The sequence below is a fragment of the Pantoea sp. genome, from assembly GCF_032114055.1.
GTDB lineage: Bacteria > Pseudomonadota > Gammaproteobacteria > Enterobacterales > Enterobacteriaceae > Pantoea.
Genome location: NZ_DAMCTB010000001.1, coordinates 538,247 through 594,501, shown reverse-complemented (window position 1 = coordinate 594,501; position 56,255 = coordinate 538,247). Strand labels below are relative to the sequence as shown.

The 56,255-nt window shown below is 56.5% G+C and carries 61 protein-coding genes (1 of these 61 cut by a window edge); 44 read left to right on the top strand and 17 right to left on the bottom strand.

The window, feature by feature from the left end; all coding sequences use genetic code 11:
* The first annotated feature begins 245 nt into the window (after positions 1-245).
* Positions 246-1,295, top strand: coding sequence for a rhodanese-related sulfurtransferase (locus RT657_RS02810; RefSeq protein WP_313652372.1), 1,050 nt, complete (start codon positions 246-248; stop codon positions 1,293-1,295).
* A 39-nt stretch (positions 1,296-1,334) separates the two neighbouring features.
* Here the strand turns inward: RT657_RS02810 and RT657_RS02805 are convergent, their stop codons facing one another.
* From RT657_RS02805 to grxB, 9 genes are all read right to left on the bottom strand, one after another.
* Positions 1,335-1,910, bottom strand: coding sequence for a YceI family protein (locus RT657_RS02805; protein WP_313652371.1), 576 nt, complete (start codon positions 1,908-1,910; stop codon positions 1,335-1,337).
* A 1-nt stretch (position 1,911) separates the two neighbouring features.
* Positions 1,912-2,487 (bottom strand): cytochrome b, encoded by a 576-nt coding sequence (locus RT657_RS02800; RefSeq protein ID WP_313652370.1) that lies wholly within the window; start codon positions 2,485-2,487, stop codon positions 1,912-1,914.
* A 294-nt stretch (positions 2,488-2,781) separates the two neighbouring features.
* The gene (gene solA, locus RT657_RS02795; protein ID WP_313652369.1) at positions 2,782-3,894 is read right to left on the bottom strand and encodes an N-methyl-L-tryptophan oxidase; all 1,113 of its coding nucleotides are present in this window, start codon (positions 3,892-3,894) and stop codon (positions 2,782-2,784) included.
* A gap of 96 nt (positions 3,895-3,990) precedes the next feature.
* On the bottom strand, positions 3,991-4,242 hold the full coding sequence (gene bssS / locus RT657_RS02790) for a biofilm formation regulator BssS (protein WP_128085674.1): 252 nt from the start codon (positions 4,240-4,242) through the stop codon (positions 3,991-3,993).
* A 242-nt stretch (positions 4,243-4,484) separates the two neighbouring features.
* Complete coding sequence (locus tag RT657_RS02785) at positions 4,485-4,757, bottom strand: hypothetical protein (RefSeq protein ID WP_313652366.1); 273 nt, start codon at positions 4,755-4,757, stop codon at positions 4,485-4,487.
* A 145-nt stretch (positions 4,758-4,902) separates the two neighbouring features.
* Complete coding sequence (dinI, locus tag RT657_RS02780) at positions 4,903-5,148, bottom strand: DNA damage-inducible protein I (RefSeq protein ID WP_313652364.1); 246 nt, start codon at positions 5,146-5,148, stop codon at positions 4,903-4,905.
* 62 nt (positions 5,149-5,210) lie between these two features.
* Positions 5,211-6,254, bottom strand: coding sequence for a dihydroorotase (gene pyrC / locus RT657_RS02775; RefSeq protein ID WP_313652361.1), 1,044 nt, complete (start codon positions 6,252-6,254; stop codon positions 5,211-5,213).
* A 134-nt stretch (positions 6,255-6,388) separates the two neighbouring features.
* Positions 6,389-6,952: a lipoprotein gene (locus tag RT657_RS02770; RefSeq protein ID WP_313652360.1), complete on the bottom strand. Its 564-nt coding sequence runs from the start codon at positions 6,950-6,952 to the stop codon at positions 6,389-6,391.
* A gap of 113 nt (positions 6,953-7,065) precedes the next feature.
* Positions 7,066-7,713 (bottom strand): glutaredoxin 2, encoded by a 648-nt coding sequence (grxB, locus tag RT657_RS02765; protein ID WP_313652358.1) that lies wholly within the window; start codon positions 7,711-7,713, stop codon positions 7,066-7,068.
* A 276-nt stretch (positions 7,714-7,989) separates the two neighbouring features.
* Here grxB and rimJ point away from each other — a divergent pair, with 276 nt between their 5' ends.
* The 4 genes from rimJ to murJ all read left to right on the top strand — a co-directional run bounded on the left by rimJ (position 7,990) and on the right by murJ (position 11,817).
* Entirely contained in the window at positions 7,990-8,583 is a 594-nt protein-coding gene (rimJ, locus tag RT657_RS02760; RefSeq protein WP_313652356.1) for a ribosomal protein S5-alanine N-acetyltransferase, read from the top strand.
* Positions 8,584-8,596: 13 nt separating this feature from the next.
* On the top strand, positions 8,597-9,235 hold the full coding sequence (locus RT657_RS02755) for a YceH family protein (RefSeq protein ID WP_313652354.1): 639 nt from the start codon (positions 8,597-8,599) through the stop codon (positions 9,233-9,235).
* A 1-nt stretch (position 9,236) separates the two neighbouring features.
* The gene (locus RT657_RS02750) at positions 9,237-10,157 is read left to right on the top strand and encodes a Gfo/Idh/MocA family oxidoreductase (protein WP_313652352.1); all 921 of its coding nucleotides are present in this window, start codon (positions 9,237-9,239) and stop codon (positions 10,155-10,157) included.
* Positions 10,158-10,278: 121 nt separating this feature from the next.
* On the top strand, positions 10,279-11,817 hold the full coding sequence (gene murJ / locus RT657_RS02745; protein WP_313652350.1) for a murein biosynthesis integral membrane protein MurJ: 1,539 nt from the start codon (positions 10,279-10,281) through the stop codon (positions 11,815-11,817).
* Between the two features lie 60 nt (positions 11,818-11,877).
* Here murJ and flgN read toward each other — a convergent pair whose 3' ends face one another.
* The 3 genes from flgN to flgA form a co-directional block, all read right to left on the bottom strand.
* Positions 11,878-12,309 carry a flagellar export chaperone FlgN gene (gene flgN, locus RT657_RS02740; protein WP_313652347.1) on the bottom strand — a complete coding sequence of 144 codons (432 nt, stop codon included), beginning with the start codon at positions 12,307-12,309 and terminating at the stop codon, positions 11,878-11,880.
* A gap of 5 nt (positions 12,310-12,314) precedes the next feature.
* Positions 12,315-12,617: a flagellar biosynthesis anti-sigma factor FlgM gene (gene flgM, locus RT657_RS02735; RefSeq protein ID WP_313652345.1), complete on the bottom strand. Its 303-nt coding sequence runs from the start codon at positions 12,615-12,617 to the stop codon at positions 12,315-12,317.
* 104 nt (positions 12,618-12,721) lie between these two features.
* Positions 12,722-13,381: a flagellar basal body P-ring formation chaperone FlgA gene (flgA, locus tag RT657_RS02730; RefSeq protein WP_313652343.1), complete on the bottom strand. Its 660-nt coding sequence runs from the start codon at positions 13,379-13,381 to the stop codon at positions 12,722-12,724.
* 154 nt (positions 13,382-13,535) lie between these two features.
* Here flgA and flgB point away from each other — a divergent pair, with 154 nt between their 5' ends.
* From flgB to flgL, 11 genes are all read left to right on the top strand, one after another.
* The gene (flgB, locus tag RT657_RS02725) at positions 13,536-13,949 is read left to right on the top strand and encodes a flagellar basal body rod protein FlgB (protein ID WP_128085685.1); all 414 of its coding nucleotides are present in this window, start codon (positions 13,536-13,538) and stop codon (positions 13,947-13,949) included.
* Positions 13,950-13,951: 2 nt separating this feature from the next.
* Entirely contained in the window at positions 13,952-14,356 is a 405-nt protein-coding gene (flgC, locus tag RT657_RS02720) for a flagellar basal body rod protein FlgC (RefSeq protein WP_111138631.1), read from the top strand.
* Positions 14,357-14,368: 12 nt separating this feature from the next.
* Positions 14,369-15,043, top strand: coding sequence for a flagellar hook assembly protein FlgD (flgD, locus tag RT657_RS02715; RefSeq protein ID WP_313652339.1), 675 nt, complete (start codon positions 14,369-14,371; stop codon positions 15,041-15,043).
* Between the two features lie 26 nt (positions 15,044-15,069).
* Complete coding sequence (gene flgE, locus RT657_RS02710) at positions 15,070-16,326, top strand: flagellar hook protein FlgE (RefSeq protein WP_313652336.1); 1,257 nt, start codon at positions 15,070-15,072, stop codon at positions 16,324-16,326.
* A gap of 20 nt (positions 16,327-16,346) precedes the next feature.
* A complete protein-coding gene (locus RT657_RS02705) occupies positions 16,347-17,102 on the top strand; it encodes a flagellar basal body rod protein FlgF (protein WP_111138634.1) in 756 nt (251 codons plus the stop codon).
* A gap of 17 nt (positions 17,103-17,119) precedes the next feature.
* On the top strand, positions 17,120-17,902 hold the full coding sequence (gene flgG / locus RT657_RS02700; RefSeq protein WP_313652331.1) for a flagellar basal-body rod protein FlgG: 783 nt from the start codon (positions 17,120-17,122) through the stop codon (positions 17,900-17,902).
* A 60-nt stretch (positions 17,903-17,962) separates the two neighbouring features.
* The gene (locus RT657_RS02695; RefSeq protein WP_313652329.1) at positions 17,963-18,673 is read left to right on the top strand and encodes a flagellar basal body L-ring protein FlgH; all 711 of its coding nucleotides are present in this window, start codon (positions 17,963-17,965) and stop codon (positions 18,671-18,673) included.
* Between the two features lie 9 nt (positions 18,674-18,682).
* The gene (locus RT657_RS02690) at positions 18,683-19,792 is read left to right on the top strand and encodes a flagellar basal body P-ring protein FlgI (protein ID WP_313652327.1); all 1,110 of its coding nucleotides are present in this window, start codon (positions 18,683-18,685) and stop codon (positions 19,790-19,792) included.
* Positions 19,792-20,751, top strand: a complete 960-nt coding sequence (gene flgJ / locus RT657_RS02685) for a flagellar assembly peptidoglycan hydrolase FlgJ (protein WP_313652325.1) — start codon at positions 19,792-19,794, stop codon at positions 20,749-20,751. Before RT657_RS02690 ends, flgJ begins: the two co-directional genes overlap by 1 nt.
* A gap of 123 nt (positions 20,752-20,874) precedes the next feature.
* Positions 20,875-22,524 carry a flagellar hook-associated protein FlgK gene (flgK, locus tag RT657_RS02680; protein WP_313652323.1) on the top strand — a complete coding sequence of 550 codons (1,650 nt, stop codon included), beginning with the start codon at positions 20,875-20,877 and terminating at the stop codon, positions 22,522-22,524.
* A gap of 14 nt (positions 22,525-22,538) precedes the next feature.
* Positions 22,539-23,504, top strand: coding sequence for a flagellar hook-associated protein FlgL (gene flgL / locus RT657_RS02675; protein WP_313652321.1), 966 nt, complete (start codon positions 22,539-22,541; stop codon positions 23,502-23,504).
* 275 nt (positions 23,505-23,779) lie between these two features.
* Here flgL and rne read toward each other — a convergent pair whose 3' ends face one another.
* Positions 23,780-27,199, bottom strand: coding sequence for a ribonuclease E (gene rne / locus RT657_RS02670; protein WP_313652318.1), 3,420 nt, complete (start codon positions 27,197-27,199; stop codon positions 23,780-23,782).
* A gap of 573 nt (positions 27,200-27,772) precedes the next feature.
* Between rne and rluC the strand changes: the two genes are divergently transcribed.
* The gene (rluC, locus tag RT657_RS02665) at positions 27,773-28,729 is read left to right on the top strand and encodes a 23S rRNA pseudouridine(955/2504/2580) synthase RluC (protein ID WP_313652316.1); all 957 of its coding nucleotides are present in this window, start codon (positions 27,773-27,775) and stop codon (positions 28,727-28,729) included.
* An 11-nt stretch (positions 28,730-28,740) separates the two neighbouring features.
* Here rluC and RT657_RS02660 read toward each other — a convergent pair whose 3' ends face one another.
* Entirely contained in the window at positions 28,741-29,334 is a 594-nt protein-coding gene (locus tag RT657_RS02660; protein WP_313652314.1) for a nucleoside triphosphate pyrophosphatase, read from the bottom strand.
* Between the two features lie 140 nt (positions 29,335-29,474).
* On the opposite strand from RT657_RS02660, the gene yceD reads away from it, so the two are divergent.
* The 14 genes from yceD to ptsG all read left to right on the top strand — a co-directional run bounded on the left by yceD (position 29,475) and on the right by ptsG (position 41,683).
* Positions 29,475-29,996 (top strand): 23S rRNA accumulation protein YceD, encoded by a 522-nt coding sequence (yceD, locus tag RT657_RS02655; protein ID WP_313652311.1) that lies wholly within the window; start codon positions 29,475-29,477, stop codon positions 29,994-29,996.
* Between the two features lie 14 nt (positions 29,997-30,010).
* On the top strand, positions 30,011-30,181 hold the full coding sequence (gene rpmF / locus RT657_RS02650; RefSeq protein WP_003849870.1) for a 50S ribosomal protein L32: 171 nt from the start codon (positions 30,011-30,013) through the stop codon (positions 30,179-30,181).
* A 25-nt stretch (positions 30,182-30,206) separates the two neighbouring features.
* A complete protein-coding gene (gene plsX / locus RT657_RS02645; protein ID WP_313652309.1) occupies positions 30,207-31,247 on the top strand; it encodes a phosphate acyltransferase PlsX in 1,041 nt (346 codons plus the stop codon).
* Positions 31,248-32,201, top strand: a complete 954-nt coding sequence (locus RT657_RS02640) for a beta-ketoacyl-ACP synthase III (RefSeq protein ID WP_313652307.1) — start codon at positions 31,248-31,250, stop codon at positions 32,199-32,201. It abuts the gene before it with no gap.
* A gap of 16 nt (positions 32,202-32,217) precedes the next feature.
* Positions 32,218-33,150 (top strand): ACP S-malonyltransferase, encoded by a 933-nt coding sequence (gene fabD / locus RT657_RS02635; RefSeq protein ID WP_313652305.1) that lies wholly within the window; start codon positions 32,218-32,220, stop codon positions 33,148-33,150.
* A gap of 10 nt (positions 33,151-33,160) precedes the next feature.
* Positions 33,161-33,895: a 3-oxoacyl-ACP reductase FabG gene (fabG, locus tag RT657_RS02630; protein ID WP_313652303.1), complete on the top strand. Its 735-nt coding sequence runs from the start codon at positions 33,161-33,163 to the stop codon at positions 33,893-33,895.
* Positions 33,896-34,049: 154 nt separating this feature from the next.
* Positions 34,050-34,286: an acyl carrier protein gene (gene acpP / locus RT657_RS02625; RefSeq protein ID WP_003849865.1), complete on the top strand. Its 237-nt coding sequence runs from the start codon at positions 34,050-34,052 to the stop codon at positions 34,284-34,286.
* A gap of 86 nt (positions 34,287-34,372) precedes the next feature.
* Positions 34,373-35,614 carry a beta-ketoacyl-ACP synthase II gene (gene fabF, locus RT657_RS02620; RefSeq protein ID WP_313652301.1) on the top strand — a complete coding sequence of 414 codons (1,242 nt, stop codon included), beginning with the start codon at positions 34,373-34,375 and terminating at the stop codon, positions 35,612-35,614.
* Positions 35,615-35,704: 90 nt separating this feature from the next.
* Entirely contained in the window at positions 35,705-36,520 is an 816-nt protein-coding gene (gene pabC / locus RT657_RS02615) for an aminodeoxychorismate lyase (RefSeq protein WP_313652299.1), read from the top strand.
* Entirely contained in the window at positions 36,517-37,536 is a 1,020-nt protein-coding gene (mltG, locus tag RT657_RS02610) for an endolytic transglycosylase MltG (RefSeq protein ID WP_313652297.1), read from the top strand. The genes pabC and mltG overlap by 4 nt, the downstream gene beginning before the upstream one ends.
* Entirely contained in the window at positions 37,526-38,158 is a 633-nt protein-coding gene (gene tmk / locus RT657_RS02605; RefSeq protein ID WP_313652295.1) for a dTMP kinase, read from the top strand. The genes mltG and tmk overlap by 11 nt, the downstream gene beginning before the upstream one ends.
* Positions 38,158-39,147 (top strand): DNA polymerase III subunit delta', encoded by a 990-nt coding sequence (gene holB / locus RT657_RS02600; RefSeq protein WP_313652293.1) that lies wholly within the window; start codon positions 38,158-38,160, stop codon positions 39,145-39,147. Before tmk ends, holB begins: the two co-directional genes overlap by 1 nt.
* An 18-nt stretch (positions 39,148-39,165) precedes the next feature.
* Positions 39,166-39,957 carry a metal-dependent hydrolase gene (locus RT657_RS02595; protein WP_313652290.1) on the top strand — a complete coding sequence of 264 codons (792 nt, stop codon included), beginning with the start codon at positions 39,166-39,168 and terminating at the stop codon, positions 39,955-39,957.
* A 289-nt stretch (positions 39,958-40,246) separates the two neighbouring features.
* On the top strand, positions 40,247-41,683 hold the full coding sequence (gene ptsG / locus RT657_RS02590; protein WP_313652287.1) for a PTS glucose transporter subunit IIBC: 1,437 nt from the start codon (positions 40,247-40,249) through the stop codon (positions 41,681-41,683).
* Between the two features lie 54 nt (positions 41,684-41,737).
* On the opposite strand, the gene RT657_RS02585 is transcribed toward ptsG, so the two are convergent.
* A complete protein-coding gene (locus RT657_RS02585) occupies positions 41,738-42,877 on the bottom strand; it encodes a glycoside hydrolase family 88 protein (RefSeq protein ID WP_313652285.1) in 1,140 nt (379 codons plus the stop codon).
* Positions 42,858-44,474 (bottom strand): MFS transporter, encoded by a 1,617-nt coding sequence (locus RT657_RS02580; protein WP_313652283.1) that lies wholly within the window; start codon positions 44,472-44,474, stop codon positions 42,858-42,860. The genes RT657_RS02585 and RT657_RS02580 overlap by 20 nt, the downstream gene beginning before the upstream one ends.
* Positions 44,475-44,830: 356 nt before the next feature.
* Between RT657_RS02580 and hinT the strand changes: the two genes are divergently transcribed.
* The 13 genes from hinT to RT657_RS02515 all read left to right on the top strand — a co-directional run bounded on the left by hinT (position 44,831) and on the right by RT657_RS02515 (position 54,798).
* Positions 44,831-45,181, top strand: coding sequence for a purine nucleoside phosphoramidase (gene hinT, locus RT657_RS02575; RefSeq protein ID WP_313652281.1), 351 nt, complete (start codon positions 44,831-44,833; stop codon positions 45,179-45,181).
* 18 nt (positions 45,182-45,199) lie between these two features.
* On the top strand, positions 45,200-45,568 hold the full coding sequence (locus tag RT657_RS02570; protein WP_313652279.1) for a YcfL family protein: 369 nt from the start codon (positions 45,200-45,202) through the stop codon (positions 45,566-45,568).
* 11 nt (positions 45,569-45,579) lie between these two features.
* Positions 45,580-46,179 (top strand): penicillin-binding protein activator LpoB, encoded by a 600-nt coding sequence (gene lpoB / locus RT657_RS02565; protein WP_313652277.1) that lies wholly within the window; start codon positions 45,580-45,582, stop codon positions 46,177-46,179.
* A 16-nt stretch (positions 46,180-46,195) separates the two neighbouring features.
* The gene (thiK, locus tag RT657_RS02560; RefSeq protein WP_313652697.1) at positions 46,196-46,978 is read left to right on the top strand and encodes a thiamine kinase; all 783 of its coding nucleotides are present in this window, start codon (positions 46,196-46,198) and stop codon (positions 46,976-46,978) included.
* A 39-nt stretch (positions 46,979-47,017) separates the two neighbouring features.
* Positions 47,018-48,058 (top strand): beta-N-acetylhexosaminidase, encoded by a 1,041-nt coding sequence (gene nagZ, locus RT657_RS02555; RefSeq protein WP_313652275.1) that lies wholly within the window; start codon positions 47,018-47,020, stop codon positions 48,056-48,058.
* Positions 48,059-48,098: 40 nt separating this feature from the next.
* Positions 48,099-48,641, top strand: a complete 543-nt coding sequence (gene ycfP / locus RT657_RS02550) for an alpha/beta hydrolase YcfP (protein WP_313652272.1) — start codon at positions 48,099-48,101, stop codon at positions 48,639-48,641.
* Positions 48,642-48,853: 212 nt separating this feature from the next.
* Positions 48,854-50,158 carry an NAD(P)/FAD-dependent oxidoreductase gene (locus tag RT657_RS02545; protein ID WP_313652269.1) on the top strand — a complete coding sequence of 435 codons (1,305 nt, stop codon included), beginning with the start codon at positions 48,854-48,856 and terminating at the stop codon, positions 50,156-50,158.
* Positions 50,159-50,248: 90 nt separating this feature from the next.
* Entirely contained in the window at positions 50,249-51,034 is a 786-nt protein-coding gene (locus RT657_RS02540; RefSeq protein WP_313652268.1) for a hypothetical protein, read from the top strand.
* The gene (locus tag RT657_RS02535) at positions 51,028-51,288 is read left to right on the top strand and encodes a hypothetical protein (protein WP_313652266.1); all 261 of its coding nucleotides are present in this window, start codon (positions 51,028-51,030) and stop codon (positions 51,286-51,288) included. Before RT657_RS02540 ends, RT657_RS02535 begins: the two co-directional genes overlap by 7 nt.
* Before the next feature lie 637 nt (positions 51,289-51,925).
* Positions 51,926-52,492 (top strand): Ail/Lom family outer membrane beta-barrel protein, encoded by a 567-nt coding sequence (locus RT657_RS02530; protein ID WP_313652264.1) that lies wholly within the window; start codon positions 51,926-51,928, stop codon positions 52,490-52,492.
* A 207-nt stretch (positions 52,493-52,699) separates the two neighbouring features.
* On the top strand, positions 52,700-53,194 hold the full coding sequence (locus RT657_RS02525) for a DUF2569 domain-containing protein (RefSeq protein ID WP_313652262.1): 495 nt from the start codon (positions 52,700-52,702) through the stop codon (positions 53,192-53,194).
* Positions 53,195-53,308: 114 nt separating this feature from the next.
* Positions 53,309-53,848 (top strand): hypothetical protein, encoded by a 540-nt coding sequence (locus tag RT657_RS02520; protein ID WP_313652260.1) that lies wholly within the window; start codon positions 53,309-53,311, stop codon positions 53,846-53,848.
* A 407-nt stretch (positions 53,849-54,255) separates the two neighbouring features.
* On the top strand, positions 54,256-54,798 hold the full coding sequence (locus RT657_RS02515; protein WP_313652257.1) for a glycine zipper 2TM domain-containing protein: 543 nt from the start codon (positions 54,256-54,258) through the stop codon (positions 54,796-54,798).
* A gap of 124 nt (positions 54,799-54,922) precedes the next feature.
* Here the strand turns inward: RT657_RS02515 and mfd are convergent, their stop codons facing one another.
* Positions 54,923-56,255, bottom strand: partial view of a transcription-repair coupling factor gene (mfd, locus tag RT657_RS02510; protein WP_313652255.1) — the 3' end only. 2,111 nt of this gene lie beyond the right edge of the window; 1,333 of the gene's 3,444 nt are visible here — the last part of the coding sequence; its start codon lies off the right edge, out of view; the stop codon is at positions 54,923-54,925.

Genomic DNA, 56,255 nt, shown 5'->3' with positions numbered 1-56,255 from the left:
TAATTTTCCTGCGTCGCGCACCGTGCGGTGCTGATATTTCGTTAATTTATGCCATTGTGCCAGTTTTTATCGTGCGCATAAATATCGGTGACAGCACGGACGGCTGCGCGGCGAATACCGTTCAGGCGGAAGTGCTGATAAAAACAGCAACTGACGAGCATGACTGACACTGGCCTTTGCATCGCGGTGAAATCAGGTATCATGTTGCCGCTAAATTTCACCTATTGATGACAGGAAAGAACACCATGCCAGTGTTACATAACCTCGTTTCCAATAAAGAGCTGAAGGCGCGCATGCTGGCTGAAACCGAGCCGCGCACCACCGTCTCTTTTTATAAATACTTTCAGATTGCCGATCCGAAAGCCTTCCGTGACGCACTCTATATTGGCCTGACCGCACGTAAAGTCTTTGGCCGCGTCTATGTGGCGCATGAAGGGATTAATGCGCAGATCAGCGTGCCCGCCAGTCAGTATGAGAAGATGAAAGCGTGGCTCTGTGCCTTCGACCCGGCGCTGGATAATCTGCGGATGAACATCGCCCTGGATGATGATGGAAAATCATTCTGGGTACTGCGTCTGAAAGTGCGCGACCGCATTGTCGCCGATGGGATTGAGGATGAGACGTTCGATGCCAGCGATGTGGGTCACTACCTGAAAGCTGCTGAAGTGAACGCCATGCTGGACGATCCTGATGCGCTGTTTGTGGATATGCGCAACCACTACGAATATGAAGTGGGCCGCTTCGACAACGCGCTGGAAGTGCCTGCCGACACCTTCCGCGATCAGCTGCCGATGGCGGTTGATATGCTGCAGGATAAGAAAGATAAGAAGATCGTGATGTATTGCACTGGCGGGATCCGCTGTGAAAAGGCGAGTGCCTGGATGCGTCATAACGGTTTTGAGGATGTTTACCACATTGAGGGCGGTATCATTGAGTATGCCCGCCGTGCCCGCGAGCAGGGATTACCGGTTCGCTTTAAAGGCAAAAACTTCGTGTTTGATGAGCGTATGGGTGAGCGAATTTCCGATGATGTGCTGTCAAACTGCCATCAGTGCGGTGAGCCCTGCGATACCCACGTCAACTGCGTGAATGACGGCTGTCATCTGCTGTTTATTCAGTGTCAGCGCTGTGCAGAGAAGTTTGAAAACTGCTGCAGCCCGCTCTGTCAGGAAGAGGCAAAACTCTCGCCGGAAGAGCAGCGTGCCCGTCGGGCAGGACGTGAGAATGGCAATAAGATTTTTAACAAGTCCCGTGGCCTGTTAAATATGACCATTCCCGCCCCGCAGAAGAAATAAGTGTAACCGCCTGAAGTGCGCTTCAGGCGGTTTGCCGTTTTACTGACGTACTCCCTCAACCGAGATCATCAGCTGAACTTTCTGTGAAGCCGGACCCAGATCTTTGGTAATATTGAAATCCTTCAGGGCAATTTCGCCCTCTGCTTCAAAGCCTGCGCGGTAGCCGCCCCACGGATCTTTCCCTTCGCCCAGCATTTTTGCCTCAAGCGTTACCGGTTTCGTCACGCCATTCAGGGTCAGATCGCCGGTAATCTCCAGTTCATCGCCCTCTTTTTTCACCGCTGTCGATTTAAAGGTCGCCTGTGGGTTTTTGCTGCTGTTCAGGAAATCCGCACTCCGCAGATGTTTATCGCGCTCGGCGTGATTGGTATCGATGCTGCCGGTGTCAATCGTTACCTCGACCTTGTCTGCAGCAGGGTTTTTCTCATCAAAGGTAAAGCGTCCATCAAAGGTTTTAAACGTGCCATACAGCCAGCTGTAACCGAGGTGCTGGATACGGAACTGGATAAAAGCGTGCTGGCCCTCCTTATCGATTATATAGTCCGCCGCATGGGCACTCAGTGAGCCGAGCAGCAGGCTGGCGCTGGTCATCGCCAGCAACGTTTTCCTGAACATATTATCTATCCTTTTCAAGGGGAGTGGAGAGGGGAAAGCCGCACATGCGCTTTAAGGTCGTATCGCGATCGACGATGTGATGTTTCAGCGCAGCAAGACCATGCAGAACCGAGAGAATGACCACTGTCCAGGCGAGCCAGAGGTGAATATCGCCTGCCAGGTCGGCCTGTTCGCCTGCGCCGCTGAACAGGGCGGGCAGAGTAAAGAGGTTAAAAACGGTGACAGGCTTTCCGTCCGCGGTAGAGATCAGATAGCCGCTAACCAGAATGGCCAGCAGCAGGAGGTAGAGTAACAGGTGTGCTACCACGGCGCTGATGCGTACCAGCGGCGAATAACTGCTTAGCGGTTGGGGTGGCGGGGAAATAACGCGCCACAGCAGGCGAAGAATCAGCATCAGAAACAGGATGACACCGATGCTTTTATGTATCTCCGGGGCATCGTGATACCAGCTGTCATAATAGCCGAGGCCGACCATCCATAACCCCAGTGCAAACATGGCATATATTGCCAGCGCCATTGACCAGTGCAACAGAACAGCAATCAGTCCGAACTGATGAGGAGTGTTACGTATTCTCATAGTGATGTGTTCACAGGGAATAATATGAAACAAGCATCTGCATTATGAAATATAAAAGCAACTCTCCTTACGCTTCTATAAAATTCCGCGCAGCGGAATAAAAGACTGAATAAAAATCAGAAATAAACGCAATATTATTGAATGAGAATCTCCAGGGTCACGGCGTGGTCAACGAAATAAGGGCGGAATTAACCTTTCGGGCGAAGCAGCCGCCACCTGCTTGTCAGGAACACTCAGTTTTCGTCAATCTTTGTCAGCCGGAGGGAATAATTGCGATTCCCTCCGGCACGGGTATCAGAAGCGGGAGAGGCGGAACGGGGTTAAATCAAAGGAGAAGGGTTTTTCCTGAGCAAACTCTGCCGCCAGCTCGCCTAACACGCTGGCAAATTTAAATCCATGTCCGCTGAGGCCGGTCATCACCAGACGATTGGGTTCACCCGGCAGGGTATCAATAATAAAGTCCTCATCCGGGCTGACGTCATAGCTGCACGCTTCACCATGCAGACAGACTCCCACACCGGGTAAAAACTGACGCAGGAAGCCAAAGGCTTCGCTGCCATCGGAGGCGACAGTGCCGAAGGGTTTACGATCTTCAGGCTGCTGCATCCGCTGACCGCCATCATGGCGACCCACTTTCAGCGCATTATTATCCGCCGGGAAGCCATAGAACTGGCTGCCATCACGCATCTCCACGGTAAAGCCGGGGAACTGGTTGTTTTCACTGTAGCGGCCATCGGCCTGATACCAGGCAAACACTTTGCGGGTCGGGGCGACCGGCAGATCCGGGACCAGTTTTCCCACCCAGGTGCCCGCACTGACCAGCATTTTTCGGCCGCGGTAGATGCCATCCAGCGTGGTGACCTGCTGCAGGTCGCCATCGCGGCCCAGCGCAGAAACCGGGCAGTTGAACAGTTGCGCACAGCCCGCCTGTTCGGCCAGCTGGATCCAGCTACGAACCGCCTGTTCGCATTTCAGAAAACCGGACTGCGGCTCAAAGACGCCCAGATAGCCCTCGGGCACGTTAATCTGCGGCCAGCGTTTGCGCACCTCATCGGGCTGCATCACCTGGATATTGAGCTGCCAGCGTGTCGCACTGTCAATGACGTTGCGGATGAACGGCGACTCAAGCGGCGCCAGGTTGAGCACGCCGCTGCGATGCATGATGCGCTCGCCCGCCTGCTGCTCCAGCTCATCCCACAGCGTTTGCGCCCGCAGCACCAGCGGCACATAGCGTTCGCCTTCGCCATAGGCGTGACGGATCAATCGGCTCTCGCCATGATGGGTGCCCTGCTGGTGAGGAGGGTGAGCGCTGTCGATCATCAGCACCGATAAACCTGCCTGGGTGGCATAGTAGCCTGCCGCCGCGCCCACCGAGCCGCTGCCAACGACAATAAGATCATAAACCATGGTAACCACACGCTTTAAGAGTCAGATAATCAAGAGCATACCAGAAACAGAAACGAAAAAGGCACCCCTGAGGGTGCCTGTCTGATGTGGCAGAAGTTAATGCTTATTAAGGAGTCGTTCTATCTGCTCGGCTGATTCTATCTTGGCAATCCCCGCTTCGAGGATCGAGATAAACTGCCTTGCCACATCCGTTGTCAGCCAGTAGGTCGGACCAACATCCGCTTCTTCTTCTTTCTGATCCTGCGAGGATAACGAGTGCAGGCGGATCATCATGGCGTCATAACTGTCAACGGTGCTGATATCCCAGCCCACCAGCGGGTGAGTCTGAATCACATCTTTTCTGTCCATTATAACCTCCTTATTACTCGTTAAACGAAGTGCATGGTGAGGTTCAATGCGGCTTTTTTCTTCCAGTCGAAAAACAATTATAACAGTAAACCCGGGTTTGACTGTTTAAATAGTGCCGTGAGTCAGCTTCTCACAGAACATTCGTATTTAACAGGCCGGAGATGAAAAATAAAATGCCTGGCGGGCAGGCATTTTTATCATGATTCATTGGGCAGGTAAAAAGTCGATATGACCTGAACGCATCAGAGCGTCGGCGTATCCGGCACGATGCTGACGCTACGTTTCTGCACGCTCTCTGCCAGACGGGCAAAATGCTGCTGAAGCTGCTCATCGTGATTCTGGTTCTGCGCTTCCAGCGACAGATTGTGCACCAGCAGCTGACTGGCCCGATCGTCAAGACAGAACATCAGACTGGAAAAGGCATTTTCCAGCACCGTTAAACGACGCTGCTGGTCGCCAATCAGTGCCAGCAACTCACCAAAGGTCATCGCCTCTTCCGGTTTATCAGTAGTCATGGTGTTGCATCTCCTGTTATGCGTGACGAGCGCAAGCATAGGGTATTGATCATTCAGAGTCTAGATGCTGGGCGGGGGAAGTGCGAGAGGGGAGAAAAGATAAAAAAACCGGGTGGCGACACCCGGAAAAAAAGCACAGTGGCGGTTAATCAGTAATGAACCAGTCGTCAGCGCTTTCCCACGTCTGCTGCAGGATCTCGCTGATCTGGTCGCGCGTCTCTTTTCCACCGCCCAGCACGCTGAGATTGTTAGTACTGGCGTAACGTACCTTGACGTGATTGGTCGAGTCAGGGAACTGTTCATTGATGCGGCGCGCCAGTTCATCGCTTAACGCTTCAATCGCACCAGCAGGAAGAGGTCGGGTATTTGATACGGTAATTTCAACGCGCATAACAGCCTCCGGTTAATATACTGTATATATTTACAGTATCCGGAGGCCGGAGGCAAGAAAAATTATGCGACGCGCCAGTTCAGCGTCTCACCGGCCAGGAATGGCACCAGTGCGTGATCGCCCATGGCGAGGGTGTCCGGCACCTGCCAGGTTTCACGCACCAGTGTGATCGTGCCTTCATTCAGCGGCAGGCCATAAAAACGCGGGCCATTCTCCGAACAGAACGCCTCAAAGTGCTCCAGCGCCCCCAGCTCTTCAAACACGGTGGCGTAGGCGGGTAGCGACGTCGGCGCATTAAATACGCCAGCACAGCCGCAGCCGGACTCTTTGAGATGGCGCAGATGCGGCGCGGTGTCGGTGCCGAGGAAGAAGCGCGGATGGCCGCTCGCCACCACCTTACGCAGCGCCTCCTGATGCACATTGCGCTTCAGGATCGGCAGGCAGTAGAGATGTGGGCGGATACCGCCTACCAGCATGTGGTTGCGGTTAAACATCAGATGCTGCGGGGTAATGGTCGCGGCCAGATTATCATCAGCGGCGGCAACATAGTCGGCGGCATCCTGCGTGGTGATGTGCTCCATCACCACTTTCAGCGCCGGAAACTGACGGCGCAGCGGCACCATCACCGTTTCGATAAAGCGGGCTTCACGGTCAAAGATATCAACATGTGCCGCAGTCACCTCACCGTGCACCAGCAGCGGCATCCCCAGCGCCTGCATCCGCTCCAGCACCCGCGCGATTGAGGCGATATCGGTGACGCCGTGGCTGGAGTTGGTGGTGGCGTGCGCCGGATAGAGCTTAGCCGCGGTGAACAGACCCGAGGTGAAACCGCGCTCAAGTTCATCCGGATCGAGGGAGTCGGTCAGATAGCAGGTCATCAGTGGGGTAAACGCGTGATCGTCGGGCAGCGCCGCCAGGATGCGGTCGCGATAGGCTTCACCCGCCGCGACGCTGGTTACAGGTGGCACCAGGTTTGGCATCACAATGGCACGACCATTCACCGCGCTGGTATAGGGCAGGACCGTTTTGAGCATCTCATCGTCGCGCAGATGAATATGCCAGTCGTCAGGGCGACGCAGGGTAAGTTGCTGAGGTTGTGCTGTCATCAGTGAAGCTCCGGCAGAAGAGAAAACAAAAGGCGTGTTTTGGCCGGGGTATAAGCATAAGGATTCAGGCAACCGTTTGCACCTGCTTTTTATGCAGGCAAAGAAAAACCGCGCCAGGGGCGCGGCATTCAACGTTATTGTGTAAAGGGGATCACCAGCTCGCCGGGCTTCACTTCCAGCCCTTTCGCAAATTTCTTCGCCAGCGACTCACCTTTACTGCGATCGGTGCTGAGCACGTAGGCTGGCTTCTGATCAAAATAGCTTTTCAGCGACTGATTCAGGTAGGGGGTCAGCGTCTTCATTATCGCGGCCATTTTTTCCGGTGCTACCTGCGCGTCGATAATTTCCAGATCGCGCAGATAGATGGCGCCCTGCTGCGGATCATAAAACGGCAGCGCCCGCATCTTCAGCTGCATATCCGCCTGCTGTGGCCCGAACAGCGACGTCACGTTAATTCTGGCACTGCCGGTGAGCGTCACTTTGCCTGGCTCTTCACGACCGATCTGGCTGCTCAGATTGTTCAGCACGATATGCGCGTTAACCAGCCCGGAAACGCCAATATCCTTCTCATAGTTATTATGTTTTTGCAGCGCCTGGTTAACCTCCTGTTCGCTGATGGTGTATTGGGTCAGCTGATTACAGCCGCTTAACAGCAGTGCGAACAGCAGGGCAGTCAGCCCGAAAAAAGCCTTTTTCATCGTTCGATTTCCTGAATATCAGAGCCAGTAAACAGGTCATAGCCTGCCTGAATGTATTACGGGTGTCATCAGGAAAGGGATGAGAAACGCCGCAGCGTCTCCCATCAGGCGGGTCAGTGGGCAATAGAGGAGAGCAGATTCACCTGGGTCTGTTTAGCCATGTTATCGCGGTAGTCAGCGACCCGCGCAGGCCAGTCGATACCGGCCACCAGCGTCAGCGATCGCAGCAGGGGAAAAAGATGGAAATCGTCTTCCGATAGCTCGCCATTAACCGCGTTAGGCTGGACGATAAGCCTGTCAAGCTTGCGCAGATCATCGCTGACATTCTTGATCAGTCCGGCCGAATGACTCTTCAGCGCGGCGAAATCGCCAATGCTCGCCTGCTTTTTGCTGCGGAAATAGTTACGCGCTTCCGGCGTAGCAAACTCAGCAAATGCCGCCTCTGCAATGCGTGGCAGCAGCAGCTTATTGACATAGCTGTTCATGTGACGCAGCCAGTCGGCGAGGGCCGGATTCTGCGCGCCAGTGATCAGCGGTGAGTGATCCAGCTGGTCGACATAGTGGACAATATCCATGCTCTCCGGCATGGCGCTGCCGTCCTGCTTTTGCAGAATCGGCACCATTTTCTTGCCGACCAGACGGACCGGGGTCTCTTCATCGTCGTTGAGCATCACCACCAGCTCAACCGGCACATTTTTAAGACCAAAAATCATGCGCGCTTTTACGCAGAAAGGGCAGTGGTCATAGATATAGAGCTTCATCCTGATCTCCTGTGTGACAGGTTTAGGGTTCAACAGAACAAATCAGATCGTCCTGTTTTTCGGGCCCGTAAAAAGTATGGAAGAGATCAGCGGGCAGGGCAAACCGGGGGGAGTCGATGGCCAGCGGAGTCACCGCCGCAGGTGACGATAAGCGTGCGAAATCAACCGCTTTACGGCAGAACCGCGGTAACGTTTTACCGTAGCCCGGGTGGCGGTTATAGTGAAGGCCGGTTAATGACGGCTCATCTCTATCGGCCATTGATTTCAGGAGTCAGAATGTTTGGCTATCGTTCTGCCGCCCCCAGGGTGCGCTTGACCACCGATCGGCTGGTGGTCCGTCTGGTTAACGAGCGTGATGCCTGGCGAATGGCAGATTACTATGCGGAAAATCGCCTTTTTCTCAAGCCGTGGGAGCCGGTACGTGATGACAGTCACTGCTATCCCTCTGGCTGGCAGGCGCGACTCGGCCTGATTACGGACCTGCATAAGCAGGGGTCGGCCTTCTATTTTATTCTGATGGACAGCGAAGAAACGGAAGTGCGGGGCGTGGCAAACTTCAGCAACGTGCTGCGTGGCTCTTTTCATGCCTGTTATCTCGGCTATTCACTGGGTGAAAAGTGGCAGGGCCAGGGGTTGATGTTTGAAGCACTGCAGGCGGCCATCCGCTATATGCAGCGCCAGCAGCATATCCATCGCATCATGGCCAACTACATGCCGCACAATCAGCGCAGTGGCGATCTGCTGGCGCGACTCGGTTTTGAAAAAGAGGGCTACGCGAAAGAGTATCTGCTGATTGATGGGCGCTGGCAGGATCACGTCCTGACGGCCTTAACCCAGCGGGAATGGACGCCTGACCGGCGTGGACATTAATGAGGATGCGAATATGAAGATGGCGTTATCGGCGCAGGCGCTGCGGGTGCTGGGCTGCCTGATGGAAAAGCAGGTCACCACACCAGAGCAGTATCCGCTGTCATTGAATGGGGTGGTGGTGGCCTGTAACCAGAAGTCGAATCGCGAGCCGGTGATGGAGCTGAGCGAGCGCGACGTGCAGGATCAGCTCGATCAGCTGGAGAAGCGGCATCTGATCACCGCCAGCAGCGCCGCCGGACTACGGGTCGTTAAGTATGAGCAGCGTTTCTGCAACTCGGCCTTTGGCGCGCTGAAGCTGAACAGCGCGGAAGTTGCCATCATCACGCTGCTTTTACTGCGCGGGCCGCAGACGCCTGGTGAGCTGCGCACCCGTAGCGGGCGGCTGCACGACTTCAGCGATGTCAGCGAAGTTGAACAGACGCTGGAGGCGCTGGTGCAGCGCGACGACAGTGCGCAGGTGATGCGGCTGGCGCGTGAGCCGGGCAAGCGTGAAAGCCGCTTTATGCATCTGCTGGGTGACGAGAGTGAGGTGCCCCAGCCCGCTGAGGCTGCGGAGGCACAGGACGACCTGGCGGCGCGCGTCGCCACGCTGGAAACCCAGGTCGCCCGGCTTCAGGCCCGGCTTGATCAACTGCTGTCAACGGAGAACTGAGATGAGCGTACGTATTGGCGTAGTAGGACTTGGTGGGATTGCGCAGAAAGCCTGGCTGCCGGTGCTGTCGGCAGCGACGGACTGGACGCTGGTGGGGGCCTTTTCGCCGAATCAGGCCAAAGCCCGTCCGATCTGCGACAGCTATCGCCTGCAGTGTTTTGCGTCGCTCAATGACTTAGCGGCAGCCTGCGATGCAGTGTTTGTCCACAGCAGTACCGCCACCCACTACGAGGTGATCAGGGCGCTGTTGCTGGCCGGAAAGGATGTCTGCGTCGATAAACCGCTGGCCGAGACGCTGGATCAGGCAGAGGCGCTGGTGGCGCTGGCGGAGAAACGGCAGCGTAAACTGATGGTGGCGTTCAACCGCCGTTTCGCCCCGCGCTATCAGCAACTGCGGGCGGAGATGGCAGGCGCGGCGTCGCTGCGGGTTGAAAAGCATCGCAGCGACAGTGTCGGGCCGCAGGATCTCCGCTTTACCCTGCTCGATGACTACCTGCATGTGGTCGATACCGCACTCTGGCTGGGCGGCAAACCCGTGCGTGAGGTTCAGGGACGCATCGACACCAACGAACAGGGGCAGATGCTTTGTGCCGAACATCACTTCTCGCTGGCGGGATTGTCGATCACGACCAGCATGCACCGGCGCGCGGGCAGCCAGCGCGAACGGGTCAGCGCGGTGTGTGACGGAAAGTGCATTGACATCAGCGAGATGCGCGACTGGCAGGAAGAGCAGGGCGGCAACCTGCTGATACTGCCACCCCCCGCCTGGCAGAGCCATCTGGCGCAGCGCGGTTTCAGCGGCGCTGCGCGCCATTTTATCGACTGTGTACAAAATCAGACGAAGCCTGAAACCAGCGGTGAGCAGGCGCTGCTGGCGCAGCGCGTGGTGGAAAAGCTGTGGCGCGATGCGATCCGTGAATAACGCCTTGTAACACTCCGTGCTGGTCATTTCCGGCTGTGGCAGTAGACTGTCGCCGGACACCTTCTGGTGTCCGCGCTAATTCTCCTTTTTTGCCGATTCTTTTCAGGATGCGCCATCAATTATGAATCTGTTGAAATCGCTGGCAGCGGTCAGTTCCATGACCCTGTTTTCCCGCGTACTGGGCTTTGCCCGTGATGCCATTGTGGCAAGGGTATTTGGCGCCGGGATGGCGACCGATGCCTTCTTTGTTGCGTTTAAACTGCCCAACCTGCTGCGGCGCATCTTCGCCGAAGGCGCCTTTTCTCAGGCTTTTGTGCCTATTCTGGCCGAATACAAAAGCAAGCAGGGCGACGAAGCGACAAAACTCTTCCTGGCGTACGTCTCCGGTCTGCTGACGCTGGCGCTGGCGCTGGTGACCGTAGCGGGCATGATCGCGGCCCCCTGGGTCATCATGGTAACGGCGCCGGGTTTTGCCGACAGCGCGGACAAATTTGCCCTGACCAGTGCACTGCTGCGGGTGACCTTTCCTTATATTATGCTGATTTCGCTGGCGTCACTGGCGGGCGCGGTGCTGAACACCTGGAACCGCTTTTCGGTGCCTGCGTTTGCGCCGACCCTGCTGAACGTCAGCATGATCGGGTTTGCCCTGTTTGCCGCGCCGCACTTTCATCCGCCGGTCATGGCGCTGGCCTGGGCGGTGGTAGCCGGTGGCGTACTGCAGCTCGGCTATCAGCTGCCACACCTGAAAAAGCTCGGCATGCTGGTCCTGCCGCGTCTGAATCTGCGTGACGCAGGCGTCTGGCGGGTAATGCGTCAGATGGGCCCTGCCATCCTGGGCGTTTCGGTCAGCCAGATCTCGCTGATCATCAACACTATCTTCGCCTCGTTTCTGGTGTCGGGATCGGTTTCCTGGATGTACTACGCGGATCGCCTGATGGAATTCCCATCGGGCGTGCTGGGCGTGGCGCTGGGTACCATTCTGCTGCCGTCGCTGGCCAAAAGTTTTGCCAGTGGCAATCACGATGAGTATTCACGGCTGATGGACTGGGGCCTGCGCCTCTGCTTCCTGCTGGCGCTGCCCAGCGCGGTGGCGCTGGGGATGCTCTCCGGTCCGCTGACCGTGGCGCTGTTCCAGTACGGTAAGTTCACGGCGTTTGATGCGGCAATGACGCAGCGCGCCCTGATTGCCTATTCGGTCGGACTGATGGGCCTGATCGTGGTGAAAGTGCTGGCGCCGGGCTTCTATTCCCGCCAGGACATTAAAACCCCGGTTAAGATCGCCATTATTACGCTTGTCATGACGCAGATGATGAACCTGGCGTTTATCGGCCCGTTAAAACATGCGGGTCTGTCGCTGTCGATTGGTCTGGCGGCATGCCTGAATGCGGCACTGCTCTACTGGCAGCTGCGTAAACGGAAGATCTTTATACCGCAGCCAGGCTGGGGCAGCTTCCTGATCCGTCTGCTGATTGCGGTGGTGGCGATGGCTGGTGCGCTGTTTGCGGTGCTGCAGTGGATGCCTGCCTGGGAGCAGGGCGCGATGCTATGGCGCCTGCTGCGTCTGGCAGCGGTCTGTACGGTCGGCGGCGGCGCTTACTTTCTTGCGCTGGGGCTGCTGGGCTTCCGGCTGCGCGACTATGCCCGCCGCACGGTGGTGTAACCCGCCGCGAAAAGCGTATAAAAAAATCCCGCATCAGGCGGGATTTTTTATGTCCGGATCTCAGGCCTTCCGGCTCAGGGTCGCCTGACCTTTTCCCCGGCCATCCGGGCCATAAAAGGCCTGCGTCTGATGCGGCTTCAGCACGTCCAGCGCCTGCTCAGTGTAGCGGATCTGATGTTGCAGCAGCAGGCCATTATGCACGTTGGCATCCTGCAGACGACGGGTGTGCTGCTGGATAGTCTCCCAACGGCGCGCCATGTCGTTCTGACCACGATAAGGTGCGGATGTCGCCGAGCTCTGTTCGGCGGTGCGGCGCATCTCATCCAGATAGTTCAGCGTAGTCAGCAACGCGCTTTTATCTTCGGTGATACGCTGCAACAGATGACTGTTAATGCTGCCAGCTGCCAGCTGCTGCTGCTCTTCTTCCAGCACAACGGAGAGCGACACCAGGACATCCTGCATCTTATCTAATGTGGTCTGCAAATTACTCATGGGAGTTAATTACCCTCTAAATACGCCTTCGTCTCGGCAATCAGCGCATCGGCGATTTTGCCGGTATCCATCTTCAGTTCGCCATTGCGAATGGCGGTTTTCAGTTGTTCAACGCGCTCGACGTTAATATCTTTGCTGCCGGGCTGCATCAGCTGTGACTGTGCGCTGCTCAGGCTGACCTGGGCTGCCGCAGGAGTGCTCGCCACCGGGCTGGCACTCTGACGCACCTTGCTGCTGCCAGGCTCGCTGCTGTCACGGCTCTGTACGGTGCTGGCGGGTTTCAGAGGTTGCGTTCTGTCAATGCTCATATTCGGGCTCCTGTAAGGTCAGGGGAAGTCTGCCACCTGAATCATAATAGCGTAATCGCTTTGTTGATTCTTCTATCGGCAGCAGGAGGGGCTTCTTTAACACTTTACAGCGTTATAAGAATATTCCCATCCTCGCGCACCTTACCGCTGACAACCTGGCCATTTCCCATCCTCACCCGCACCCATTGCGAACGGGCGGCGTTGTTCAGCGCCTGCCCCTCGCCACTGGCATCAAAACCGTCACCGCTGGCAATCACAATCACATTCTGACCGGCCTTGACCCGCCACGGCTGACGCAGCATTGAGGGGTTAATCGGCTGGCCAGGCTGAATATCGCGCAGCACCACAGCATCGGCGACCGCGTCGCTGTTCAGCAGGGCGCGGGCAGGCAGGGTATCCAGACGGCCGGTCTGCAGCGTGAAATCATTCTCGCTGACGCTGCTGCCGCGGCTCAGCAGACGGTTCGCCACCAGATAGGTACCGGTCACCTGCACCTGTACCTGCAGGTAACGGCGGTTCTCACCGCAGTTAGCCGCCACGCTCATATTGCCCCAGAGCCGGCTGTTGCCGGGCAGGCTGAACTGCGGCGACTCACAGGCAGGCCACTGCTCCTGCGGCGTGCGAATCACCACCACCATGCCAGCCGCATGTGTGGCGTCACGCGCTTTAAAAAATTGATTCAGTTGTGCCGTGAGATCCCCGGCGGACGCCGGCAGGGCGATTGCAACCAGCAGACCGGTCAGCAGAGTCAGATATCGACGCATTTGGCATCTCCTCACAGATAATGCCGACGAGTGTACCCCTTCCTGAAAATCCTCAAGAGTCAAAATAGCGGTCATTTGAGTCGTTATTCAGACGATGACCTCTTGCTTTTTCAAATTAAGCTGCCAGCTCGAAATTCTCATTTGCGGAGGAAACATGCTCGACAAACTGGATGCGGCGCTGAAATTTGGAACCGAGGCCCTCAACCTGCGTGCTCAGCGTCAGGAGATCCTGGCGTCAAACATTGCCAACGCCGATACCCCTGGTTATCAGGCCCGGGATATCGACTTTGCCAGCGAGCTGAGTCGGGTGATGTCCAACGGTCGTGCGGAAGGCAGCAGCATGGCGTTAAAAGTCACGTCAGCTCGCCACATTGAAGCACAGACCAACAGTGCGCCCTCGATGGATATGCTTTATCGGATCCCCGATCAGCCTTCTGCCGACGGCAACACCGTAGATATGGACCGTGAGCGTACACAGTTCGCGGATAACAGCCTGAAATATCAAACCGACCTCACCCTCATCAGCAGCCAGATCAAAGGCATGATGAGCGTGTTACAAGGGCAATAATTATGGCCTTGCTGAATATTTTTGACATTGCCGGCTCAGCGATGACCGCGCAATCACAGCGATTAAACGTCAGTGCCAGTAACCTGGCAAACGCCGACAGCGTCACCGGCCCCGATGGCAAGCCCTACGTGGCTAAACAGGTGGTCTTCCAGACCGATGCGGCACCTGGCGCTGCAACCGGTGGCGTGAAAGTGGCGAAAGTGGTGGACGATCCCACACCACCGAAGCTGGTCTATGACCCGGGTAATCCGATGGCAGATGCCAAAGGCTACGTGAAGATGCCAAACGTGGATGTGGTTTCTGAAAGCGTCAACACCATGTCGGCGTCCCGCAGTTACCAGGCGAACGTTGAAGTGCTCAACACCGTGAAGTCGATGATGATGAAAACCCTGACGATTGGGCAATAACGGAGAACAATAATGGCTATCGCGGTAGGCGTTAATGAAAAGCTGGACCCCACGGTCCTCAGCTCATCCAGCACCAGCGGCACCGGTAATAATGCTCAGGATCTGCAGAATCAGTTCCTGACCATGCTGGTGACGCAGTTACAGAACCAGGATCCCACCAATCCGATGGATAACAGCCAGCTCACCACTCAGCTGGCACAGATTAATACCCTGAGCGGCATTGAAAAACTCAATACCACGCTGGGATCGATCTCCGGGCAGATCAACACCAGCCAGTCGCTGCAAAGCTCCACGCTGATTGGTCATGGCGTGATGGTCAACGGCGGGCAGATTCTGGTCGGCAAGGGCACCACAACCCCCTTTGGCGTTGAGCTGACCTCCGCCTCTACCGCGACCTCTGCCACGATCAAGGATGCCAGCGGTTCGGTGATCGACACCGTCGGCCTGGGCGCGCTGAGCGCAGGCGTTCATACCTTCTCGTGGGATGGCAAGCTGAGCGATGGCTCTGCCGCTCCGGATGGTAAATATACCGTTGCTATTGCCGCAAGCAATGGCAGCACACAACTGGTGGCACAACCGCTTAACTACGCCTACGTCAACGGGGTGAGTACGGCCAACGACACCACAAAACTGGATCTCGGCACTATGGGCTCCGCCACCCTTGACGACGTACGTCAGATTCTCTGATTAACCTGTAGACAGGACACACACACATGTCATTTTCCCAAGCGGTCAGCGGCCTTGGTGCCGCGTCAAGTAACCTTGATGTCATCGGTAACAACATCGCCAACTCCGCCACAGCGGGCTTTAAATCCAGCACCATCGCGTTCGCCGATATGTTTGCTGGTTCTAACGTCGGCCTCGGCACCAAAGTCGCGGCGGTGATCCAGAACTTCAACGACGGTGCTACCACCACCACCAGCCGTGGGCTGGACGTGGCGCTGAGCGGTAACGGTTTCTTCCGTATGACCGACAGCAGCGGCGGCGTCTTCTATTCCCGTAACGGCCAGTTCACCCTGGATAACAACCGTAACCTGGTCAACACCCAGGGTCTGAACGTGACCGGCTATCCGGCCAGCGGTTCACCGGCCACCATTCAGGCAGGTGCTAACCCGGTGGCGCTGCGTATTCCTACTGAACAGATGTCCGCGCGTGCCACCACGACCGCTGGTCTGGTTGCCAACCTGAACTCGACGGATACCACCCCAGCCGTGACCACCTTCTCAACGGCGAATGCGGACAGCTATACCAAGAAAACGACGGTAACCGTGTTCGACTCGCAGGGTAATGACCACGCGCTCGACATGTATTTCTCAAAAGACGCCACCAGCAACAGCTGGACCGTGCGCACCATCGATGGCGAAACCGGCAGCTCAGCGGGTGACTTCAGAATGGCGTTTGACACCAGCGGTAAGCTGACCAGCGTCTCTAAGCTGAACGCCAGCGGCGCGGTGGTCAGCACCACCACCGATGGCACCGTCGGACTAACGCTGAACGCGGGTGGCGCTAATGGCGCGGCGGCGAACCAGCCCATCACCATGAGCATGCTGGGCAGCCTGCAGCAGAACACCGGCACCACCTCCTTTGGCAACCCGACTCAGGATGGCTATGCACCAGGCGATCTGACCAGCTATGCGATCAATGATGACGGCACCATCACCGGCACCTACTCAAACCAGAAAACCCAGCTGCTGGGTCAGATCGTGCTGGCGAGCTTCTCTAACCCGGAAGGGCTGCAGTCGAAGGGCGACAACGTCTGGCAGGCTTCAAATGCCTCCGGTCAGGCTGCGGTTGGTCTGGCGAACACTGGCACCTTTGGTTCACTGACAGCGGGCGCACTGGAGTCCTCTAACGTTGACATGAGTAAAGAGCTGGTAAACATGATCGTTGCGCAGCGTAACTACCAGGCGAACGCGCAGACCATCAAAACTCAGGACCAGATTCTCAACACGCTGGTTAACTTACGTTAATTCGCTAACAGGATTGCCTTATGGATCACGCGATATATACCGCGATGGGCGCGGCCAGCCAGACGCTGGATCAGCAGGCGGTCACCGCCAGCAACCTCGCCAACGCCTCAACACCTGGCTTTCGTGCGCAGCTCAACGCACTGCGCGCCGTGCCGGTGAGTGGCTGGTCACTGCCCACCCGTACGCTGGTGGCCGCCTCGACACCGGGCGCGGACATGAGCCAGGGCGCGATGGATTACACCGAGCGCCCGCTGGATGTGGCGGTGCAGCAGGATGGCTGGCTGGCCGTACGTACCGCAGACGGCAGCGAAGCCTATACGCGCAACGGCAATATGCAGATCAGCCCGAACGGCACGCTGACGGTTCAGGGCAATCCTGTCATGGGCGATGGCGGCCCGATTGTGATCCCACAGGGCACGGAGATCACCATCGCGGCAGATGGCTCCATTACCGGGCTGAATGCCGGTGATTCACCTAACGCTACGGTTCAGCTCGGCAAACTCAAGCTGGTCCGGGCGACCGGTCAGGAGCTGCAGCGTAGCGATGATGGCATGTTCCGGCCAACGGCGGCGACGCAGGCTACCCGTGGCGCGGCGCTGCAGGCAGATGCCACCATGCAGGTGATGCCAGGCGTACTGGAAGGCAGCAACGTCAAGCCGGTAGAAACCATGGTCGATATGATCGCCAACGCCCGACGTTTTGAGATGCAGATGAAAGTCATCACCAATGTCGACGAAAATGAACAAAAAGCCAATCAGCTCCTGAACATGAGCTAAGGCGCGAGGATAACAACATGATTCGTTCTTTATGGATCGCTAAGACCGGTCTTGATGCGCAGCAGATGAACATGGACGTTATTGCCAACAACCTGGCAAACGTCAGCACCAACGGTTTTAAACGTTCGCGTGCGGTGTTCGAAGATCTGATGTACCAGACTATGCGCCAGCCGGGCACACAGTCATCTGAACAGACAACGCTGCCATCCGGCCTGCAGATTGGTACCGGTGTGCGTCCTGTGACCACAGAACGCCTGCATACTCAGGGCAACCTGTCGCAGACCAGTAACTCAAAAGATGTCGCCATTAACGGCCAGGGCTATTTTCAGATTCAGATGCCGGATGGCACCTCTGCCTATACCCGTGATGGCGCGTTTCAGGTGGATCAGAACGGTCAGCTGGTAACCAACTCCGGTTTCCCGGTGCAGCCCGGCATTACCATTCCGGCCAACGCCACCAGCATTACGGTATCCCGTGATGGTGTGGTCAGCGTGACCCAGCAGGGTCAGGCGCAGGCCGCGCAGGTGGGTCAGTTAACCCTGAGCACCTTTATGAATGATGCCGGTCTCGATAGCGTGGGTGAAAACCTCTACAAGGAAACCCAGGCATCGGGTGCGCCGACGGACAGCACGCCAGGCCAGAACGGCGCCGGTCTGCTCTACCAGGGCTATACCGAAACCTCGAACGTTAACGTGGCGGAAGAGCTGGTCACCATGATCCAGACGCAGCGCGCCTACGAAATCAACAGCAAGGCGATCAGCACCTCTGATCAGATGCTGGCGAAATTAACACAGATTTAATCCCGAACAGGGCCAGCGCCTGCTGGCCTGAAACAGAGACATGAATAAGGTCGTGACACCGTGGCGAAGCAACAGATTCTCAAGCCTGGACATTGGTTAGTCGCTTCATTGCTGCTGACTCTTAATGGATGTGCGCTGGTTCCGCGGACCCCGCTGGTCGAGGGCGCAACCACGGCGCAGCCGCTGCCGTCCGCGCCACCGGTGGTCAATGGATCGATTTTTCAGGGCGTCGCGCCGCTTAACTACGGCTATCAGCCGCTGTTTGAAGATCGCCGTCCACGTAACATTGGCGATACCCTGACCATTACCCTGCAGGAAAACGTCAGCGCCAGCAAAAGCTCGTCGGCGAATGCCAGCCGTGATGGCAGCAACAGCTTTGGCCTGAGCGCCATTCCGACCGGACTGGCGGGACTGGTAGGGGCAGGTGGCGAAAAAGCCAACCTCAGTGCCGAAGGCAAAAACGACTTCGCCGGTAAAGGCGGCGCATCCGCCAATAACACCTTTACCGGCACCATTACCGTCACCGTGGATCAGGTGCTGTCGAACGGCAACCTGCACGTGGTCGGTGAAAAACAGATCGCCATTAATCAGGGCACAGAGTTCATTCGCTTCTCGGGCGTGGTCAACCCACGCACCATCAGCGCCAGCAACGCTGTGTTATCGACCGCGGTCGCCGATGCACGTATTGAGTACGTCGGTAATGGCTATATCAATGAGGCGCAGACCATGGGCTGGTTGCAGCGCTTCTTCCTGAACATCTCCCCGATGTAAGAGGCTTCAATGAAAAAGTTAACGCTGTTACGCGCCGGGCTGGCGCTGCTCCTGAGTGTCAGCCTGCTGGCCAGGGCCGATTTAATTCGCGATCTCACCACGGTACAGGGCGTACGTGACAACCAGTTGCTGGGCTATGGCCTGGTGGTGGGCCTCGATGGCACCGGTGACCAGACGACCCAGACCCCCTTTACCACCCAGACCGTGAACAACATGCTGTCACAGCTGGGGATCACCGTTCCGGCTGGCACCAATATGCAGCTGAAGAACGTGGCCGCGGTGATGGTCACGGCGAAACTGCCAGCATTTGCCCGTCAGGGACAGAATCTGGACGTGGTGGTCTCTTCACTGGGTAACGCCAAGAGCCTGCGTGGCGGAACGCTGTTAATGACGCCACTGAAAGGGGTCGATAACCAGGTTTACGCGCTGGCGCAGGGCAACATCCTGGTGGGGGGCGCAGGCGCCTCGGCAGGCGGCAGCAGCGTTCAGGTAAACCAGCTCAACGGTGGTCGAATCTCCGGCGGGGCGACTGTTGAACGTGAACTGCAGAGCAATTTTGGCTCGCAGAACACCATCAACCTGCAGCTGAACAACGAAGATTTCTCTATGGCGCAACGTATCGCCGATGCGATTAACGCGCGCGGCGGCTATGGCTCAGCGCAGCCGCTGGATGCCCGGACCGTGCAGATCCGCGTGTCACCGAACAATGGTGCGCAGGTACGTCTGCTGGCCGATATCCAGAACATCAACGTCTCGATTCCGGTCGAAGACGCGAAAGTGATCATCAACTCACGCACCGGCTCGGTGGTGATGAACCGCGAAGTGACGCTGAACCAGTGTGCGGTGGCGCAGGGCAACCTGTCGGTCACGGTCAATCAGCAGCAGAACGTCAGCCAGCCTGATACGCCGCTGGCCGGTGGACAGACGGTGGCGACGACGCAGACCCAGATCGATCTGCGCCAGTCCGGTGGTGCGCTGCAGCGTGTGAATGCCAGCGCCAGCCTGAACAATGTGGTGCGTGCCCTGAACGCCCTGGGTGCATCGCCTATCGAACTGATGTCGATTCTGCAGTCGATGCAGAGTGCCGGCTGCCTGCGTGCCAAACTGGAAATTATCTGATGGCTGATATGCAATCTGTGATGAGTGCGGCTTACGACAGCCGCTCCCTGAATGAACTGAAACACCAGGCCAGCAACGATCCGAAAGGCCATGCGTTGCAGGTGGCGCGTCAGGTCGAAGGGATGTTTGTGCAGATGATGCTGAAGAGTATGCGTGAAGCATTGCCGCAGGACGGCATTCTGAGTAACGAGCAGACTAAACTCTTCACGTCTATGTATGACCAGCAGATTGCCCAGGAGATGGGGAAGCGGGGCCTTGGCCTCGCAGAAACCATCGTCAAACAGATGCAGCCCGCTACCGCACCGGATGAAACCGCCGGTACGGTGCCGATGAAGCTGGATAACAGCTTTATCCTCAGCACCAGTGGCGCCGTACCGATGCAGGCGCAGCAGCTGGAGCAGATCGTGCGTAAAGCGATGCCGCGTCTGCCTGCCGCTTCGCCAACCGGCCTGCCCAGCGACAGCCGCGAGTTTATCGCGCAGCTGACGCAGCCCGCGCAGGCGGCCAGTCAGCAGAGTGGTATCCCTCATCACCTGATTCTGGCGCAGGCGGCGCTGGAGTCGGGCTGGGGCCAGCGTCAGATCCTGACCCGCGACGGCAAACCGAGCTATAACGTGTTCGGGATTAAAGCCAGCGGTGACTGGAAAGGGGAGACGACAGATATCATGACTACCGAATATGAGCAGGGTGAAGCGAAGAAGGTCCGTGCCAGCTTCCGGGTTTATAACTCCTATTTTGAGGCACTGACCGACTACGTCCGGCTCCTGACCAAAAACCCACGCTATGCGGCGGTCACTACCGCATCCAGTGCAGAGCAGGGCGCGCAGGCGCTGCAGGCGGCGGGCTATGCCACCGATCCTAAATATGCGCAGAAGCTGGTGGGAATGATTCAGCAATTCAAAAGTATGGGCGAAAAAGTCGTTAAAGCCTATACCCAGGATGTGGGCGATCTCTTCTGATCATTGCGCCTCAAGTTTCACTTAAGCAAGCCGATAACATGCCTATAGCCAGATGCGTTTTCGCCTGCTGGCGCCCACTTTGATGTTTGCCAGCCCGGTTGACGGGGAACGTAAGGAACCGAGATGTCCAGCATAATTAACTCCGCCATGAGCGGACTGAGTGCCGCGCAGGCCGCCCTGAGCACCACCAGTAGCAACATTAGCAACTACACCGTGGCGGGCTATTCACGTCAGACCACTGTGTTAGCGCAGGCCAATAGTACGCTTCAGGGCAACAGCTATTACGGTAATGGCGTCAACGTAACGGGTGTGCAGCGTGAATATGATGCGTTCATCGCCACACAGTTGCGCGGTGCCAGCGCAAACTACAGCGCAGTCGACACCCAGCACAGCCAGATTTCAAACATTGACGATCTGCTGTCGACCTCCACCACCAGCCTGTCGACCTCGCTGCAGGGCTTTTTCACCAACCTGCAGAACGTGGTCAGTAACGCCAACGATCCTTCGGCGCGTCAGTCGATGCTCAGCAATGCGCAGGGGCTGGTCAGCCAGTTTCAGAGCACGGCGCAGTATCTGAACAATATGCAGATCAGCGTCAATGCAGATATCAGTTCAGACGTTAAACAGGTTAATACCCTGACCAGCCAGATTGCCGATCTCAACAAGCAGATCGGCAAACTGACCACCGGCAACGGCGCAACCCCTAACGATCTGCTGGATAAACGCGATCAGCTCGTCAGTGACCTGAACAAAATGGTCGGCGTGAACGTCTCTGAGCAGGGGGGTAACTATACCGTCTCAATGGCGAATGGCCTGACGCTGGTCAACGGCTACAAATCAACCGATCTGGTCGCGATGACCTCCAGCAGCGATCCGACCCGAACCACCATTGGCTATGCCGATAAACAGGCGGGTAACGTCGAGATCCCGGAAAAACTGATCACCACCGGTTCACTGGGCGGTCTGCTGGCGTTCCGGTCGCAGGATCTGGATCTGGCTCAGAATCAGCTGGGTCAGTTAGCCGCCGCCTTTACCACCAGCTTCAATGATGTCCACAAGCAGGGCTTTGACAGCCAGGGCAACCAGGGCGTCGATTTTTTCAATATCGGCAGCCCGCTGGTGGTCAGTAACAGCAAAAACAGCACGAGTGCATCCGTTACCGCAGAGTGGACCGACACCAGCGCGCTGAAAGCGTCCAACTACACCGTCAGCTATGACGGCACGAACTGGAGCGCCACCCGCGCCGCAGACGGTACAGCGGTCACGCTGACAAAGGGAACCGATGCCAGCGGCAATACCACCCTGAGCTTCGACGGCCTGAAGCTGACGGTCGGTGCATCGCCCGCGCCTGCTGCGAAAGATAGCTTCCTGGTGAAGCCGGTGCAGAACGTGATCAACGATATGTCAGTGGCGATTACCAGCGAATCTCAGGTCGCGGCGGCATCTGCCGTCGGCGGAGAGAGTGATAACCGCAACGCGCAGAAATTGCTGAACCTGCAGGATGTGAAACTGGTCGGTGGCAATGCCACGCTGTCACAGGCCTATGCCAGTATCGTCAGCACCGTGGGTAACAAAACCAGTTCGCTGGAAACGACCAGCACCACCCAGAAAAGCGTGGTCAGCCAGCTGACCGATCGCCAGCAGTCAGTGTCGGGCGTCAACCTCGACGAGGAGTACGCCAACCTGACCAAATATCAGCAATATTACATGGCAAATGCGCAGGTGCTGCAGACTGCCAGCACCGTGTTTAACGCATTGATCAATATTCGCTAAGGGCAGGAGATAACATGCGAATCAGTACAAATATGATATTTGACCAGCAGGTGCGCGGGATTACCGACTCGCAGGCCTCCTGGCTTAAAGTCGGCGAGCAGCTCTCCAGCGGTCGCCGCGTCACCAATCCATCGGACGACCCGATTGCCGCCTCGCGCGCGGTCGCGTTAACGCAGACACAGCAGCAGGGAAAACAGTATGCGCTGGCGCGTACCTTTGCTGAGCAGGGGCTGTCACTGGAAGAGAACACCCTGAAAGGTGTCACCGACAGCATCCAGAATGCACAGACGCTGATCGTTAACGGTTCCACCGGCACGCTGAGTGACGATGACCGGGGATCGATCGCGACCCAGCTGGAGGGGATCCGGGCGCAGTTGCTGAATCAGGCCAACAGTAAAGATGCCAATGGTCGTTACATCTTTGCCGGCTATAAGACGGACAGCGCGCCATTCGCAGACACGGCGGGTACGGGTGTTGCTTACACCGGTGGCACCGAGGCGATTACCCAGAAGGTCGACACCAGCCGGACCATGACCGTGGCGCACACCGGCGATGCTATCTTTATGTCGATCACAAGCAATGCCAAAAAAGAGCCGGATGGCACAGCCAGTGAAACCAATGTGTTCGCCATGCTGGATAGCGCCATCGCCGCGCTGAAAGTGCCGCAGGATGACGCGGATGCCGCGACCAAACAGACGTTCCAGGCGGCGATGGATAAAACCAACCGGGGTCTGGGTAATTCACTGAACAATGTCTTAGCCGTACGTTCTGAAATCGGTATTCAGCTCTCCGAGATTGATACGCTGAATGCGCAGGGTGATGACCGCAGCGTGATCTATAACTCGCAGATGAGCGATCTGGTTGACGTCGATTACACCGAGGCGGCGTCCAGCTACACCATGCAGCAGACGGCCCTGCAGGCCTCTTATAAGACCTTTACCGACATGTCTAAGATGTCGCTGTTCAAGATGAATTCGTAATCTGACCTGAGAATTTGAGCGTACTTTAACCGGATGCGCTTACTTTTCCCCACCCGCCTGCTAAAGGCGCGTGGGGTTTTTTTTGCCCTCTGTTCAGCCTGCGCAGGATCCGACGCTGAGATCCTGAGACATCAACAGCTCCCCCTGTTCTGGCTTACTGTAGTGTGATTTCCTGCTGAGTTATGGCTGTTACGGCACTCCGGTAGCCGGAAGCAAACAGACATAAAAAAACCCCGGCGGATAAGGCCGGGGTTGTATTCACAACGGTCTCTGCGTTACGGCTTGGTCGCCGGTGCAGTCGCCTGATGTGTGGCGCTGTGACCGCCTGCAGAGCCGCGACCGTCGAACTGATACGGTGCACGCACCCAGTCACTGTGCCGCGCAGGTTCGGACTGCCAGGCTGGCGCAGGCGCTTTGGTCATCGGTGCCGACGCGAAGTGCTTCCAGCGGGTGCCATCACTCGGTGCCGCTTCCGCAGCAGGTGCTGGCTGTTCGGCTACGGCGACCGGTGCAGCCGGGGCGACATCGCGGGCGGCAACCGGTGCATGCGGCTCGCTGACAGGAGCAGAGTCTGCTTCTGCGGCGACCGGGGCATTCAGCACTTCCTCGACCTCTGCGGTAATAGCGTCGCTGACATCACTGGCGGTCTGCTCTGCCACTTTTGCTGGCTCGGCAGCGTCTGCTGCTTCAGCTGGTGCAGCGTCTGCAGACTCAGTAACCTCTGCGGATTCAGCGGCAGGTTTTGCAACCGGCGACACGTCAGCGACAGGCTCAGCAGGCACGGCTTCGGCCGCAACGGCTTCCGCTTTTGCCTCTTCGGCTGCCGGAACAACAGCAGGCTGCTCATCAACCGGTGCGTCGATAGCACGGGTGTCGTCAGTGTTCACGACCGGCACCGGGGTGTCTGCCTGTGGCTCAGCCTGCTGAACAGCGGCATCCTGCGCAACGGCTTCAACAGCGGCGGCGACTGGCGCGGCAGCGATCTCCGCTGGCGCTTCACGGCTGTAGACCGGCGTCTCAGGCGTCACGTTCTGAACCTGCTCATCGCTGGCCTGATTTACCGGATAGCGAACCCAGACTTTACCGGATGCCATCTCAGGTGAGGCAGCGGCGGCGGCCAGCGGCATGGCTGACTGGGTCGGGTAACGCTCATCACGGTAACGACGACGACGCTGACCGCTGACGCGAAGATGGCGTGGCGAACGGCGTGAGCGGCGCGGCATGTTGGCGTTGTCACGGTTGTCGTTATCTTCCTGCTCGTCGTTCTGCGAAACCTGAAGCTCAGGCTGAGACACGTCGCGCTGCTGCGGCTGATGTGCCTCAACAGGCTGCGCAGCATCATCGGCGGTCACGGGCTGACGGTTGTCATCCACACGCACTTTCTGATTCAGCTGACGCGGCTTACGACGCGGCATAACCTGTACGCGCTCATCCTCCTGCGCCTCGGTGTTGTCCTGAGACTCTGTCACGGCGACAGACTGCTCAGCGGCTTTGGCGGCCTCTTCACCTGCACGTTTCTCTTCCTGACGACGACGCTGACGCTCTGCACGCTGTTCACGACGCTGCTGCTGCTGCGCATCACGCTGCTGACGTGCTTCTTCACTCAGTGCCGGACGCTCTTCGCGACTTTCGCCGGACTGAGACTGACGCTTGTTACGACGGTTTTCATTGCCATCGCGCGGCTCACGGCTTTCGCGCGGCTCACGACTCTCGCGAGGTTCACGCGGCTCGCGGCTTTCGCGCGGTTCACGGCCTTCACGCGACGGCGTATTGTCGCCGTTACGCGGTGTGCGTTCGCGACGATTGTTATTACGACGATTGTTATTATTGCTGCGGCGTTCGCCACGGCTGTTGCCGTTCTGCTGCTCGCTTTCAGCCGGCTTCTGCGGTTCCGCAACCTCTGTCGCCACAGGTGCGGCAGCCGGCGCTTCTTCGCCCGCAAACATCTTCTTCAGACCGCCGATCAGACGACCGAAGAAACCGGTGCTGACGGTAGCCGGCGCGGCCACTTCTGGCGTGGTTTTAGTCACTGGCTGGGCTTTAGCCTGCTTCGCTTCAGGCGCGGCTTCGACCGGAGCCGGAGGCGCGTCAGGCATCACGAATGCGGCAAGTGCCGGCTGCTCAGGACGACGTCGCTCGGCGTGCTCCTCGTCAGACGGCATCGCCATTTCCGCTTCATGCAGCTTCGGCAGGTGATAGCTCAGGGTCTGCGTCTCTTCGCCTTTGCGTACGCGCAGTACGGAGTAGTGCGGGGTCTGCATCCTGTCATCCGGTACGATGATCGCACGCACGCCGCCCTGGCGTTTCTCGATAGCGTTGACCGCTTCACGTTTTTCGTTCAGGAGGTAAGAGGCCACCTGAACCGGCACAATCGCATGCACTTCTTTGGTGTTGTCTTTCAGCGCTTCTTCTTCAATCAGACGCAGAATAGACAGCGCCAGTGACTCGTTATCACGGATGGTGCCGGTGCCGCTACAGCGTGGGCAGACGTGATGACTGGATTCGCCTAATGACGGGCTCAGACGCTGACGGGACATCTCCAGCAGGCCGAAACGGGAAATATGGCTGATCTGGATACGAGCGCGATCCTGGCGGACGGCTTCACGCAGACGGTTTTCAACGGCGCGCTGATGGCGAACCGGGGTCATATCAATGAAGTCGATAACGATCAGGCCGCCCAGGTCACGCAGGCGCAACTGGCGCGCAATCTCGTCGGCCGCTTCCAGGTTGGTGTTGAAGGCGGTCTCTTCGATGTCGCCGCCGCGTGTAGCGCGTGCGGAGTTGATATCGATGGCGGTCAGCGCTTCGGTGCTGTCAATCACAATCGAGCCACCGGAAGGCAGACGGACTTCACGCTGGAAAGCGGATTCGATTTGCGATTCGATCTGATAGTGGCTGAATAGCGGAATCTCACCGGTATAGAGCTTGATTTTGCTGCTGAAGTCCGGACGGCCCAGCGCGGCGATATGCTGGCGCGCCAGCTCCAGCACTTTCGGATTATCGATAAGGATCTCACCGATGTCCTGACGCAGGTAGTCGCGGAAAGCGCGCACAATCACGTTACTTTCCTGATGAATCAGGAAGGGCGCAGGGCGGCTTTCAGCGGCTTTCTTGATCGCGTCCCAGTGCTTGAGACGGAAACTTAAATCCCACTGCAGTGATTCGGCAGATTTACCGACGCCCGCCGTACGGACAATCAGACCCATGCCTTCTGGCAGTTCCAGCGCCGACAGCGCCTCTTTCAGTTCGGTGCGGTCGTCGCCTTCGATGCGACGGGAAATGCCACCCGCGCGCGGGTTATTCGGCATCAGAACCAGGTAGCTGCCTGCCAGCGAGATAAAGGTGGTCAGCGCGGCGCCTTTGTTACCACGTTCTTCTTTATCGATCTGAACAATGACTTCCTGCCCTTCACGCAGCACATCTTTGATATTAGGACGGCCATGTGCGTTATAGCTTTCAGGGAAGTATTCGCGGGAAATTTCTTTTAACGGGAGGAAACCGTGACGCTCTGCGCCGTAATCGACAAACGCAGCTTCAAGACTGGGTTCAATGCGAGTGATTTTACCTTTGTAAATGTTGGCTTTTTTCTGTTCGTGTCCAGGACTTTCGATATCCAGATCGTACAGGCGCTGACCGTCAACCAGGGCAACGCGCAACTCCTCCTGCTGAGTTGCGTTTATTAACATTCTTTTCATCGTGACTTACTCGTTATTCTTTCATGAGTGATTACAGCTGCGGGCATCGTTACCCTGGACGAATATCAACCGATGGCCCCGTGACTTAGTGCAGTGTCGTCTGCCTCACGACTGTCGACCGCGCGAGGGGCGCAAATAACGTCGGTGGCCTGTTTTTCATAAGGGAAAACAGCACCAGATAAGGGAAATGCCCGAGAGAATAAAGAAAACCCGTGCATTCCAACCTGTTGTCCAGGCCGCAACCCGCAGCCCGCTAAGTGCCTGATTTCGCATTACGTCTTACGCCATTGCTGCGTGTCTGCTCAATCCGGCAAAATGACAATTTCGCTCTTTTTCTGTCCTGAAATGCTTCAGGTAAGAAACTCAAGCATTATTCCATTGCTAACCTTCATATAGCAAGGCGACTTTAGCCAGCTTGTGAAGATTCTTTACATTTAACGCGCTAATGTGTTGGACAAAGCAGCGTATTGCTGAAAAAGCCAGCAGAGAAGCCGCCTGCCGTCACATCAACCCCAGAGTTAAGCACAGAAAAAGGGGTGGCGCTATCAGGGGACACTATTTAGAATCGCCGCCATGAAAACAGAGAATCCCGGCGTACAGTTTGTCGCCATCACGGCTGAAAATGCCGGACAACGTATTGATAACTTTTTGCGCACCCAGCTAAAGGGTGTGCCTAAAAGCATGATTTATCGCATCGTTCGCAAAGGCGAGGTGCGGGTAAATAAAAAGCGCATCAAACCCGAGTATAAACTGGAGGAGGGCGACGAAGTGCGCATTCCACCGGTTCGGGTTGCGGAACGCGATGAAGACGCCGTTTCCCCTAAACTGGCGAAGGTCGCATCGCTGGCCGAGGCGATCCTCTATGAGGATGAGTCACTGCTGGTGATGAACAAGCCTTCCGGCACCGCCGTCCATGGCGGGAGTGGGCTGACATTCGGCGTGATTGAAGGGCTGCGCGCATTACGGCCCGACGCGCGTTTCCTGGAGCTGGTGCACCGCCTGGACCGGGATACTTCCGGTATTCTGCTGGTCGCCAAAAAGCGTTCGGCGCTGCGTTCCCTGCATGAGCAGCTGCGGGAAAAAGGGATGCAGAAAGATTATCTGGCGCTGGTACGCGGCAACTGGCCGTCACACCTCAAGGTGGTGCAGGCGCCGCTGCTGAAAAACATCCTGCAGAGCGGCGAGCGCGTCGTGCGCGTCAGTAGCGAAGGCAAACCCTCTGAAACCCGCTTTAAGGTGGAAGAGCGGTTCGACTTCGCTACGCTGGTCAAGGCGAGTCCGGTGACCGGTCGTACGCATCAGATCCGTGTGCATACGCTGCATGCCGGGCATCCGATTGCGTTCGACGATCGCTATGGAGAACGCGATTTTGACAGCCAGCTGGCCTCAACCGGCCTGACGCGCCTGTTCCTGCATGCGGCGGCGCTGACCTTTACCCATCCCGGCACGGGTGAAGTGATGCGGGTGGAAGCACCCCTGGATGATGGCCTCAGGCTGTGCCTGCAGAAGCTGCGTCAGCGGAAAGCGTAATCGTGCCGGCATCACACCGTTAAGGGATTGATGCCGGCCTGCTGCATCATCGCGCTGAGCGCAATCAGCGGCAGTCCGACCAGCGTATTGGGATCGCGTCCCTCCAGCCGGTCAAACAGACAAATCCCCAGCCCCTCGCTTTTGAAACTGCCCGCACACTGCAGCGGCTGCTCCTTTTCCACATAGCCTGCGATTTCCGCCTCGGTCAGCGTGCGGAAATGCACCACAAAGGGCTCACAGCACTGCAGCAGCCTGTCGCTGGCCGGATGAAAAAGGGCCAGGCCGGTATAGAAAGTAATCGCGTTGCCGCTGGCGGCGCGCAGCTGTGCGCAGGCATTTTCCGCAGTGTGCGGCTTACCGGTAATCGCACCCTCCAGGACGCAGACCTGATCGGAGCCGATGATCCAGTGATCGGGATAGCGTTTCGCCAGCGCCAGCGCCTGCGCTTTCGCCACGGCCAGTCGGGTCACCAGCGCCTCTGCGCTTTCACCGGGACGAGGCGACTCATCCACGTCAGGCGCGGCCGTAATAAAAGGCAGCCCCAGCTTGCGTAACAGCGTCTGCCGGAAGGGGGATGTGGAAGCTAAAAGAATCGATGGTGTCATTTTTTTACAATAGTGATAGCGAATTGGTGACAGTCATTTTAAACTGTGCGCCGCACTGGATGCGAATAGTGGTTGAAAGATGCTGTTTAACGGCCTTTTTCTTTGACTCTATGACATTACAAAGTTAATATGCGCGCCCTATGCAAAAGGTAAAATTACCCCTAACGCTGGACCCTGTCCGCACCGCTCAGAAGCGCCTTGATTATCAGGGTGTCTACACATCTGCACAGGTGGAGCGTGTGGCCGAGTCGGTCGTTAGTGTGGACAGTGATGTGGATTGTGCCATGTCGTTTGCGGTTGATAGCCAGCGTCTGGCGGTACTGACGGGTACCGCTGAAGTCAATGTGACGTTGCGCTGCCAGCGCTGCAACCAGACCTTTCCCCATCACGTAAAAGTAAGTTACTGCTTCAGCCCTGTCTCTTCTGAAGAGCAGGCCGAGGCATTGCCGGAAGCGTACGAGCCGGTCGATGTTAATGAGTTTGGTGAGATCGATCTGCTGGCGGTGGTTGAGGATGAATTGATTCTCGCGCTGCCGGTCGTTCCGGTGCACGATTCTGAACACTGTGAAGTGTCCGAGGCGGACATGGTCTTTGGCAAACTGCCTGCAGAGGCGGAGAAACCAAATCCATTTGCCGTATTAGCCAGTTTAAAGCGTAAGTAATAGGAGTAAGGTCCATGGCCGTACAACAGAATAAACCCACCCGTTCTAAGCGTGGTATGCGTCGTTCGCACGATGCGCTGACCACTGCTGCTCTGTCAGTAGATAAAGTTTCTGGCGAAACTCATCTGCGTCACCACATCACTGCGGACGGTTACTACCGCGGTCGCAAGGTTATCGTTAAGTAAGTTTCTTGCTTAGCAAGGCGATACCTTGACACGTTTGACCCTGGCGATTGATGCCATGGGCGGGGATTTCGGTCCCTGCGTGACAGTGCCTGCAGCATTGCAGGCACTGGCCTCTCATTCGGAGCTATCCCTTCTTCTGGTCGGTCATCCCGACACCCTCACGCCATTGCTTGCCAAAGCGGATTCCTCCCTGATGGGGCGTTTGCAGGTGATCCCTGCCGAATCGGTTATTGCAAGTGATGCGCGGCCCGCTCAGGCCATCCGGAACAGTCGCGGCAGTTCAATGCGCGTCGCTCTGGAGATGGTCAGAGAGGGACGTGCAGCGGCCTGCATCAGCGCTGGAAACACCGGCGCGCTGATGGGGCTGTCGACGCTGTTATTAAAGCCGCTGGATGGCATTAAACGTCCGGCGCTAATGTCCGTTTTACCGCATCAGCAGCAGGGAAAAACGGTGGTGCTGGATCTGGGGGCGAATGTCGGCTCAGACAGTGCGATGCTGGTGCAGTTTGCGGTGATGGGGTCGGTGATGGCTGAGCATGTGCTGGGCATACCCCGGCCGCGCGTGGCGTTGCTCAATATTGGTCATGAAGAGACCAAAGGGCTGGAAACCATCCGCGATGCTGCGGCAGTGCTGCGGGAATCACCGCAGATCAACTATATTGGTTACCTCGAAGGTAACGAGTTGCTCACCGGTAAAACCGATGTCATGGTCTGTGACGGTTTTGTCGGAAACGTCACGCTGAAGACGATGGAAGGCGTGGTAAGAATGTTTCTTTCCCTGCTGAAGTCATCAGGGGAAGGCAAAAAACGGTCATGGTGGCTTCAGTTGCTGGGACGCTGGATTCAGAAACGTCTGGCGAAGCGATTCGGGCAACTCAACCCTGACCAGTACAATGGCGCTTGTCTGTTAGGATTGCGCGGAACAGTGATCAAAAGTCACGGCGCAGCAAATCAACACGCCTTCGCCGTGGCGATAGAACAGGCAGAGCAGGCGGTGAGGCAGCACATTCCCGAGCGAATTGCTGCGCGCCTTGATGCTGTATTAGCCAGGAGTGACAAAGCCTAGATGTATACCAAAATTATCGGTACGGGCAGTTATCTGCCCAGCCAGGTTCGCACCAATGCCGATCTGGAAAAAATGGTGGAGACGTCGGACGAGTGGATTGTTACCCGTACCGGCATCCGTGAGCGTCGCATTGCCGCGCCAGATGAAACCGTCGCCACCATGGGATTCAGCGCAGCGCAACGCGCCCTAGAAATGGCAGGCATTGATGCGAACGACGTTGGGCTGATTATTGTCGCCACAACCTCTTCCAGTCACGCCTTCCCCAGCTCCGCCTGCATGATCCAGCAAATGCTGGAAATCAAAGATTGCGCGGCGTTTGACCTGGCGGCCGCCTGTGCAGGTTTCACTTATGCCCTGAGCGTCGCCGATCAATACATTAAAAATGGCGCGGTTAAGCACGCGCTGGTGATCGGCGCTGACGTGCTGGCGCGCGCGCTCGATCCGGAAGATCGCGGCACGATTATCCTGTTTGGGGATGGTGCCGGTGCCGTGGTGCTGGGCCAGAGCGAAGAGCAGGGGATTATCTCTACCCATCTTCACGCGGATGGCCGCTATGCGCAGCTGCTGACGCTGCCTTATCAGGACCGTGCCCATCAGGATAAGCCCGCCTATGTCACCATGGCAGGCAACGAAGTCTTCAAGGTCGCCGTGACCGAACTGGCGCACATCGTGGATGAAACGCTGCAGGCCAATAATCTCGATCGCGAAATGCTGGACTGGCTGGTGCCTCACCAGGCGAACCTGCGCATCATCAGCGCCACGGCGAAAAAACTTGGCATGACCATGGATAAAGTGGTCGTCACGCTGGATCGCCACGGCAACACCTCTGCCGCCTCCGTGCCAAGCGCACTGGATGAAGCGGTGCGCGATGGCCGCATCAAACCCGGACACCTTATTCTGCTGGAAGCCTTTGGTGGTGGATTCACCTGGGGTTCTGCGCTGGTTCGCTTTTGATTGACAGGAACGAAAGATGACGCAATTTGCATTTGTTTTCCCCGGTCAGGGTTCACAGACTGTAGGCATGCTGACTGAATTAGCGGCAAGCTATCCGCTGGTGGAAGAGACCTTCCGCGAAGCCTCTGACGCACTGGGATATGACCTGTGGCAGTTAGTGAGTCAGGGTCCGGCCGAAGAGCTGAACAAAACCTGGCAGACGCAGCCTGCGCTGTTAGCCGCCTCCGTGGCTATCTACCGGATCTGGCAGCAGCAGGGCGGTGAACAGCCTCAGCTGATGGCCGGTCACAGTCTGGGTGAGTACTCGGCGCTGGTCTGCGCGGGTGTCATCAACTTCGCTGATGCGGTGAAGCTGGTTGAGCTGCGCGGCAAACTGATGCAGGAAGCGGTGCCGGAAGGCACCGGCGCAATGCAGGCGATTATCGGTCTGGATGACGCGGCGATCCGTAAAGCGTGTGAAGAGAGCGCGCAGGGTCAGGTCGTTTCACCGGTTAACTTTAATTCGCCGGGCCAGGTGGTCATCGCGGGTAACAAAGAAGCCGTTGAGCGTGCCGGTGCAGCCTGTAAAGCGGCGGGCGCGAAGCGTGCCCTGCCACTGCCGGTCAGCGTGCCTTCTCACTGTGCGCTGATGAAGCCCGCTGCGGACAAACTGGCCGTGGCGCTGGAGAGCATCACCTTTAATGCACCTGCGGTGCCAGTGATTAACAATGTCGATGTAAAAGCTGAAACCGACGCAGCGGCTATCCGTCATGCGCTGGTTCGCCAGCTCTACAGCCCGGTCCGCTGGACCGAGAGCGTGGAAGCGATGGCGGCTCAGGGCGTCACGCAACTGCTGGAGATGGGCCCAGGCAAAGTCCTGACCGGTCTGACGAAACGCATTGTCGATAGTCTGACCGCGGCTGCCGTAAACGACACGGCATCCCTGTCAGCGGCACTCGGTAAGGAATAAGAGGAAAATCATGAGCTTTGAAGGTAAAGTTGCGCTGGTAACCGGCGCGAGTCGCGGCATTGGTCGTGCGATTGCAGAAACCCTGGCGGCACGCGGTGCTAAAGTGGTCGGAACTGCAACCAGCCAGAGTGGCGCCGACGCCATCAGTGCTTACCTTGGCGACAAGGGTAAAGGTCTGTTACTGAATGTAACTGACACAGGCTCAATTGACAGCGTTTTAGAGAATATTCGCGCGGAATTTGGCGAAGTGGATATCTTAGTCAATAATGCAGGCATTACGCGTGATAATCTTCTCATGCGCATGAAGGACGATGAGTGGCAGGATATCCTGGATACTAACCTCACATCGGTATTCCGCCTTTCTAAGGCGGTTCTGCGTGCCATGATGAAAAAACGCGTGGGCCGTATCATCACCATTGGTTCCGTTGTCGGCACCATGGGTAATGCGGGTCAGGCAAACTATGCGGCAGCAAAAGCGGGTTTGATTGGCTTTAGCAAATCACTGGCGCGCGAAATCGCGTCACGTGGCATTACCGTCAACGTCGTGGCTCCAGGCTTCATTGAGACTGACATGACGCGGGCACTGAACGAAGATCAACGTTCCGGTATTTTGGCGGAAGTCCCTGCGGGTCGCTTAGGCGATGCACAGGAAATCGCCAATGCTGTGGCATTTTTAGCCTCTGACGAAGCAGCCTACATCACAGGTGAAACGCTGCACGTCAATGGCGGAATGTACATGGTCTGATAAATCACGAAAACATTTGCTTTATTTGCGGTTAAAACCGCAAAATAACGCAAAATCGTGGTTCGACCAGCCGGGATTTTGTTGCATCTTTTTCACCATTTTATACACTACGAAAACCATCGCGTAAGCGAGTTTTGATAGGAAATTAAATAGTATGAGCGATATCGAACAACGCGTTAAGAAAATCATCAGTGAGCAGCTGGGTGTGAAAGAGGAAGAAGTCACCAACTCTGCATCTTTCGTAGAAGACCTGGGTGCCGATTCTCTTGATACCGTTGAGCTGGTGATGGCTCTGGAAGAAGAGTTTGATACTGAGATTCCAGACGAAGAAGCTGAGAAAATCACTACCGTTCAGGCAGCGATCGACTACATCAATAGCCATAAAGGCTAATGAATACCTTCAGGCGGTCGCTCGACCGCCTGATTTTTTTTATTTGTCCCACATAGTTCCCTATTTTCCCTCCCTGGAGGACGAACGTGTCTAAGCGTCGTGTAGTTGTGACTGGTCTTGGCATGTTGTCTCCTGTCGGCAATACCGTAGAGTCTACCTGGAGTGCTCTCCTTGCCGGTCAGAGCGGCATTAACCTGATCGACCATTTTGATACCAGTGCTTATGCAACGCGTTTTGCAGGTCTGGTAAGAGATTTCAATTGTGATGAGTTCATCTCGCGCAAAGATCAGCGCAAGATGGATGAGTTCATCCAGTACGGCATCGTGGCCGGTATTCAGGCTATGCAGGACAGCGGTCTGGTTGTGACCGAGGAAAATGCAAGCCGTATGGGTGCAGCAATTGGTTCCGGCATTGGTGGCCTGGGCCTGATTGAAGAGAACCACTCTTCACTGGTCAACGGCGGCCCACGCAAAATCAGTCCGTTCTTTGTGCCTTCAACCATTGTCAACATGGTGGCGGGTCATCTCACCATTATGTATGGCCTGAAAGGTCCAAGCATCTCTATCGCGACAGCCTGTACCTCTGGTGTGCATAACATCGGGCATGCCGCACGTATCATCGCCTATAACGATGCTGACGTGATGCTGGCCGGTGGCACAGAGAAAGCCAGTACGCCATTGGGCGTGGGTGGTTTCGGTGCAGCACGCGCTCTTTCAACCCGCAACGACAACCCACAAGCGGCCAGCCGCCCGTGGGATAAAGATCGTGATGGTTTCGTACTGGGTGACGGCGCGGGCATTGTGGTACTCGAAGAGTACGAGCATGCGAAAAAACGTGGTGCGAAAATCTACGCGGAAATCGTTGGTTTTGGCATGAGCAGCGATGCTTACCACATGACGTCACCGCCCGAAGATGGTTCAGGCGCTGCGGCGGCGATGGTCAACGCACTGCGTGATGCACAGCTTACGCCTGAGCAGATCGGCTATGTCAACGCCCACGGCACTTCTACGCCAGCGGGTGATAAGGCTGAAGCGCAGGCGGTGAAAGCCGTATTTGGGGCAGCCGCCAGCAAAGTGATGGTGAGCTCAACCAAATCCATGACCGGGCATCTGCTGGGTGCAGCGGGCGCGGTAGAATCGATCTACTCGATTCTGGCACTGCGCGACCAGGCTGTTCCACCGACCATTAACCTCGACAATCCGGATGAAGGCTGCGATCTCGATTTCGTGCCGCACACCGCGCGTCAGGTTTCCGGCCTGGAGTACACACTGTGCAACTCCTTTGGCTTCGGCGGTACCAACGGTTCCCTGATCTTCCGTAAGGTGTAATCGTTCAGATAGCTGACAAGGCCCGCGATGCGGGCCTTTTTTTATCCTGCGGCGGGCGCTGACAGGGTGGATCGGGCTCAGGAGAGAACCATGTGGATTAACGGGATCAGACAACCGTCGCTGGCAGCCACCGATCGGGGCCTGCAGTTCGGCGATGGCTGCTTTACCACCGCCGCTGTACGTCAGGGCAAAATCGTGCTGCTGGAAAGTCATCTTCAGCGACTCAGAGAGGGCTGCGAACGGTTGTGGATCGGCGGGGTTGACTGGCACCGGCTCGAAACAGAGATGAGGGCCGCCGCGCAGCTGCAGGCCCAGGCGGTTCTGAAGGTGATTATCAGCGCGGGCAGCGGCGGACGCGGCTACAGTCGTCAGGGCTGTGGCGAACCGACCCGGATTATTTCACTGGCCCCCTGGCCGCAGCACTATATCGGTTTGCAGCAGCGGGGCGCCTCACTCCGCATCAGCCCCATCCGTCTGGCGCGAAACGCGCCGTTTGCCGGTATCAAACACCTTAACCGCCTGGAACAGGTGATGATTCGCGCTCATCTTGACCAGACGGACGCCGACGAGGCGCTGGTGCTTGACACTGAAGGTTGGGTGGTGGAATGCTGTGCGGCCAATTTATTCTGGCGCCAGGGCAGCCAGATTTTTACCCCCGATCTCTCAGCCTCAGGGGTGGATGGCATTATGCGGCGGCGTCTGATGGCGCAACTCGCGGCCACGGGCCAGACTTGCCGGGTAGTACAAAGCGAACCGGCGCAGCTGCTGGCCGCGGATGAAGTGGTGATATGTAATGCACTGATGCCGGTTCTGCCGGTGCGACAGATCGAGGCGGTACAGTTTACTGAGCGCCTGCTGTTTAATCAGCTGCAGGCAGGCTGTGAAAAGATAATGGAAGCATCATGACTCGAAGCAAAAAAGTTCTCGTGACCCTGCTGGTGATAGCAGGGCTCGCGGCGGTAGTGAGCTACTGGCAGATTAAGCAGTTTGCGGCAACCCCGCTGACGCTGCAGCAGGAGACGATCTACACACTGCCCGCCGGTACGGGCCGGGTGGCGCTGGAGGCGCAGCTGGAAGATCAGAAGATCATTCCGCGCAGCATCTGGTTTGGTGCGCTGTTGCGTCTGGAGCCGGAACTGGCCACCTTCAAGGCGGGAACCTATCGTCTGGAGCCGAAGATGACGGTACGTGGGCTGTTACAGCTGCTGGCCAGCGGTAAAGAGGCACAGTTCCCGGTGCGGTTTGTGGAGGGTCAGCGCCTCAAAGAGTGGCTGGGTGAGCTGCGTAAAGCGCCCTATATCCGCCATACGCTCAAAGACGATCAGTTTACCACGCTGGCCAGCGCCCTTAAGGTCGAGCCTGCCCAGCTGGAAGGTAACTTCTTTCCGGACACCTACCTCTATACGGCGAATACCACCGATATTGCACTGCTGGAACGTGCGCATGAGCGGATGAAAAAAACGATTGATGAGGTCTGGCAGGGACGGGCGGATAATCTGCCCTATAAAACGCCGCAGGATCTGGTGACGATGGCCTCTATCATCGAAAAAGAGACGGGCGTCAGCCAGGAGCGCGCTCGCGTAGCCTCGGTCTTTATCAACCGGCTGCGGACCGGGATGCGCCTGCAGACCGACCCTACCGTGATTTACGGCATGGGCGACCGCTACAACGGATCACTGACCCGTAAAGATCTTGAGACCGCCAGCGATTACAATACCTATATGATTAACGGTCTGCCGCCGGGTCCAATCGCCATGCCAGGTAAGGCTTCCCTGCTGGCGGCCGCCCATCCTGAGAAAACGAACTATCTCTACTTTGTGGCTGACGGCAAGGGCGGTCATACCTTTACTACTAATCTGGCCAGTCATAATCAGGCGGTGCAGGTGTACCGGCAGATGCTAAAGGAAAAAAATGAACAGTAAGTTTATCGTCATCGAAGGCCTGGAAGGCGCCGGGAAGACCACCGCGCGTGATGCCATCATTGCCACACTGCAGGCCCGCGGCATCACTGACCTGGTCTTTACCCGTGAGCCGGGCGGTACGCCGCTGGCCGAACAGCTGCGTGTCCTGGTGAAGCAGGGCATTGAAGGTGAGCAGGTGACGGACAAAGCGGAACTGCTGATGCTCTATGCGGCACGGGTTCAGCTGGTGGAAACCGTGATCAAACCGGCGCTGGCTCGCGGTGCATGGGTGATCGGCGATCGCCACGATCTCTCCTCTCAGGCTTACCAGGGGGGCGGACGCGGGCTCGATAGCACGCTGATGCAGACGCTGCGCGACACCGTACTGGGCGACTTTCGTCCTGATCTGACGCTTTATCTGGATGTTACGCCGGAAATCGGCCTGCAGCGGGCACGGGCGCGCGGCGAACTGGACCGCATTGAGCAGGAGTCGCTGCGCTTCTTTGAGCGTACCCGCGCACGCTATCTGGCACTGGCGGAGAACGACCCCTCGATTCTGACGATTGACGCAACCCAACCCCTGAAAGACGTGACGTTGTCACTTCAGGCGGCTCTGATGCAGTGGCTATCGGAGCAGGCGTAATGAACTGGTACCCGTGGCTGAATCAGCCTTATCGCCATGTGATTGGTCAGCATCAGGAAAATCGTGCGCATCATGCGCTGTTGATCCAGGCGATGTCCGGCATGGGTGATGAAGCGCTGGTCTGGGGAATCAGTCGCTGGCTGATGTGCCAGCAGCCGGATGGCCTGAAAAGTTGCGGCGCGTGTCACGGCTGCCAGCTGATGCAGGCAAATACCCATCCGGACTGGTACCGGCTTGAGGCGGAGAAGGGCAAAAGTACCCTGGGCATCGATGCGGTGCGTCAGGTGACAGAAAAGCTCTATCACTTTGGTCAGCAGGGGGGCGCGAAAGTGGTCTGGCTGCCCGATGCCGCGCAGCTGACGGAAGCCGCCGCCAACGCCCTGCTGAAAACGCTGGAGGAGCCGCCTGCCAACAGCTGGTTCTTCCTCAGCAGCCGCGATCCTTCACGTCTGCTGGCGACGCTGCGCAGTCGCTGTATGACGCTGCCGCTGACGCCACCAGACGAGGGCCAGAGTCTGCTCTGGCTGAAAAAACACGTTTCACACGATGAACAGATGCTGCTGGCGGCGCTGCGGCTGAGCGCCGGTGCGCCCGGTGCGGCGTTAAGCCTGCTGGAAGCCGGGCCGTGGCAGGCGCGGCAGAAGTTGTGTGATGCGCTGCCCGGTGCGCTGCAGCACGACATTCTGCAACTGCTGCCGGTGCTGAATGCGGAGGATGCAGCCACCCGAATCGGCTGGCTGCTCTCCCTGCTGCTGGATGCGATGAAATGGCAGCAGAATGCGGCGCAGTGGCTGAATAATGGCGATCGCCAGGATGTCGTGCAGCTGCTGGCCGCGCACTTTTCGGCCAGCGCACTCGACAGCAGCACCCGTGCGTGGATGCGCTGTCGCGAGCAGCTACTGCATGTCGCCGCCGTAAATCGTGAACTCCTGCTGACGGATCAGCTTTTGAGCTGGGCAGAGACTGAAAAGCCTGCACTGATCCGCTAAACCTCTCTGAGACTATTTATGTTTATTGTTGATTCTCACTGCCATCTTGATGGCCTGGATTATGAAAAAAACCATTGTGACCTCGATGATGTGATTGCCAAAGCGGCGGCCCGGGACGTGAAGTTCATGCTGGCCATTGCCACGACGTTGCCGGGCTTTCATACCCTGAAAGCGCTGGTCGGCGATCGGCAGAACATTGCGCTCTCCTGCGGCGTGCATCCGCTGAATCAGGAGGAGGCCTACGACGTTGAGGAGTTTCGCCGGCTCTCCGCGGATCCGCGCGTGGTGGCGCTGGGTGAAACCGGACTGGATTACCACTATCAGCCTGAGACCCGCGAGCAGCAGCAGCGCTCTTTCCGGGAACATATCCGCACCGGTATTGCGCTGAATAAGCCGATTATCGTTCACACCCGCGATGCGCGTGACGACACGCTGGCGATTCTGCGCGAAGAGCAGGTGGAGCGCTGCGGCGGCGTGCTGCACTGTTTCACCGAGGATCAGCCCACGGCCGCGAAGCTGCTGGATATGGGCTTCTATATCTCCTTCTCCGGTATCGTTACGTTCCGTAATGCCGAACAGTTACGCGAAGCCGCTCGCTATGTGCCGCTGGATCGGATGCTGGTAGAAACGGATTCGCCTTATCTGGCACCAGTACCGTACCGCGGTAAAGAGAATCAGCCTGCTTATACCCGTGACGTGGCTGAATATCTGGCCGTCCTGAAAGGGGTGGATATGGAAACCCTGGCCGCCGCCACTACGCAGAACTTCTCTACGCTGTTTCATATCCCGATGAGCCAGCTGGGTGCCTGACCGCGTTTTATTTCAGTCTTTGTAATTAATCTGTCATCTGCGCCTATGACCCTGTTTTTAATGACAGGGTCAGCTTTTTATCGTCGATTAATCGTGCAGGTCAGTGAGAAATTTCGTAAAGTGCGCCGCCGGGATTGTTGAAACGTGATAGCCGTCAAAGTAACAGGCCGGTATTTATTTTACCCTTCGTAATAAATCAAAAGGCGGTCACCGCCACCCCGGCAAGGAATCCTCCCTCTTTGCCACGCGCACTGCGCAAATATGCACTCATACTCAGGAGCTTCACGCTATGTTCAAAAATGCTTTTGCCAACCTTCAAAAGGTCGGTAAATCGCTGATGCTGCCGGTTTCGGTTCTGCCGATTGCCGGTATTCTATTAGGGGTCGGTTCAGCCAATTTCAGCTGGTTGCCTGCAGTGGTTTCGCATGTAATGGCAGAAGCGGGTGGATCAGTGTTCGCCAACATGCCGCTGATCTTCGCGATCGGGGTGGCGCTGGGCTTTACCAACAACGATGGTGTGTCGGCGCTGGCCGCCGTTGTCGCCTATGGCATCATGGTGAAAACCATGGCGGTCGTGGCACCGCTGGTGCTGCATCTCTCTGCGGCGGAGATCGAGGCGAAACACCTCGCCGACACCGGGGTCCTGGGCGGGATCATCGCCGGTTCCATCGCGGCCTATATGTTCAACCGCTTCTACCGCATCAAGCTGCCTGAATATCTGGGCTTCTTCGCCGGTAAACGCTTTGTGCCGATCATCTCGGGTCTGGCAGCGATTGTGCTGGGCGTACTGCTCTCCTTCATCTGGCCACCTGTCGGTGCCGCGATTCAGGAGTTCTCACAGTGGGCGGCTTATCAAAACCCGGTTGTAGCCTTTGGTATCTATGGCGTCGTTGAACGCGCGCTGGTGCCATTTGGTCTGCATCACATCTGGAACGTTCCTTTCCAGATGCAGATTGGTGAATACACTAACGCGGCAGGTCAGGTCTTCCACGGCGACATCCCACGCTATATGGCGGGTGACCCGACCGCAGGCAAACTCTCTGGCGGCTTCCTGTTTAAAATGTACGGTCTGCCGGCTGCTGCGATTGCTATCTGGCACTCAGCAAAACCAGAAAACCGTGCCAAAGTGGGCGGTATCATGATCTCCGCTGCGCTGACCTCATTCCTGACCGGTATCACTGAACCGATTGAATTCTCATTCATGTTCGTTGCGCCGATCCTGTATGTCATCCATGCGCTGCTGGCGGGTCTGGCATTCCCAATCTGCATTCTGCTTGGCATGCGTGATGGCACCAGCTTCTCACACGGTCTGATCGACTTTATCGTACTGAGCGGTAACAGCAGCAAAATCTGGCTGTTCCCGGTTATCGGTATCATCTACGGCCTGGTTTACTACACCATCTTCCGTGTTCTGATCGCGAAGCTGGACCTGAAAACCCCTGGCCGTGAAGAGAGCAGCAGCAGCGAGCAGTCTGCGGCGACCGGCTCTGAAATGGCGGGCAAACTGGTGGCAGCGTTTGGTGGTAAAGAGAACATCACTAACCTGGACGCCTGTATCACGCGTCTGCGCGTCAGCGTTGCCGACGTGGGTAAAGTTGACCAGACCGAACTGAAAAACCTCGGCGCCCGTGGCGTGGTGGTGGCCGGTTCCGGTGTTCAGGCTATCTTCGGCACCAAGTCCGATAACCTGAAAACAGATATGGATGATTACATCCGCAGTATGTGATGCGTCACAGCAGTGAAAAAGCCCCGCCGCGCGGGGCTTTTTTTTGGGTCCAATTCAGAGCCAGGCGCGCAGGTATTCTGTCAGACAGAGCAGGGCCATCGCCTGGCCGTAGGGCATGGAGGTGAGGGGCACCATGCGGTAGTAATCCAGGTCGCTGCCCATTGCGGTGCCAAACGAGACCTGCTTCAGCTCGCCATCCTCATCGATATGCGCAATCACGCCGCGCAGCGCTTTCTCGGCCACCTCGCGATACGCTGCGGGCAGGTAACGCTTGCGGACGGCTTTCAGCATGCCATAGGCGAACCCGGCAGTGGCCGAAGCCTCCAGATAGCTATCGGGATCGTCGAGCAGGGTGTGCCATAAACCGCTGGAATGCTGGCAGTTGCGGAGTGCCTCAGCCTGTGTCTCGAGCACCTGCTGCAGAAAGCGGCGGGTGGCGTGATGCGCTGGCCAGTTCATCATCTCCAGAAAATCGGGGATCACGATCGTCACCCAGCTGTTGCCACGCGCCCAGCGCGCCCTGGCGAAGTTATGACAACCATCGAAGTTCCAGCCGTGAAACCACAGGCCGGTTTCGCGATCCATCAGATACTGCGTGTGCAACAGGAACTGATAGCTTGCCTCCTCGACCCACTCGTCGCGCTTGAGCAGCTGACCGATTTTAGCCAGCGCCATCACGCTCATCATCAGCGTGTCATCCCAGAGCTGCTGGCTGTTTTCGTTGTTGTAAACGATATGCTGCAGGCCGCCTCGCGCGGTACGCGGCATCTCATACATGACCCACTCTGCCCAGCGCTCCAGCACCGGCAGCCAGGCTGGGTTTCGGGTTTCTTCGTAACGGTAAGCCAGCGTCAGAAAAGGACAGACGGTGTTCACGTTCTTAGTCGGCGTCCCCTCCGCCAGACGCTGCGCGAACCATGCATCGATGATCGCCAGCATTTCCGCGTCACCGGTCTGCTGATAGTAGTGCAGCATGCCATACAGACCGATGCCGTGTGTCCATTCCCAGCCCGCCCAGCCTTTGGTATCGATCACCCGGCCATCGTCCAGCCTCAGCAGAAATTCGCCGGTTTCGTCGCGAATGTTAATCAGATTTTGTGTCAGCTTCTGAATCAGCTGAACGAGTTCGTGGCGCGGCAGCAGATACGTCGGCTGCCGCAGAAGGTGGCTCTGTTTAACGGGGTAAAGAATCATGATGTGTTCCTGTTAAGGTCGGGTTCAGAGAGGGCGTAACCGGGGCGCGGGCAGGATATGCAGCCGCCGCAGGCTTGTGACGGTTGAGAAAACCGATGTTGTTATTGCCCCACAGGTTTTCATAAGACATGCCTGCCAGCGTCTCTACGATGTCGCGCGCCGCTGGCGTGAGCGTTTCCGGTACGGTACGGTTCGCCTCACGCATTTTCAGCGTCTCCTGGCGCAGCACGGTGTGGGTCTGCAGGTTGAGCTTAAAGCGCAGTGACACCGCAAAGCCGCAGGCCAGCACGGCTAAAGTACCGAGGCTCAGAATCGCCAGAATCGTGTGGCTGACGGCGGGGAGCTGTGTCGGCTGACCCGAGACAAAGCCGGAGAGCTGCAGCACGATACCGACCAGCATGACGGCACCCGCCTGAGACGCTTTACGCGTCAGGGTCATGATGCCGGCAAAGATCCCCTCGCGGCGCTGACCGGTGATCACCTCATCCACGTCGGCGATATAGGTGTAGGTGTTCCAGGGCACATAGTTGATGCCGCCGCGCCCCAGCCCGGCCAGCGCGGAGATCGCGAACAGCAGCGAAAGATTGTCGTTCATGCCGGCATACCACAATCCGGCGTAGGAGAGCGCCGCCAGGCCGAACAGGATGGCGACCAGACGGTAGGCGGGCGCAGGCCCGATGCGGATGCAGAGCGGGATCATTACCATCACGGCGATAAACTGCAGCACTGCCATGGTGCCCATCAGACTGGAGGCAACCTGCGCGCTCTGCATCAGCACAAACACCACATACCAGGTAAAGACGGCGTTGAACACATCCTGAGCGATATAGCCGCCAAGATACATCCCGAGGTGCTGACGAAAAATGCGGATGCGCAGCGTCGACGCCAGTTCAACATAGAGCCGCCTGAGGTTCTGCGCCAGCGTCAGCTGCTGCTTTTCCTGCTCTGCACGGCGCGATTCGGCGGAAAAGTCATCGGGATGGCGCTCCCAGGTGAAGCACCAGACCAGCGTCAGCACCAGGGCGCAGATCACCGAGAACACCAGGCTGGCGTAGAAAAAGGAGAGAGGATTATCTTTGCCCAGCACCCCCAGCAGAATGCCGGGCAGAAAGGCGGCCAGAATCGCCGACAGCTGCGCCAGACCGATACGGGCACCGGAGAAGCGGGTTTTCTGCTTAAAGTCGTCGGTCATTTCCGGCACCAGGGTTTCGTACGGCACCAGAATCATGGTGTAGATGATATCAAACAGCAGGTAAGTGGTGAGATACCACCAGAAGCTCATGTCGCTGACCCACATCAGGCTGTAGCTGAACACGCAGGGGATACCCAGCAGAATAAAGAATCTGCGGCGGCCGAAGCGTCTGCCCAGCCAGGTTGAGCCGAAGTTGTCGGTCAGAAAGCCCATCAGTGGGCTGACCACGGCATCCAGCACGCGCGCCGCGGCGAAAATCAGCGTGGCCTGAATCGGCGTTAAGCCGCAGAAGGTGGTGTAAAAATAGAGCAGCCAGGCGGCGGTGAGCGCCGTGGTGCCTGCCCCCAGAAAATCGCCGGAACCATAGGCCAGATAGCGACCAATACCAATTTTACGTGAGCGCATAGCGGATGCTCCTTGAGGTTAGAGGGCAATTTATCCCTGGTGATGTTGGCCATCTCACCCGGACTGGTTAGCAAAGTAGAGCTGACGGACGCGCTAAACCTTCGTAATCTGGCTAGGGCTGGCAAAAAAGTGGCAATGAGAGAAAGAAAAGGGGGGCGGGATTCTAATTTATAAAACGGCGTTTCATTTATGTAGGGAGCAGCGTGCGGCGCTGCCAGCGTAACGCAGGCGGGTGAGAGTGGCATCACTGCTGCAAAGGCAGGCGAACAATGCAAGAAAAGTGGTCCTGAGGTTGAAAGAAAACAAATTTCTCCCGCATACTCATTAATTACGACTCAGGCTAAAGGAATTGCACCATGGCTGAAGAAACCATTTTTAGTAAAATTATCCGCCGCGAAATCCCCGCTGACGTGGTGTATCAGGATGAGCTGGTCACGGCCTTCCGCGACATCTCGCCCAAAGCGCCGACCCATATTCTAATCGTGCCGAATGTGCTGATCCCGACGGTGAACGAGGTGGAAGCGGCACACGAACATGCGCTGGGACGGATGTTCACCACAGCGGCGAAAATCGCCCGCCAGGAAGGAATCGCTCAGGATGGCTATCGTCTGATCGTGAACTGCAATCAACATGGGGGTCAGGAGGTTTATCACATCCACATGCATCTGGTGGGTGGCGAACCGCTGGGCCCGATGCTCTCAAACTGACCATAACGGAAACGTGCTATGCGATCCTGGCTGACTGGCCTGCCGATCCTGCTCTGCCTGACGGCGTGCAGCAGTGATAAACCGATGATCAATACCTCACAGTCACTGGTGATGGAATCCGCTGTGCTGTCAGCAGGGATCATCACCGATGAGCCCACGCTGGATGAGCACGACGGACTGAAACGCGCGACCAGCGTGCTCTATAATCAGCGCGAAGCCCCGGTCGTTGTCCACTATCGTTATTACTGGTATGACGACAAAGGACTGGAAATCACTCCGCAGGAACCGGCGCAGACCGTGACCGTGCCCGCGCAGGGAAGTATTGTCGCCGCCTCGCAACTGGGTAACCTGACAGCCAGCAAGGTTCGTCTTTATCTCTATCTTTAAGGATCTTCTACGTGATACGCAGTGTGAATCGTACCGGAGCGCTTCTGATGGCGCTCATTCTGACCGGCTGTGTGGTGAAACAGCAGCAGCCTGCACCGGTTGAGCCGACTCAGCCTGTGGAGCCGGTGCAGCCCGTTCCGCAACCTGAACCGCAGCCCGTACCGCAGCCGCAACCGGTGCCTCAGCCACCGAAACTGGTCACCATTAACTGGGATGCCAGCGTTCAGCCGCTGGTGGCGAAGATGCTGCAGGCCGCCAGCGCCGAGCCGGGCAGCGTGCTGCTGGTCGACCGGGTTAAAAACAGCACCAACGGTGCGCTGCAGAGCGAGAAAGCCACGTCGGCTATCCAGAATGCGCTGAATAATAACGGCAAATTCACCCTGGTTTCCGCCGATCAGCTGGCGCAGGCGAAGCAGGCGCTGGGCTTATCGCCAGATGACAGCCTCAACTCACGCAGTAAAGCGATTGGCCTGGCGCGCAACGTCAACGCGCAGTATGTGCTGTACAGCAACGCCAGCGGCGATGTTAAAGCGCCGACTCTGCAGATGCAGCTGATGCTGGTTCAGACCGGCGAGATCATCTGGTCCGGCAACGGCATTGCCCAGAATTAATGTTGCGCTGCAGCGGATGATCGGGCAGGTCACCGGCGAGTCTGATAAGGCGTCTGTTACGCCGCTCGCGGGTCTGACCGGCCACAGCCAGAAGATTGTTACCCCGGGCGCCACCTTTATCGCGCGGGCAGCGCCGCAGCCGGTTATCCCGTTTGTGGACCGGCAGCGCGAATTCCGGCTGTTACGAAAACTGCGTGCCAGCGGCCTTGCGCCGCAGCCCGTGGCGGGCAATCCGCAGGGAATTATTCTGAGCTGGTCTCCGGGCGAGGCGCTGGATCCGTTGCGCTTCAGTCAGCAGCGACCGCAGATTCTGGCACTGCTGCAGCGGCTTCATCAGCAGCCGCTGACCGGCTATCGCCTGCCGCTGCTGCCGCTGTTATGGCGCTACTGGCAGCTGACGCCGCAGCGCAATCACCGCTGGCTACGGTCGCTCAGGCGTCTGACGCAGCAGGGGGAACCGCAGCCGCTGCGGCTGGCACCGCTGCACATGGATTTGCATGCCGGCAATGTCATTGAGGGCCCGACGGGGCTGCGGCTGATCGACTGGGAATATGCCGCAGATGGCGACGTCGCGCTGGAACTGGCGGCGATCTGTGCCTGCGATCCGCAGCATCAGCACGACTGGCTGGCTGGTTATGCCGACGCGATGCAGCTGCCGATGACCGCGCTGGCGCAGCAGGTCAGACGCTGGCAGCCCTGGCTGCGTCTGCTGATGGCGAGCTGGTATCAGCTGCGCGCCGATCAGTGCGACGACGCCACCTTACAACAGCTGGCTCAGCAGAGCTGGCAACAGATTTAATCGCGTGACGCCCTTGCGTCGCGCTACAGGATTCAGGTTATGAAATCACATTTGCCCGGCCCGCTGATGCTCGACGTCGGCGGCTATGAACTGGATGGCGAAGATCGCGAGATCCTGCAACATCCGCTGGTCGGCGGGTTAATTTTGTTTGCCCGCAACTATCACGATCCTGCCCAGCTTGCCGAGCTGGTGCGTCAGATCCGCGCCGCGTCGCACACCCGGCTGGTGGTGGCGGTGGATCAGGAGGGGGGGCGCGTGCAGCGTTTCCGCGACGGTTTCACCCAGTTGCCCGCCATGCAATCTTTTGCGGCGCTGCACGACGCAGAGACCGCAGGCGAGCTGGCACAGCAGGCGGGCTGGCAGATGGCCGCCGAGATGATCGCGATGGATATCGATATCAGCTTCGCGCCGGTGCTCGACGTGGGCCATATCAGCGCCGCAATCGGCGATCGATCTTTCCATGCCGATCCGGCCATCGCCCTGGCCGTGGCGCGCCGCTTTATTGCGGGAATGCACGAGGCGGGCATGAAAACCACCGGCAAACATTTTCCAGGGCATGGCGCAGTCAGCGCCGATTCGCATAAAGAGACGCCGCGCGATCCACGCGATGAGAAGACGCTGCGCGAGCATGACATGGCGATCTTCAGCAGCCTGATTACGGAGCAGGCCCTGGATGCCATCATGCCTGCCCACGTCATCTATACCGACATCGATCCGCTGCCTGCCAGCGGTTCGCCTTACTGGCTTAAAACCGTGTTGCGCGAGCAGCTGAGCTTCGACGGCGTAATCTTCTCCGACGATCTCTCAATGGAGGGCGCTGCTGTGATGGGCAGTTATGCGGAGCGGGCGCAGCAGTCGCTTAATGCGGGATGTGACATGGTGCTGGTCTGCAATCAGCGCCAGGGGGCCATCAGTGTGCTGGATAACCTGATCCCGGTCAGTTCAGAACGGGTTACCCGGTTGTATCATCAGGGCAGATTTACCCGCGATGAGCTGCAGGCAACGCATCGCTGGAAAAACAACGCCCGGCAACTGAGTGAACTTCAGGAACGCTGGCTGGCTCATAAGGCGTCGTGGTAAACAGTGACTGCCCGGCGCTATCACGACCCTGAGGATTATCATGATCATCTATCTGCACGGTTTTGATTCCAGTAGCCCAGGTAATCACGAAAAAGTGCTGCAACTGCAGTTTATCGATCCTGACGTCAGGTTACTCAGTTACAGCACCCGCCATCCGAAACATGATATGCAGTTTCTGCTGAAAGAGACTGACAGGATGCTGATGCAGTCTGACGACGATTGCCCGCTGATCTGTGGCGTCGGGTTAGGCGGTTTCTGGTCAGAACGCATCGGCTTTCTGTGCGGCATCCGCCAGGCAATCTTTAATCCCAACCTTTATCCGCATGAAAACATGGAAGGGAAGATTGACCGGCCTGAGGAATATCTGGATATCGCTACCAAATGCGTCAGCGATTTCCGCGAACGTAACCGTGGTCGCTGTCTCACCTTTCTCTCCCGGCAGGATGAGGTGCTCGACAGCCAGCGCAGCGCCGATCATCTCCGGCCCTTTTATGAGATCGTCTGGGATAAGGCGGAAGGGCACAAATTTAAAAGCCTCTCATCCCATCTTCAGCGGATAAAATCTTTTAAAACAGAAAGTTAAACAGAACAGGCACCGCTGGGTGCCTGTTTTTATCACGTAATTATCTGAGTTTTATTTTCCTGTTTTGATCTATATCAATATTCTTATGTTCTCCTCTTCCCGCCATGCTATTCTGCCAGCAGATTGCGATTTTAACTTCGCCAACCCTATGTTTCTTAAGGTTTAATTTAACCTTTGGTTAACTTTTGGTTCACAATTTGAGGGGGTCTTTGTTGACTACGTCCATTAAGAAAATTGTTATTGTCGGAGGGGGAGCCGGCGGCCTTGAAATGGCCACGCAGCTGGGTCATAAACTGGGGCGCAAAAAGAAGGCCGAGATTATTCTGGTCGATCGCAACCACAGCCATCTGTGGAAGCCGCTGCTGCATGAAGTAGCGACCGGCTCTATGGATGAAGGCATTGATGCGCTGAGCTATCTGGCACATGCCCGTAATCACGGGTTTGAGTTCCAGCTGGGTTCCCTCACCGACATCGACCGCAGCCGGAAAGTGATCCGTCTGGCTGAAGTGGTGAACGCGCAGGGCGAAGTGCTGGTGCCGCAGCGGGAAGTCGCCTATGACCAGCTGGTGATGGCGCTGGGCAGTACCTCAAACGATTTCGGTACGCCAGGCGTTAAAGATCACTGTATTTTCCTGGACAATCCGCATCAGGCGCGCCGTTTCCACAATGAGATGCTCAACCTGTTCCTGAAGTTCTCTGCCAGTGAAGGCAGGCAGGAGAAAGTGAACATCGCCATCGTCGGCGGTGGCGCCACCGGCGTTGAGCTCTCTGCTGAGCTGCATAATGCGGTGAAGCAGCTGCACAGCTATGGATTCAAAGGCCTGGGACGTGAAGCGCTGAATGTGACGCTGGTCGAGGCGGGCGAACGTATTCTGCCTGCGCTGCCACCGCGCATCTCCGCCGCCGCGCATCAGGAGCTGACCAAACTGGGTGTGCGCGTGTTGACGCAGACCATGGTCACCAGTGCTGAACACAACGGCCTGAACACCAAAGGCGGCGAGTTTATTGAGGCCGATCTGATGGTCTGGGCCGCCGGGATCAAGGCGCCTGACTTTATGAAAGAGATCGGCGGACTGGAAACCAACCGCATCAATCAGCTGGTGGTTAAAGAAACGCTGCAGACCACGCTGGACGATGACATCTACGCGATTGGCGACTGCACCTCCTGTGCGCTGCCGGGCGGCGGCTTCGTGCCGCCTCGCGCCCAGTCTGCGCATCAGATGGCCTCACGCGCGATGGATAATATCCTGGCACAGCGTGCCGGTAAGCCGCTGAAAGCCTATGTCTATAAAGATCACGGCTCGCTGGTGTCGCTCTCGCGCTTCAGTACGGTCGGCAGTCTGATGGGCAACCTGATGCGCGGTTCGATGATGGTGGAAGGGCGGATTGCGCGCTTTGTCTATATCTCGCTCTATCGTATGCACCAGATCGCGCTGCACGGTTATTTTAAAACCGGCCTGATGATGCTGGTGGGCAGCCTCAACCGGGTAATCCGCCCGCGGCTTAAGCTGCACTAAATCTCTGCGCGGTATCGGGTCAGAATGAGCCCCCTCAATGCTGAGGGGGCTTTTTTTTGCCTGAACTGGCCTTAGCGATGATGGCCGTTCATGAGATCGCTTCCAATTTTCAGAGCATATTTATCAGATAGCGCCTCGTCGGTAACAAAGTCGGCGGTAAGCGACGGCACGATTGTCATCCGGGATAAGGCGAAGCAGACGCAGGACGTGGCGGACCTGAGCCGCGACGCGGCGGGAGCGAATCCGGGGCTGGATAACATCTTCGATAAGGAAAAAGAGCAGCGATGGATGGAGACGGCGCAGCTGCTGGCGGAAACCGGCAGCCAGGCAGGCGACATCGCGCGGACGCAGGGTGAGATAGCGGCGACGAAGTCCGCCACGGAGAAGATGAAGGACATTTCGCCGGAGCAGAAGAAGGATGCAGAAGCGCAGTGGCGCAAAGCGAATCCGGGTCTGGAGCCGAGCGCCGCTGATATCACGGGGAAGGTGTATCAGGCGCTGTACAATCGGGCAATGCTGGACAGCGGAATGGGAACCGGCGGGACAGTGCAGCAGGGTATCAGCGCGGCGACGGCGGCGATACAGGGCCTGGCGGGTGGCAACATTGCTCAGGCCGTGAGCGGGGCGGCGACGCCGTACCTGGCGGAGCAGATACATACGCTGACGACCATGAAAGGCCCGGACGGCAAGGATGTGGTGAACGTTGAGGCGAACCTGAAAGCACACGCGGTGGTTGGCGCGGCCACGGCTTACGCGGCGGGCAACAGCGCGGTGGCGGGTGCCCTGGCGGGTAAAAATAGTATTGAGGATAATCTTCCGGGCGGAAATGAAAAGTCTGGGAGGCCTGGATACGCCAGCATGGAATCGAGATGGTAAGTAGCGCCAAAGCATCCGGTTCAGCAAGTTATCAGAAAACAATGAATCAACGTGATGCTATAGGGCTGATACTGGCTACGGGAAGTGTAGCGCTGTTGCCTGGTGGTGCTCAGGCAATGGGGCAATCAGGAACAGGCGCGAATGCAGGTATCAGTTATCTCACAGATGGCATGATAGATCCGGCAAATGCTGTGATTGATGGCTGGGTAAATGTTATCAGCATGGGTAAAAATGGAGTTGAACAGCACCAATAATTACGTTTACCAGGCATTTTAGCAGCAGAGCACAGGCGTATGCATTGACGGCAGGTTTAAGGGGGGACGTTTTTCTGGAAAAAACAGACGCTAACTTTCTGAATGCTGGTTCTGCATTCAGGCTGGATTTAAATAAACTGGTTACCGAATATCTGTATGCATCAGGAACCCTGAGCGAAGTAAATAATGCTTGTTAATAAAGTCTGTAAAGGTATCTCTTAGCCGGATGGAGATGCAGCAATAAGGATGCATAGGCCTGATTTTATGATGCAACGGCCTTGATACCTCTGATTCTTTTTGGTCTAATAATGCCACCAGGAATGGCTGATAATTAAAAGAAAATGGATTTTCCTGTGAAAGTCTTGTTTTCATATCCGGTGTAAACGACCGGGACCATCTTTACTACAAATACAACTTCGCATTTGCGCAGGCTGATGTTTTTAAATGCCCGGCTATAAATTGATGCTCTCCGGCTCATTCTGAGCATGACAAACAGCGCACAATAGTAAATATTCCTGTCCGATATCGGCGGACAGACAAAAGCGACAACCTGTCTGTTGTGTATTGGTGATTCAGGGAACGAAGTCCTGCCTGACGCGCAGGGAAATAATCTAAATTATGAAAAGGAATGAACCCAATGAAATTTAAAATGACGACGCTGGCATTATTGTGTGGCACGCTGCTGGCAGGCAGCAATGCGTTTGCTGATAATCACACCGTCTCGGTTGGCTATGCGCAAAGCAAAGTTGAAGACTACAAACACATCCGTGGTGTCAATGTTCAGTATCGCTATGAATGGGATGCTCCCATCAGCGTCATTGGCTCATTCAGCTACATGAAAGGCGATCAGGATTTTTCAGAGCGGGATGAGTACGACGGTGACGTTTACGGCTATGACGGACAGGCTAAAGTGAAATATTATTCACTAATGGCGGGGCCAGCGTATCGTATCAATGACTATGTCAGTCTCTATGGATTAGTTGGTGTTGCCCATACTAAAGTGGATGAAAGCGTGCATTATCTGGGCGATTATTCAGATAGTTATGGCGAAAATAAAACCTCCTTTGCCTATGGTGCGGGCGTAGCCGTTAATCCCACTGATACACTCGCAATTAATATTGGCTATGAAGGCACGCGCGTTAACTATAATGATGCCCATTACGCCATCAACGGCTTCAATATTGGTGTCGGCTACCGTTTCTGATTTAGTCCTGAATCCGCAACCCTGACCATCTGGTCAGGGTTTTTTACGGTATGCAAAGAAGTATTTAATAGATGCCGTTTTACGCGACTCTTAATCAGGTTTAAAAAATAACTTATTCCATCTTGTCGTAGATGCCAGTCTTATGAAATAAACCGGCTTAGTTTTTGTTGAAAATATGGAAATAATTGCTGTATGAAGGAGGCAGGGATGTTATGTATTAAGTGTCAGGAAGCGGAAGGAAACAAAGATTCAGGTTACTGTGATAATTGTGAAAAAAAAGAAGAAGGCAGAATTAATGGTTTGTTATATCTGCCTGCTTTAGGCCTGGTTATGGGCTTTTTTACGATGTTATATAATGATTTTAATGTTGTTGCGTTAATTGCTAATACATACCAGAAATATAGTGTAATTAATAGTTTTAGTATTTTGCTCTTAATGCTTTCAATTATTGATTTTCCCGTAACAGTACTGGCTTGCTGGTTCTTCTTTAAGAAAAAAGCAAAAATCAGATGCGTGATGATAACGTACTATTTATATGGTCTTGTCTTTGCCAGTTTTTGTACGTTTTACCCTGCCTTAGTTTTCCACGTAAACCTTACACAGCCTGTTATCAATACCCTGGGCAGGGCCTTTATCAGTTGTCTGATATGGGTGCCTTATTTTATTTTCTCCAGCAGGATTAATAAAGTCTTTGTGCATTAATGTGGACATGTTTTTATGTCAAAAATTAAACGCTGTGCAACGCAACAGAGACCTGGTCCTGGCATCATTAAAATAACTCAATTTTTATTGAAGTTTAATTAAGGGGGATAAACAATGGCGGCGAAAATCATCATCTCTGGATTGATAACATTATTATTGAGTGGTTGCACCGCAGGTTTCAGACCTTCTCTGAATGATTATAAAGGAGAGGATGCGGCCCGGATTCGCGTTGGTTCAGAGGGCAATACGGCACTTCAGTTCTTTGAGAAGCAGGATTCAGGTTGCTATAAAAAAGTACTGGAACGCCGTATTACTTCTGGCTTTGCCATTCTGGGTATCCCTGTCACAGGGAATAAACGAATAGGTATGCCAGCCTCATCTGATAATAATGGTGCTTTCATCAATGAGTTCACCCTGAAGCCGGGGCAAATGATCCGGGTCATCCACTACTGGACTGAGACGGGGTACTATCAGAACACGCAAAAATCTGCCACTGCTGCATTTATTCCTCAGGCTAACCATGACTACGATATTGTGGTCAAAGGCTCTGCATATTCTGGCGATAGCGTGTCCATCAAAAATCTCACCCCGGATGGCGCCGTAGTGGGCTGGGGCGACGTGAAGGAATGCCCATCAGAGAGTATTTTTGATTAGTTTCCTCTTCCTCCATTCCTGAAGCCTGGTTGCTTCAGGAATGAATCTTCACCTTTAAGTAATAGTCAGTAACCGGGTTACAGGTAGCGATGGAAATGCCGTTGCCAGAACAAGCAATCAGCTTCTTTAAAGCACTTTGTAAAGGTTTATGATATGGATTTAATTGGTTAAAGTTTCGGCTTAAAGCGATAACAGTGAAAACTCTCTTCCCTTCAGAACTCTCCTAAAAACTGGTCCTGATAGCAAAGTGACCGATTTCCTCCATTTATCTGATGTTGCAATTTTAGTCCATCTGCAAAACTTCACTTCAACAAACACGGCGCGTCGCGCACGCCGGTTATACCTCCATCAACGAGGATGCTTTAACAGCAGGAATGCGCGGTAACACTTTTCAGGAGGAACGTCCTGTGAATAAATCAATGTTAGCGGGTATCGGTATTGGTGTGGCAGCAGCACTGGGTGTTGCCGCCGTGGCAGGCATGAACGTGTTTGACCGCGGCCCGCAATACGCTCAGGTACTCTCTGCGACGCCTATTAAAGAGAGCATCAGGCAGCCACGCCAGGAGTGCCGTAATGTCACCCTGACGCATCGCCGGGCCGTGCAGGATGAAAACCGTCTTGCTGGCTCGGTGTTAGGTGCAGTGGCAGGCGGTGTGCTGGGTCACCAGTTTGGCGGCGGTCGCGGCAGGGATGTGGCGACGGTAGCAGGTGCGGTTGCGGGCGGTTATGCCGGTAATCAGGTCCAGGCCGGATTGCAGGATCGGGATACTTACACCACCACCGAACAGCGCTGTAAGACAGTGTATGATAAACAAGAGAAAAAACTGGGATATGACGTGACCTATAAAATAGGCGACCAGCAGGGCAAAATCCGCATGGAAAACGACCCCGGCACGCGTATTCCTCTGGACCGCAATGGTCAGCTGATTCTTAACAGCGACCAGGCGTAATTGGGCAAAGCTTTGCCGCACTCGCGGCCACACAGCACGACGTAATGAAAAAGGCGCATCTTCCGGATGCGCCTTTTTCATGGTGTCCGGCCCGCCCGGCGCTCAGCACCGGACGGGCAGGGAGTCAGACCTGATGCTCAGCCAGCTGTGAGACAAAGCCCTGCACCCACTCCATCCGCAGCTTTCGTTCCGACAGTTCACGGGTGAAACGCAGTCGCGTTGGCCCATCCAGCTTCCACTGCTGTGGTTCCTTCTGCAGCAGGCTGATAAGCCATGCCGGATCCACCTTGTTCTGCGGTGCAAAATCGAAATAGCCACCTTTGTCGCTGGCTTCAATCTTACGCAGCCCCACGGTTTGTGCCTGCAGGCGGATAATCGCCACATCCAGCAGGTTACGCGCCGCATCTGGCAGCAGGCCGAAGCGATCGATCATCTCAACCTTCAGTTCCTGCAGCTCCTCCTCACTCTCCGCGCTGGCGATGCGTTTGTAGAGTGAAAGGCGGGTGCTGACGTCGGGAATAAAGTCCTCCGGCAGCAGTGCTGGCATCCGCAGTTCCACCTCGGTCTGATTGCTGGTGAGATCTTCCAGCGACGGCTCGCGTCCTGCCTTCAGTGCCTCAACCGCGTTCTCCAGCAGCTCCATGTAGAGCGTGAAGCCCAGCGTCTCCATCTGACCGCTCTGCTCATCGCCCAGCAGCTCGCCCGCGCCGCGAATCTCAAGGTCATGAGTCGCCAGCGCAAAACCGGCTCCCAGATCTTCCAGCGAGGCGATCGCTTCCAGACGTTTATGCGCATCGGCGGTCATCGCTTTCGGATGCGGCGTTAACAGCCAGGCATAGGCCTGATGGTGCGAACGCCCGACGCGCCCGCGCAGCTGGTGCAGCTGGGCCAGACCAAAGTGGTCGGCCCGCTCGATGATGATGGTATTGGCGGTCGGAATGTCGATCCCGGTTTCGATAATGGTGGTACAGACCAGCACGTTGAAACGCTGATGATGGAAATCGTTCATCACCCGCTCCAGCTCGCGCTCACGCATCTGGCCGTGACCGATCGCCACCCGTGCTTCCGGCACCAGCTCGCTCAGGCGCTGCGCCGCTTTCTCAATATTTTCAACGTCGTTATAGAGGTAGTAAACCTGACCGCCACGCAGCACCTCACGCAGGATCGCTTCGCGGATCACCAGGTCATCATATTCACGGACAAAGGTTTTTACCGCTAAACGACGGGCCGGCGGCGTGGCGATAATAGAGAGATCGCGCATGCCGCTCATGGCCATATTCAGGGTGCGCGGAATCGGCGTGGCGGTGAGCGTCAGAATATCCACATCGGCCCGCATCGCTTTGATCCGCTCTTTGTGACGCACCCCAAAGCGGTGCTCCTCATCGACAATCAGCAGACCAAGATCGTGCCATTTCAGATCGCTCATCAGCAGCTTGTGGGTGCCGATCAGGATATCG

Excerpts from the sequence above, each read along its gene's own strand:
- flgJ (WP_313652325.1), top strand. The coding sequence starts at position 19,792 with ATGGCTGATATGCAATCTGTGATGAGTGCGGCTTACGACAGCCGCTCC.
- RT657_RS02540 (WP_313652268.1), top strand. The coding sequence starts at position 50,249 with ATGAGATCGCTTCCAATTTTCAGAGCATATTTATCAGATAGCGCCTCG.
- RT657_RS02580 (WP_313652283.1), bottom strand. The coding sequence starts at position 44,474 with ATGCGCTCACGTAAAATTGGTATTGGTCGCTATCTGGCCTATGGTTCC.
- solA (WP_313652369.1), bottom strand. The coding sequence starts at position 3,894 with ATGGTTTATGATCTTATTGTCGTTGGCAGCGGCTCGGTGGGCGCGGCG.
- flgL (WP_313652321.1), top strand. The coding sequence starts at position 22,539 with ATGCGAATCAGTACAAATATGATATTTGACCAGCAGGTGCGCGGGATT.
- RT657_RS02690 (WP_313652327.1), top strand. The coding sequence starts at position 18,683 with ATGAAAAAGTTAACGCTGTTACGCGCCGGGCTGGCGCTGCTCCTGAGT.
- RT657_RS02595 (WP_313652290.1), top strand. The coding sequence starts at position 39,166 with ATGTTTATTGTTGATTCTCACTGCCATCTTGATGGCCTGGATTATGAA.
- ycfP (WP_313652272.1), top strand. The coding sequence starts at position 48,099 with ATGATCATCTATCTGCACGGTTTTGATTCCAGTAGCCCAGGTAATCAC.
- flgN (WP_313652347.1), bottom strand. The coding sequence starts at position 12,309 with ATGAGTAATTTGCAGACCACATTAGATAAGATGCAGGATGTCCTGGTG.
- RT657_RS02785 (WP_313652366.1), bottom strand. The coding sequence starts at position 4,757 with ATGACTACTGATAAACCGGAAGAGGCGATGACCTTTGGTGAGTTGCTG.
- RT657_RS02530 (WP_313652264.1), top strand. The coding sequence starts at position 51,926 with ATGAAATTTAAAATGACGACGCTGGCATTATTGTGTGGCACGCTGCTG.
- pabC (WP_313652299.1), top strand. The coding sequence starts at position 35,705 with ATGTGGATTAACGGGATCAGACAACCGTCGCTGGCAGCCACCGATCGG.
- flgK (WP_313652323.1), top strand. The coding sequence starts at position 20,875 with ATGTCCAGCATAATTAACTCCGCCATGAGCGGACTGAGTGCCGCGCAG.
- pyrC (WP_313652361.1), bottom strand. The coding sequence starts at position 6,254 with ATGACAGCACAACCTCAGCAACTTACCCTGCGTCGCCCTGACGACTGG.
- tmk (WP_313652295.1), top strand. The coding sequence starts at position 37,526 with ATGAACAGTAAGTTTATCGTCATCGAAGGCCTGGAAGGCGCCGGGAAG.
- RT657_RS02660 (WP_313652314.1), bottom strand. The coding sequence starts at position 29,334 with ATGACACCATCGATTCTTTTAGCTTCCACATCCCCCTTCCGGCAGACG.
- RT657_RS02570 (WP_313652279.1), top strand. The coding sequence starts at position 45,200 with ATGCGATCCTGGCTGACTGGCCTGCCGATCCTGCTCTGCCTGACGGCG.
- RT657_RS02810 (WP_313652372.1), top strand. The coding sequence starts at position 246 with ATGCCAGTGTTACATAACCTCGTTTCCAATAAAGAGCTGAAGGCGCGC.
- flgE (WP_313652336.1), top strand. The coding sequence starts at position 15,070 with ATGTCATTTTCCCAAGCGGTCAGCGGCCTTGGTGCCGCGTCAAGTAAC.
- flgG (WP_313652331.1), top strand. The coding sequence starts at position 17,120 with ATGATTCGTTCTTTATGGATCGCTAAGACCGGTCTTGATGCGCAGCAG.
- bssS (WP_128085674.1), bottom strand. The coding sequence starts at position 4,242 with ATGGACAGAAAAGATGTGATTCAGACTCACCCGCTGGTGGGCTGGGAT.
- murJ (WP_313652350.1), top strand. The coding sequence starts at position 10,279 with ATGAATCTGTTGAAATCGCTGGCAGCGGTCAGTTCCATGACCCTGTTT.
- rpmF (WP_003849870.1), top strand. The coding sequence starts at position 30,011 with ATGGCCGTACAACAGAATAAACCCACCCGTTCTAAGCGTGGTATGCGT.
- flgC (WP_111138631.1), top strand. The coding sequence starts at position 13,952 with ATGGCCTTGCTGAATATTTTTGACATTGCCGGCTCAGCGATGACCGCG.
- rluC (WP_313652316.1), top strand. The coding sequence starts at position 27,773 with ATGAAAACAGAGAATCCCGGCGTACAGTTTGTCGCCATCACGGCTGAA.
- RT657_RS02755 (WP_313652354.1), top strand. The coding sequence starts at position 8,597 with ATGAAGATGGCGTTATCGGCGCAGGCGCTGCGGGTGCTGGGCTGCCTG.
- flgM (WP_313652345.1), bottom strand. The coding sequence starts at position 12,617 with ATGAGCATTGACAGAACGCAACCTCTGAAACCCGCCAGCACCGTACAG.
- mltG (WP_313652297.1), top strand. The coding sequence starts at position 36,517 with ATGACTCGAAGCAAAAAAGTTCTCGTGACCCTGCTGGTGATAGCAGGG.
- RT657_RS02800 (WP_313652370.1), bottom strand. The coding sequence starts at position 2,487 with ATGAGAATACGTAACACTCCTCATCAGTTCGGACTGATTGCTGTTCTG.
- flgA (WP_313652343.1), bottom strand. The coding sequence starts at position 13,381 with ATGCGTCGATATCTGACTCTGCTGACCGGTCTGCTGGTTGCAATCGCC.
- flgD (WP_313652339.1), top strand. The coding sequence starts at position 14,369 with ATGGCTATCGCGGTAGGCGTTAATGAAAAGCTGGACCCCACGGTCCTC.
- hinT (WP_313652281.1), top strand. The coding sequence starts at position 44,831 with ATGGCTGAAGAAACCATTTTTAGTAAAATTATCCGCCGCGAAATCCCC.
- fabD (WP_313652305.1), top strand. The coding sequence starts at position 32,218 with ATGACGCAATTTGCATTTGTTTTCCCCGGTCAGGGTTCACAGACTGTA.
- dinI (WP_313652364.1), bottom strand. The coding sequence starts at position 5,148 with ATGCGCGTTGAAATTACCGTATCAAATACCCGACCTCTTCCTGCTGGT.
- RT657_RS02805 (WP_313652371.1), bottom strand. The coding sequence starts at position 1,910 with ATGTTCAGGAAAACGTTGCTGGCGATGACCAGCGCCAGCCTGCTGCTC.
- ptsG (WP_313652287.1), top strand. The coding sequence starts at position 40,247 with ATGTTCAAAAATGCTTTTGCCAACCTTCAAAAGGTCGGTAAATCGCTG.
- flgB (WP_128085685.1), top strand. The coding sequence starts at position 13,536 with ATGCTCGACAAACTGGATGCGGCGCTGAAATTTGGAACCGAGGCCCTC.
- RT657_RS02520 (WP_313652260.1), top strand. The coding sequence starts at position 53,309 with ATGGCGGCGAAAATCATCATCTCTGGATTGATAACATTATTATTGAGT.
- yceD (WP_313652311.1), top strand. The coding sequence starts at position 29,475 with ATGCAAAAGGTAAAATTACCCCTAACGCTGGACCCTGTCCGCACCGCT.
- holB (WP_313652293.1), top strand. The coding sequence starts at position 38,158 with ATGAACTGGTACCCGTGGCTGAATCAGCCTTATCGCCATGTGATTGGT.
- RT657_RS02525 (WP_313652262.1), top strand. The coding sequence starts at position 52,700 with ATGTTATGTATTAAGTGTCAGGAAGCGGAAGGAAACAAAGATTCAGGT.
- nagZ (WP_313652275.1), top strand. The coding sequence starts at position 47,018 with ATGAAATCACATTTGCCCGGCCCGCTGATGCTCGACGTCGGCGGCTAT.
- RT657_RS02750 (WP_313652352.1), top strand. The coding sequence starts at position 9,237 with ATGAGCGTACGTATTGGCGTAGTAGGACTTGGTGGGATTGCGCAGAAA.
- rne (WP_313652318.1), bottom strand. The coding sequence starts at position 27,199 with ATGAAAAGAATGTTAATAAACGCAACTCAGCAGGAGGAGTTGCGCGTT.
- rimJ (WP_313652356.1), top strand. The coding sequence starts at position 7,990 with ATGTTTGGCTATCGTTCTGCCGCCCCCAGGGTGCGCTTGACCACCGAT.
- thiK (WP_313652697.1), top strand. The coding sequence starts at position 46,196 with ATGATCGGGCAGGTCACCGGCGAGTCTGATAAGGCGTCTGTTACGCCG.
- RT657_RS02535 (WP_313652266.1), top strand. The coding sequence starts at position 51,028 with ATGGTAAGTAGCGCCAAAGCATCCGGTTCAGCAAGTTATCAGAAAACA.
- grxB (WP_313652358.1), bottom strand. The coding sequence starts at position 7,713 with ATGAAGCTCTATATCTATGACCACTGCCCTTTCTGCGTAAAAGCGCGC.
- RT657_RS02585 (WP_313652285.1), bottom strand. The coding sequence starts at position 42,877 with ATGATTCTTTACCCCGTTAAACAGAGCCACCTTCTGCGGCAGCCGACG.
- RT657_RS02705 (WP_111138634.1), top strand. The coding sequence starts at position 16,347 with ATGGATCACGCGATATATACCGCGATGGGCGCGGCCAGCCAGACGCTG.
- fabG (WP_313652303.1), top strand. The coding sequence starts at position 33,161 with ATGAGCTTTGAAGGTAAAGTTGCGCTGGTAACCGGCGCGAGTCGCGGC.
- RT657_RS02770 (WP_313652360.1), bottom strand. The coding sequence starts at position 6,952 with ATGAAAAAGGCTTTTTTCGGGCTGACTGCCCTGCTGTTCGCACTGCTG.
- acpP (WP_003849865.1), top strand. The coding sequence starts at position 34,050 with ATGAGCGATATCGAACAACGCGTTAAGAAAATCATCAGTGAGCAGCTG.
- RT657_RS02640 (WP_313652307.1), top strand. The coding sequence starts at position 31,248 with ATGTATACCAAAATTATCGGTACGGGCAGTTATCTGCCCAGCCAGGTT.